A 57,671-nucleotide genomic window follows, 5' to 3' on the forward strand; every position below is an offset into this window, starting at 1 on the left:
GCAGACATTGCCGGGGGCCCAAAACATCCCTGCAATCTGATGGTGTTCGAGCTTCGCGGCTTACACCGCTCCCACAAGAGCAGGGTCCGGCGCTGCGTTGCGTAACACGCGCGCTGCACGCTTGTGCGTTGGGCTGTTGAAGCGTTAGCGTGCCGGCATGAATACGACTCCGACCCGTTTGCTGATCCACGGTGCCTCCGGGCGCATGGGCCAAGCCCTGCTGCGCATCGCGGCAGAAGATTCCTCGCTGCAGGTGGTTGCCGCCGTGGTGCGCAAGCCGCCGGTACAGCGTGTTATCGAGGGCATTCCACATTTTGCTGCCAGCGAGCTGGCTGGCACGCCGGCGTTCGATGTGGCGATTGATTTCAGCCTGCCGGAGGGTTTTGACCCGGTGCTGGCGCTGTGCGTGGAGCGTGGCGTTGGTTTGGTGTCGGGTACAACCGGCATCAGCGCGGAGCAGCAGGCCGCCTTGGCAGCTGCCGCAACCAGGATTCCTCTGGTTTGGGCGACCAATTTCAGCCTTGGCGTCGCGGTGCTGGCCGAGTTGGTCGAGCGGGCAGCGGCGGCATTGCCTGGTTGGGACTGCGACATCGTCGAGTCCCACCATGTGCACAAGAAGGATGCACCTTCCGGCACCGCGCTGACGCTGGGCGAGTCGGCCCAGCAAGGCGGCGCAGAACCGCGATACGCCAGCCTGCGCGCCGGTGACATCATTGGCGAGCACTTCGTGCAGTTCACCGGGCTGGGCGAGCGGGTGGAGTTGGTGCACCGGGCCACCAATCGCGACATTTTCGCGCGCGGGGCGCTGCATGCGGCCAAGCAGCTGCGCCAGCGCAGTCCGGGACAGTACCGGGTGCGGGATCTGGTCGGGACGTCCGAGCAGGCCTGAAACAGCTGAATGCGGAGCACATTCCTTCCGGAACATGGCTTTTGTCACCACTGAACAGCTGAAGGGAAGCGCACGGGGCGCTGGCGTTGGTGCCCCCTTGCCTTTACAATTCCGGCTCGCCGAAACACGTTAGCCGGACCGGTTCCCAGACCGCCGTCCGCGCTTTTTTGCAACCGGTTTTTGACCGTGAACGCAGGCGTGGCTTCGGAGTCCCCCGGTAGCCAAAGTGAGATTCCCGTGACCCAAGCCGCAATTCTCGTGCTCGAAGACGGCACCGTATTCGAGGGCGAATCCGTAGGCGCGCCCGGCCTATCCGTGGGTGAGGTGGTGTTCAACACCGCCATGACCGGTTACCAGGAAATGCTGACCGATCCGTCCTACGCCCGGCAGATGATCACCCTGACCTACCCGCATATCGGCAACACCGGTATGAACGATCAGGACGACGAAGCCTCCAAGGTATGGGCATCGGGCCTGATCGTGCGCGATGTGCCGCGCCGCCCAAGCAACTGGCGTAACCAGGTTTCGCTGCAGGATTGGTTGATCCAGCGCGGTGTGGTGGCCATCTCCGGCATCGACACCCGCAAGCTGACCCGCATCCTGCGTGAGCGCGGCGCCCAGAACGGCGCGCTGATGGCTGGCGACGACATCAATGTCGAGAAGGCGCTGGAAGCCGCCCGCAAGTTCCCCGGCCTGAAGGGCATGGATCTGGCCAAGGTGGTCAGCACCGACACCTCCTACGGCTGGACCGACGGCCAGCTGGACCTGGACCGCAACGAATTCGTGCGCGCCGAACCGAAGTTCAAGGTCGTGGCCTACGACTTCGGCGTCAAGACCAACATCCTGCGCATGCTGGCCGAGCGCGGCTGTGAGCTGACCGTGGTGCCGGCACAGACCCCGGCTGCCGAAGTGTTGGCACTGAAGCCGGACGGCGTGTTCCTGTCCAACGGCCCGGGCGACCCGGAACCCTGCGATTACGCCATCAGCGCGATCAAGACCTTCGTCGAGCAGAAGATTCCGACCTTCGGTATCTGCCTGGGCCACCAGCTGCTGGGCCTGGCTGCAGGCGCCAAGACCATGAAGATGGGTCACGGCCACCACGGTGCCAACCATCCGGTGCAGGACATCGACGACGGACGGGTGATGATCACCTCGCAGAACCACGGCTTCGCCATCGACGAAAGCGTGCTGCCGGCCAATGTGCGGGTCACCCACCGCTCGCTGTTCGACCAGACCATCCAGGGCATCGCCCTGACCGATGCGCCGGCGTTCTCCTTCCAGGGCCACCCGGAAGCCTCGCCGGGTCCGCGTGACGTGGCACCGTTGTTCGATCGCTTCATCACCCTGATGGAAGGGGCCAAGGCGTGAGCAAGGCGCGCTGGCTGATGTTGCCGGCGCTGCTGGCCACCTCGGTGGCCAGCGCGGCGCCAGTGACCGCGCAGGAGATCCGCGATCTGCTGCCGCTGACCGGCTTTGAGCGCATGGGCAATGACGCGGCCACTTCCATGCTGGCCAATGTCGCGATCTTCCCGCAGATTCCGGCACCACAGCGCGAGTGCATGGCCAAGCCGATCGGCGATGTCCTGAATGAAGCACTGGTGGATCGCCTTGTCGCCAATCTCGGCAATGACGGGCAGCAGCACCTCAAGCGCTGGCAGGCGTTCTATTCGAGCCAGGGCGGCAAGCGCATGGTCGCTAGCCAGCGCCAGATGATGTACGGCACGGCGTTGCCCGCCGAGTTCGAAGGCGAGCCCAGCGAGCTGGAGCGCAAGCAGGTAGGCGAGTTCATGGCCAGTGGCTCCTATGAAGCTTTGGGTGCTGTGCTAGCGGAACTGGGCGACATGCCTGATGGCCTGCCGCTGCGCCTGAGCGAGCGCATCCAGAGCCAATGCGGCGTCACGATTGATCCAGAAGAGTTTTCCTGATCGACAGCGTGCGATCACTTCCCCCAGACACGCTGTACTGACTTAGAGAAGAAAATGCCAAAGCGCACCGACCTAAAAACCATCCTGATCATCGGCGCTGGCCCGATCGTCATCGGCCAAGCCTGTGAGTTCGACTACTCCGGCGCGCAGGCGTGCAAGGCGCTGCGTGACGAGGGTTACCGCGTGGTGTTGGTGAACTCCAACCCGGCCACGATCATGACCGACCCGGAGATGGCCGACGCCGTCTACATCGAGCCGATCAACTGGCAGACGGTCGCGAAGATCATCGAGAAGGAGCGCCCCGACGCGCTGCTGCCGACCATGGGTGGCCAGACCGCGCTGAACTGCGCGCTGGACCTGGCTGACAACGGCGTGCTGGAGAAGTACAACGTCGAACTGATCGGCGCCAAGCGCGAAGCGATCATGATGGCCGAAGACCGCGAGCTGTTCCGCGTGGCGATGGGCGAGATCGGTCTGGAATGCCCGACCGCCGCCGTCGCCCACACGCTGGAAGAGGCGCTGGAAATCCAGACCCGCGTTGGCTACCCGACCATCATCCGCCCGTCCTTCACCCTCGGTGGCAGCGGCGGCGGCATCGCCTACAACCGCGAAGAGCTGATCGAGATCGTCAGCCGCGGCCTGGAACTGTCGCCGACCAGCGAAGTGCTGGTGGAAGAATCGGTGCTGGGCTGGAAGGAATTCGAGATGGAAGTGGTCCGCGACACCGCGGACAACTGCATCATCGTCTGCTCGATCGAGAACCTCGACCCGATGGGCGTGCACACCGGTGACTCGATCACCGTGGCGCCGGCACAGACCCTGACCGACAAGGAATACCAGCGCCTGCGCGATGCCTCCATCGCCGTGCTGCGCAAGATCGGCGTGGACACCGGCGGCTCCAACGTGCAGTTCGGCATCAGCCCGACCACCGGCCGCGTGGTGGTGATCGAGATGAACCCGCGCGTGTCGCGTTCCTCCGCGCTGGCCTCCAAGGCCACCGGCTTCCCGATCGCCAAGGTCGCCGCCAAGCTGGCCGTGGGTTACACCCTGGACGAATTGAAGAACGAAATCACCGGCGGCCTGACCCCGGCCTCGTTCGAGCCGTCGATCGATTACGTCGTCACCAAGATTCCGCGCTTTGCCTTCGAGAAGTTCCCGGCCGCCGATGCGCGCCTGACCACCCAGATGAAGTCGGTGGGCGAGGTGATGGCGATGGGCCGCACCTTCAAGGAATCGCTGCAGAAGGCGCTGCGTGGCCTGGAAACCGGCAAGGTCGGCCTCGACCCGACCGAGCTGGACCTGGGCAACGAAGACGACATCGCCACCATGAAGCGCGAGCTCAAGGCCCCGGGCCCGGAGCGTCTGTTCTACGTGGGTGATGCCTTCCGTACCGGTATGAGCGTCGAAGAAATCTATGCTCTGTCGCACATCGACCCGTGGTTCCTCGACCAGATCGAAGAAATCATCGCCGATGAAAAGCAGGTGCATGCCGAAGGCATCGACGCGCTGGACGCTGCGCGCCTGCGCAAGCTCAAGCGCGCTGGTTTCTCCGATGCACGCCTGGCCCAGCTGACCGGTACCAACGAAGCCGCGATCCGTGCACTGCGCCGCGCCCACAAGGTGCGCCCGGTCTACAAGCGTGTTGACTCCTGTGCTGGCGAATTCGCTACCGGCACCGCCTACCTGTACTCGACCTACGAGGACGAGTGCGAAGCCGCACCGAGCAACCGCGACAAGATCATGATCCTGGGCGGTGGCCCGAACCGCATCGGCCAGGGCATCGAGTTCGACTACTGCTGCGTGCACGCCGCGCTCGCCCTGCGCGAGGATGGTTTTGAAACCATCATGGTCAACTGCAACCCGGAAACCGTATCGACCGATTACGACACCTCCGACCGCCTGTACTTCGAGCCGCTGACGCTGGAAGACGTGCTGGAGATCGTCGAGCTGGAACAGCCCAAGGGCGTGATCGTGCAGTACGGCGGCCAGACCCCACTGAAGCTGGCGCGTGCGCTGGAAGCCAATGGCGTGCCGGTGATCGGCACCTCGCCGGACTCCATCGACCTGGCCGAAGATCGTGAGCGTTTCCAGCAGCTGGTCGAGAAGCTCGGCCTGAAGCAGCCGCCGAACCGCATCGCCCGCAACGACCAGGAAGCGCTGTTGCTGGCCCGCGAAATCGGCTACCCGCTGGTGGTGCGCCCGAGCTACGTGCTCGGCGGCCGAGCGATGGAAATCGTCTACAGCGAATCCGACCTGGCCCGCTACGTGCGCGACGCGGTCAAGGTGTCCAACGATTCGCCTGTGCTGCTGGATCACTTCCTCGACGCTGCGGTCGAAGCCGACGTCGACATCATCTGCGACAAGGACGGCAAGGTCCTGATCGGTGGCGTGATGGAACACATCGAAGAAGCCGGCGTGCACTCCGGCGACTCGTCCTGCTCGCTGCCGCCGTACTCGCTGTCGGCTGAAACCCAGGCCGAACTGCGTCGCCAGGTCACCGAGCTGGCCAAGGCACTGCAGGTTGTCGGCCTGATGAACACCCAGTTCGCGGTGCAGACCGATGCTGATGGCAAGGACGTGATCTACCTGCTGGAAGTGAACCCGCGTGCTTCGCGCACCGTGCCGTTCGTGTCCAAGGCAACCGGCATGGCGCTGGCCAAGATTGCCGCCCGCTGCATGGCTGGCAAGACGTTGGCCGAGCAGGGCGCTACCAAGGAAATCGTGCCCGGCTACTACTCGGTGAAGGAAGCCATCTTCCCGTTCGCCAAGTTCCAGGGCGTCGATCCCATCCTTGGGCCGGAGATGCGTTCCACCGGCGAAGTGATGGGCGTGGGCCGCAGCTTCAGCGCTGCCTTCGCACGCGCGCAGGAAGCCGGCAGCATCAAGACTCCGCCGGTCGGCAAGGTCTTCATCTCGGTGCGCGACGCTGACAAGCAGCGCGTGATGCCGGCGGTGCAGGGTCTGGTCGAACGTGGATATTCGCTGGTGGCTACCCGTGGCACGGCCGCGTGGTTGCAGCAGCATGGCTATACCTGTGACGTCGTCAACAAGGTAGTTGAAGGCCGTCCGCATATCGTGGACAGCATCAAGAATGGCGAGATCGTCTATATCGTCAACACGACCGAAGGCCGTGCGGCGATCAACGACTCGTTCTCGATCCGCCGCGAGGCACTGCAGAACCGCATCACGTACTCCACCACCGTTGCTGGCGCCAAGGCGCTGGTGCAGTCGCTGGAGTTCCGTGGCACCGGTCCGGTGTTGTCGCTGCAGGAACTGCACAAGGAGTTGAATGCATGAGAGCCCCCATCACGATGAAGGGCGCCAAGCGCCTGCGTGAGGAACTGGATCACCTGAAGTCGGACAAGCGTCCCAAGGTCATCGCTGCCATCGCCGAAGCGCGCGAGCACGGTGACCTCAAGGAAAACGCCGAGTACCACGCTGCGCGCGAAGAGCAGGGCTTCATCGAAGGCCGCATCAAGCAGCTGGAAGGTGAGTTGTCGCATTCGGAAGTGATCGACATCAGCAAGCTCAACGCCGGCAGCAAGGTGGTGTTCGGCGCAACGGTGACCTTGGCTGACGTCGAGAGCGACGAAGAGAAGCGTTACCAGATCGTCGGTGACCTGGAAGCGGACATCAAGCTGGGCTTGATTGCCATTTCCTCGCCGGTGGCGCGCGCCCTGATCGGCAAGAACGAGGGCGACGCCATCGCCATCGACGCGCCGGCCGGCCAGCGTGAGTACGAAATCGTCAGCGTCGAATACCTCGACTGACGATGGCCAAGGCCACACTGCTGCTGCCAGCACGCAGCCGTTTTCCGGCAGGCGAACTGCCGGCGCAGGTGGCCGCGGCACTGGGCCGTGCCGAGCGCTCGCTCGGTACGGCCGGTGAATCGGCGCAACTGCGCCGCCACTTCAGCGTGCAGCCGGCCGACTGGTCGGCTGCCGCCCTGACCCGCCAGACCGATGCCGGCGATGCCGCCGGCGGTTTCTGGCTGCGTGCCGATCCAGCCAATATCGTGCCGGACATGCAGGGCGCGCGTTTGATGGCGGCCGCCGAGACGCTGCGCCTGGAACAGGCCGACGTGGATGGCCTGTTGCCTGCGTTGCAGCCTTTGTTCGCAGGTTTCGGCTATCAATTGGATGCACCCACGCCCTCGCGTTGGTACCTGCGTCTGCCGGCCGATACGCCGCTGCCCGAATTCGCAGAACCGGATGTGGTGCTCGGCGACGACTTGTTCTCGCATCTGCCCAATGGTGAGAACGGACGCCGTTGGCGCGCGTTGTTGACCGAAGCGCAGGTGGTCCTGCACCAGCATCCATGGAATGAACAACGCGTGGCCCAAGGCCAGTGTGCGGTCAATTCGCTATGGTTCTGGGGCGCTGGCAGCCTGCCGGTATCGGTACATACCGCGCACGCGCAGGTGCGCAGCCGCGATGCCCTGGTGCAGGGTTTGGCGGCGATGGCCGGGGTGCGCTTGGGCGGCGAGCAGAGCGTGGATGCACTGGTCGATCTGCGCCAGCTGCGTTCGCTGCAGCAGCTGGCACGGGATGCAATCTCCCCCTTGCTCGATGCGCTCAAACGTGGCGAGCTGAGCGAGTTGCAGCTGGATTTCGAAGATGGCACCGGCTATCGCATCACCCGCGGGCAGCGTTGGCTGCTGTGGAAGAAACCGATCATGACGCTTGCTGATGAGTGACAGTTTGAAGATCGTTCGCCGCGACACGGTTGCGGTCGACGGCTGGAACGATGAGACCCTGCCGCTGCTGCGCCGTATCTATGCCGCGCGCGGTGCTGCCACGCCAGAGCAGGCACAGCCCCGGCTTGCCCAGTTGCACGCGCCTGATCTGCTGGGCGGTATGCAGGCTGCGGTGCAGTTGCTGGCCGCTGCAATCACCAACGACAAGCGCATTCTTATCGTCGGTGATTTCGACTGCGACGGCGCCACTGCCTGCGCGGTAGGGGTGCGCGGCCTGCGCATGCTGGGCGCACGCGATGTGGTACATGCCGTGCCGAACCGGATGGTGCATGGCTATGGCTTGTCGCCATCCTTGGTGGAAGAACTGGCTGGATTGAAGCCGGATCTGCTGGTCACCGTCGATCACGGCATCGCCTGTCATGCTGGCGTGCGTGCCGCGAAGGCCTTGGGTTGGCAGGTGCTGGTCACCGATCACCATCTTCCAGGTGAACAGCTGCCGCCGGCGGATGCGATCGTCGATCCGAACGTGGACGGGGACGCATTCCCCAGCAAAGCGCTGGCCGGTGTCGGCGTCATCTTTTACGTGTTGATGGCGCTACGCCGCCATCTGCGCGAGCAATCGGCATTCGGAACGCAGCCCGAGCCTGACCTGCTGACGCTGCTGGACTTGGTCGCCGTCGGCACTGTCGCCGATCTGGTGGCACTGGATGAGAATAATCGCGCCCTGGTTTCAGCAGGGTTGCGTCGACTGCGCGCCGGCAAGGCCAGCGTCGGCCTGCAGGCCTTGATCGAGGTGAGCGGGCGTGACCCGCGTCGGCTCAGCGCCAGCGACATCGGTTACGCCGTTGCGCCGCGTTTGAATGCGGCAGGGCGTCTGGAAGACATGGCGCTGGGCATCGAGCTGTTGCTGACCGAAGATCCCGCACAGGCGCGACATATCGCCACGCTGCTCGAAGAAATCAATGCCGAGCGCCGCGCCGTGCAGCAGATCATGACCGACGATGCCGAACGTGCAGTCGCCCGCGCAGTGCTGGATGACGACATGCAGCGGCCGGTTGCGGCGTGTTTGTTCGATGCGGAGTGGCATCCAGGCGTCGTGGGTCTGGTTGCATCGAAAATGAAGGATCGCCTGCATCGGCCGGTGATTGCCTTTGCACCGGCTGAACCCGGTGGCGATGCGCTGCGTGGTTCGGCACGTTCGATCAGCGGCTTCCACATCCGCGATGCCTTGGCGGCGATCAACGCCAATCATCCGGGATTGATGGAAAAGTTCGGTGGTCATGCGATGGCTGCGGGGCTGAGTCTGCCATTGGCAAATCTGGATGCGTTCAAGGCAGCCTTCGAGCAACAGGTGCAACGCAGTCTGGACCCGGCATTGCTGCAACAGCAGTTGCTCAGCGATGGCGAGTTGTCGCCTGCCGAGCTGGATTTCCAGCACGCAGAAGCGCTGCGTCTTGCTGGCCCGTGGGGGCAGGGCTTCGCCGAACCTTTGTTTGACGGTGCTTTTGAAGTGCTTGAATGGCGCGTGCTCAAGGAGCGCCATCTGAAGTTCGTACTGCGCCAGGCCGGCAGCACGGCGCGGATCAATGCGATCCATTTCAGCGGCTGGACCGGCACTGCACCCGCGCAGCACGTACAGCTTGCCTACCGACTGGTGAGCGACGACTACCGCGGCGGCAAAGCCATCCAGCTGATAGTCGAGCACTGCGCATCCGTTTGATCTGACGCGCACCTCCCGTAGTGCCGAGCCATGCTCGGCAGGGGCTTCACCGCAAGTCCAACAGCACTCGTAGCGTTCCACTACGTCCCAGCACGTAGCAGAGTAAGCGCACCGAGCGCATATCCTGTAGTGCCGAGCCATGCTCAGCAGGGGCTTCATCCCCGATCCATCAGTACTCGTAGCCACGTGAGCGCAGTACACCTGAAGGCTTTGACAGGAAGCCTGAAGGCATTCCGGTTCCGCTCCCCGTACGCGCTGCGCTTATCCGGACAACGGTACCCGCCTGCACAGCTTTGTGTGACCTACATCGCTAAAGACGTGTCTCGAAGGTCCAGACAACAAACACGTTCTGCAAGCCGCCGCTAACAGAATCCGCGCAGTTCACCGCCAGACCACGATTTGATTGCGTGAGGGCTGCGTGATGAAGGCTGTCTTCCACCATTACATTTCTACGAATTCAGCATTCAAAGGCGCGATGTGGGTGCCAGAAAACTGGCGCGTTACATAAAGCGATGGCACAGTCGGGTTCTCGACAACGCATGGGACGACGGAACGCCCGATGTTTGCAGAATCACTTTCAGCAGCAGGCGGCTTGCAACGCCTGCATCAAGACCGCCGCCTGGTTCGAGTGGAAACCGCGCTTTCACCAGAGACCTTTCTGGTCAAACGTTTTGACGGCAATGAGTCGGTCTCCGCACCATTCCTCTATCACGTCGAGTTGCTGTCCACCCAGCCAAGGCTGGAGCTGAAGCAGTTGGTTGGGCAGCCGCTACGTCTGCTGCTTGGCGATGAGTTTGGTGGCCGCAGCGTGCACGGCTATGTGCGCGAATTCGCCAGCACCGGGCAACAGGCGCAGTTCAACAGCTACCGTGCCGAGGTGGCGCCGTGGTTTGCCTTCCTCGATTACACCAGCAATTGCCGCATCTTCCAGGACAAGAACGTCCTGCAGATCATCGAAGAAGTGTTTGCCGGCTACGAACAGTTGGCGCGCTATCGCTATGATCTCAATGCCGGCAAGCTGCAGCCCTTGTCGTACTGCGTGCAGTACAACGAGTCCGACTTTGCCTTTGTCAGCCGCCTGCTGGAAGACGCAGGCCTGTACTACAGCTTCGTGCACGATGACGAAGGGCATACGCTGATCATCAGTGATGACTCCACGCTCAGTGTCGTACACGGTGAGCCAGCTGCGATCGCGTATGTGTCCGATCAAGGTACCTTGGCGCGTACCGGCCTGCATCGCTGGGGCGCGCGGCGCAGGGTAGGGCCGAGCGCGCAGACGTTGCGCAGTTTCGATTTCAAGCAGCCCAAGCAACAACTTGACGGAAACCAGGGCAACCAGGTACCGATGGGCCTGTTGCCGCCGCTGGAGCAATACCGTTATGACGGCGCAGCACGCTTTGCAAACAGCCGCGTTGGTGAAGCACTTGCTGCCGTTCGCAATGAGGAGGTCAGCTGGCCGACCAAGTTGTTCGAGTGCGCTGGCAATGCTGGTGACCTAGGGGCCGGTGCTTGCTTTAGTCTTGAGCGGCATCCTGATTTCATTGGTCGTGATGAGACGGATCGTGAATTCTTCGTGGTGTCGACGCAGCGCGCGGGCCACAATAATTTCGCCAGCGATTTCTCCAGTGCGGAGTTGCCCAGCGTTGAGATGCAGGCGCAGGTGTTGCGCCGGCGCATTCCGTTCCGTCCCTTGCGACAGACACCGTGGCCACGCATGCCAGGGCCGCAGACCGCAACCGTCGTCGGCCCGCCGGGCGAGGAACTGCACGCAGATGCCTTTGGCCGGGTGAAGGTGCAGTTCCACTGGGACCGGAAGCTGGATCGACGTGAGAACGCCTCATGCTGGATCCGTAGCTCCAGCCCTTGGGCGGGCGCCGACATGGGCGGCGTGTCGCCGCCACGCATCGGCCAGGAAGTCATCGTCGATTTTCTTGATGGCGATCCGGATCGCCCGATCATCACCGGACGTGTCTACAACGAGCAGAACATGCCGCCGTTCGGCATGGAAGTCAGTGGTTTGAAGTCGAAAACGGTCAAGGGCGGCGGCTGGAACGAAGTCACCATGCACGATGGTGCGGGTGGCGAGCTGTTGAACATGCGCGCGCAGCGCGACATGGTCACCACCGTACTCAATGACCAGACCGCGAGCATCCTCAACAACAAGACCACGAGTGTGACGGTTGACCATGGCATGACGGTGGGCGGCAACCAGACCATCGGTATCACCGGCAATCGAGGTATCACCGTTACCGGCACCGATACCTCGACCGTCACCGGCACGCGCACCACTGATGTCACCGGCGCAGTCGCCGAGACCTATCACACCGGTCAGACCAAGACGATTCTCGCTGCGGGCTATACCGAAACCATCACCGGTCCTTTTACCACGACGTTGACCGGCAACTACATCAGCCAGCGCACTGGCACCTGGAAGCAAACCATTACCTCGACCTCGTGGGAGCAGGTGCAGGGAAAAGTTACCGAGCAGTACCTGGCGGGACGGGAAACCACGATTACTGGCCTGGACAAGCGCGGCGTGACCGGCGCGGTGGAGGATGCCAACAAGGGCTCCCGCACCATCGGTGTGGAGGGAACGTTCGAGCAGGGTGTCACTGAAACCCACTCGCAGTTCTCGACCGGCGACATGACCTTGTCGTCCGCGGCCAAACTGATCGCTGCAGTGGGCGAATCCTCCGCCATCGAGATTACCGCCGGTGAGATCAGGATCAGCGCCGGTGGTTCAGAGGTGGTGATCAACGCCAGTGGCGTTTCGGTCAACGGTAGCGAGATCAAGCTCAACTGCTAAGCAGAACGGAGATTCAGCGTGCAGGACACACCTATGTTGCGCGGCCTCGATACCTTGCGCGAGGCGTGGTTACAGGCCAGTTCCGATCCATCCAGACGATTGCTGATATGGCGTTTGCCGGCCAACGCCAGTCGCCTGCTCGCTGCTTTCTTCGAGATGCAGCGGCACGACGAAGGACGCAATACGCCGGACTATTTCCTGCGTATCGATGCGCGCTACGAGCTCGGCTTCCGCTACAGCCGGCAGATCAAGCAGGACTTGTTGGAGCGCTACCTCGGCAGTCAGGATGAACTGCGCGAGCAGGGCGTGTCACTCGGCTGGCGCGGCCCCAATGAAACCCACCCGGATTCGGCTGCCGGCGTGGTCGAGGTGCTTGAGAGCTTTGTTGAGCATCATGGCGACCATATGCGCTTGATGGCGGCGGTGTTGGAACCCGAACGCCATGCCCCGGGTGACGGCTTTGAACGTTGGGTCTCGGCGGCGCTCAGCGCTGGCCCGGGCAAGCGACTGCGATTGGTATTGGTCGACACCCAGGAAGATCCGCGTTGGCAGCCGCTGTTGGACAAGCACAGTGACACGGCTGCCTTGATCGGCGGCGACGTCGATATGTTCGCCATTGCCCGTGACACCGCCGCGCAGGCGAGTGGACGCGGCCCCGAGGTGCTGTACCGGCAGTTGCTTGCTGACCTGATGCTGCTGATCGAACGCGGTAGCCCCACACAGGTGCTTGCCCGCGCCGAACGCGCGCAAGCGCTGGCGTCACGCAGCGGCTGGCACGATCAGCAATCGGTAGTGCAGATGATGGTGGCAGGTAGCTGGCTCAAGTACGGCGACCACGCCAATGCCATCAATGCTTACCGCACTGCCCGCAGCGCTGCTGAGAGTGCCCGCTCAGGCGGCAATGCCGCAGGCGCGGATCTGGTGATGCAGAGCTGGTTCGGCGAAGCCGGTTGCTGGTTGACTGCGAAGCAGCCAGAACGCGCCGCACAGACCTATCTGCAGGCAGCGGCGTCGGCTGCCAGTATTCCCAACCCGATGTTCCAGCTGGAAGGGCAGCGCATGGCCGGTTGGTGCCAGTTGCAGGCGGGTAATAAGGAAGTCGCGCGCAACGAGCTGTTGGAGGCGATTCGTATCGCAAAGCCGCTGTCGTCGGCAGACCGCAAGACGACGACCTTGCCGCAGGCTTTGTGGGATCTGCTGTTGCTGCAGGACGTGCGACGCTGCGAGAAGCTGCAGGAGGTTTCGGCAGGCTATGTGCAGGCCAGTACCAAAGTGTTTGTTGATGCCGAGAGCAGCGCCATGGCGCTGGGCCCGCGCCCCGCACGCGCAGCGCTCGACGCCATCGAGGTGCAGTTGGACGCGGCATTGGAGCAGGGATTCCATCGCGCCCAGCTGGAACGGGAGCGCTTGATCCAGGCCGGTGATGAATTCTTCCGCAAGATCGTCGCCGTTGGCCGTGACTTCCTTGATCCCGGTTGGAACGGTATTCCGACGATCGAGCACCCGTTGGACCACGAGATACCCGTATGGAGCGAGCCGCCGGCGATGCAGCCATTGCCCGATCCATCAGCTCTACTGCAGCCATCGGCTGTGACACGTGACGCATCAACAACAGCAGGAGCAGCACTGGCATGACGCCAAGCAGGAAAACAGCAGTGATGGCGGTGGCCATCGTGGTCGGGATCATCGTGGTGGCCTGGATAAGCGCCGACTATCGCGATGAGGTCAAGGCCTTCCTGCGTGCGTTGCTGCGCGCGATCTGAGCGACAAGGAGTGTTGCCGTGAGCATCGCCGCCAAACATCTCGATCCGCAGCTGGGCATCGACATCCACATGTACGCGGTGCCGCCAAGCCCGCTGCCCACGCCGCATATCGGCTTGGTACTGGACCCGTTCGATTACATTCCGGTTATCGGCTCAACGATCAAGGTCAATGGTGTGCATCGCGCCACCGCCGGAACTGGCGGGTTGGACGTGCATATTCCGCTCGGCGTTTGGGCGCCACCGTTGGCTGCACCAATGGGTCCGCAGTTCGACGGTGAAGAAATCTTCATGGGCAGCCGTACCGTATCCGCGGATGGCGAGCCGTTCTCCCGGCTGGCGATGCCGGTGCTGGACTGCAACCTGGCTGGCATGATCAATCCATTCCGGGTCAAGAAGCCGAAGAAGCCGCTGCGCGCGATGTCCTTGCCGACCGGTTTGAACGTGGCCATTCCCAGCAGCGTGACCGTGGGCGGGCCGCCAACGATTTCGTGGACGGCGATGGCGTTCCGCGCCGCGTTTGCCGGGTTGGGCAAGCTGCGCAAAAGCAAATTCTTCCAGGGCAAGATGGATGCCTTCAAGAAGTGGCGTCAAGGCAAGTGGGGGCATCTGCCGTCTGGCACGCTTAAATGCAAGATCCTGCGCGCCGAGCCAGTAGATATACGTGACGGCAGCGTGGTGGTCAGTCACCAGGATTTTGATATCCCCGGCCGTCTGCCGCTCGCATGGCAGCGCAGCTACAGCTCCGCCCAGATCGGGCGTGGCGGTGCCTGTGGTATCGGCTGGCAGACACCTGCCGATATCACTTTGGAAGTGTTGGCCGACGGCTCGGTATGGATGTCGGGGCCGGGGCAGGTGGCGTTCTTCCCCGAGCTGCCGCCGGCTGATGGTGAAGCGGCAGCGATACTCGATTTTGTGGATGGTGCGCGCCTGTTGCGCCGGCACGGTCAGCTGCGGGTGCGCTTCAAGGGCGGGCTGCAATATGTGTTCGGCGGGGACCTGCCGAGTGGAGTTGCTGCGCTACCAGCGCATGGCCTGCTGGCGTTGGAACGCATCGAAGACGCCAGTGGCAACTACTGGCGCTTCGAACGCAATGACGGCCATCTGGTACGTATCGTTGAAAGCGGCGTCGACGGCTTACAGGGCCGCTTCATCGACGTGGATGCGCGGCAGGGTCGCATCGAGCGGATGGCGCTGCACGACCCGGCAACCGGGCTGGTGCATCCGCTGGTGAGTTACCGCTACAGCGGTGAAGGCGATCTGGTTGCAGCGCTGGACGCTTTGGGTGCGGCGCGCACATTTGTCTATCAGCAGCATCGATTGGTGCAGCACACGGACCGGCTCGGGCTGTCGTTCTACTACGCGTTCGATGCGCAGGGACGGGTAGTACACTCCTGGGGCGATGGCGGTCTGTACGACTACCAATTCGAGTACGACGCACTGCTGCGCGAGACGCGCGTGACTGATTCGCTCGGTTACCTGAGTGTGATCAAGTTTGATGAGAACCAGCTGCCCCTGTGCGAAATTAATCCGCTCGATGGCGTCACCTTCTTCGAGTACGACGACTTCGGGCGTACGGTGGCGGTCACGGATCCGGAAGGCCTGCGCACGGGCTTTGCTTACGATGCACGCGGCAACCTGTGCTGCCTGACACGGGCAGACGGCAGCACGCTGCAGATGGAGTACGACGACAACGATCACATGGTCGCACTGCGCTCGCCGGATGGCGCCACCTGGCAGCAGAGCTATGACGGGCGCGGACTGATGGTTGCGCAGAGCGATCCATTGGCGGCCATCACACGTTATGAATACGACACGACTGGTCAGCTGATAGCACAGACCAATGCTCGGCAGGCGGTCACGCAGTTGCGCTATGACCGCCATGGTCTGGTCGCCGCTGTTGTCGATGCACTCGGGTATGAGAGCCGTTACGAGCAGGATGCGCTGGGCAATCTGTTGCGCCAGCTTGATCCCTTGGGCCAGATCAGTCGCTACGAGTACGACGCCAAGGGTCGCTTGTTGGCGACGGCGACGTCCGATGGGGCAGGCGTGCGCTGCGAGTACGACGCGGAAGACCAGCTTGTTCGTTACACCGATGAAGCTGGTACGCACACCCGGCTGGAATATGTTGGTATCGGCCAGATTGGCCGACGCCTGCAGGCCGATGGTCATGCGGTGGAATACCGCTACGACAGCGAAGAGCAACTGATCGCGGTTATCAACCAGCGCGGCGAGACCTATCAGCTGCTGCGTGATCCACTTGGACGGATCGTCGAGGAAGTCGACTATTGGGGTCAAGCGCGACGCTACAGCTATGACGCAGCCGGTCGGCTGACTGCCACGGTGGACCCGCTTGGCCAGAAGATTGCCTTCAACACAGACAAGATGGGGCGGATCACCCGCAAGACCCTGCCGGATACACGTCATCCAGGCCAGCAGCTGCAGGAGCATTTCGTTTACGACAAGCTCGGCCAACTGGTTGAAATGCGCAATCCATCCCGCGCTGTGAAGCGCCGCTACGATCCCGTTGGGCAGTTGCTTGAGGAACTGCAGGACGGCTTCCGCGTGGGCTACGGTTACGACGAGGTTGGCAATCGCGTGTCGCGCGAAACCTCGGCGGGGAATCGTTTGGCAATTGGATACGACCTGCGCGATCTAACAATCTCGATAGCGATCAACGACGAATCGCCAATCCTCATGCAGCGCGATGCATTGGGGCGAACGACACAGGAAACCCTCAGCCCACATCTGCAGCGGAATTTCAGCTACGACAGTCGCAACCTGATGACGTCGCAGTCCATCCTGAAGGATGCAGCGCCGCTGTTCGAGACCCGCTACGACTATGATCGCGTCGGCAACCTGACCCGGCGTAGCGACGGTGGGCAGGGCGTTGATGAGTACCGTTACGACGCCATTGGCCGTTTGCTGCAACACACCGATCCGAAGGGCAAGATAGAGCGCTTCTTCAATGACCCGGCGGGCGACCGCCTGCGCACCGAGATCAAGCAGGCGCAGGCCCGCAAAGTGGTTGGCAGTGATGATCAAGACCTGACGACCTGGGGCCGGGAGGGCACCTACCAAGGCGTGCACTATGTCTTCGACAGGGCAGGTGACCTGATAAGCAAGGGTGCCCTAAGTGGCAGCGATCCTGACGATCTGACCTTGATCTGGGATGCCAATCATCGCTTGGCCGAAAGCCGACGCAATGGACAGGTCACCCATTACGGCTACGACCCGCTGGGCCGGCGCGTATTCAAGCGCAATCCGACGCAGACGACGTGGTTCTTCTGGGATGGAGATGCGTTGCTGGGCGAAGTGCAGCAGGCCAATGACGCGGAGGACGCAGCACCGATCTGGGTTGGCAACGTTGCAAGCTTGATCGAGGTCAAGGCAAGACAGCGGAGGTTGGCGGCATTGTGCGAGCGGGTTCGGGAGTATGTGTACTACCCGGGTTCATTTGTGCCGATTGCGGTCGTTTTTTTCAACAAGGGCGAATTTGGCTCCGTTGTCGAAGAATCCGGTGTACGGGGTGAATCTGGAAAACCGAGTGTCACTGGTACGCACTCCGGTCAGGACAGCGTTTCGGTACTTCCGTCCAGGCCGCAGGAATACCAACGTAAAGATGACCCGGTAACGCAGGTGCGTTCGAGCCGAAGTCTGCCATCGGTCATAGGGAGGCTGGGGGTATCGACGCTGGGCAGCTCACCTGTGCGCGAGCAGTTTGTAGGGCCAGCTGATGATGCTGTCACGCCGAGGTTGATACAGCTTGGTGCAGTTCCAGAAGAAGCCGTTGAGTACAGGGCTGCCCGAACTCAGGGTCCATTGATCTTCGCGGAACCAGCTCCGCGCGATGCGGTAATAGCACCGAGTGGGTGTAAATCCGTGCTTGTGTGCTGTACGGATCCGAACGGTGCGGTGACAGGGGTTGTCAGTTCTTCGGGCAGGCAGGTATGGGGCATTCGTTACAGCGCATGGGGTGCGGAAGAAGCAAGCTCGCAAGGTTCCATCAACTTCCCACTCCGTTTCCAAGGGCAGTACCGAGATACAGAAACTGGCCTGTGCTACAACAGAAACCGTTACTTTGATCCAAATATTGGCGGTTTCGTGTCCCAGGATCCATTGGGGCTGGATGCCGGGCCAGGGCTGTATGTGTATTCATTCAATTCCCTGATGTACTGCGATCCGCTTGGGCTGGCTTACGAGAAAACAACGGCAAGTGATGGACGCACGGTTTACCAGAACGATGATCTCTTCAACCCTGACAGGAAGGTGCGTTGGAAGGATCCCTCCAGTGGCGAGTACAAGTACGGCACAAATGTCGAGCGCATGTCAGAAGGCTTGGCGCCAATAGGAAAGGATGGGCGTCCTGTGCAGCTGCATCATTTGACGATGACTGAAGCTCCAGGTATGAATGGGCGTAGAGGGTCATTGGCCGAAATAATGGAAACAACGCATCAGAAGTACACCTCTGTTCTACATATTCCATTTCCCCGAAATCCCAATAACAAAAAACAGACGCTGCCCCGTTTCCCCAGCTTCCGGAAGAACGCCGACGGTACTGAGTCGGTATTGGCCGGGCAGTTCGATACGTTCCGTGCGTCGTACTGGAAAGCAAGGGCGGCAGCTATACTTGGCGCCTGCAGACAATGAGCGGATATCGACATGTTTGAATTTCTTGAAGAAATTATCGCGAAATCTCCTCGCTTGAAGGCGTTTCCTGGGCAGGGCGTGTCCAATGAGTTGATTGCTGATGCCGAGAAGCAGCTGGGGCTTGCACTTCCTCTTAGCTACAAGCATTGGCTGCGCGAATACGGCAATCTCAGTATCGGTGCTGATCAGGTATTCACTCTGGCTTCTATCGAAGATCGGGAAATAGCTGATGATGACCTGATATACAACGCCCGTCTGGTTGAAGAGAATGACTTCCCTCCGGCTGGACTTCTTCCTGTCTATGTCCCTGATTCCGACGAAGCATTTTATTTTGACACTAGACAGGGGCTTGTCGAAGGGGAATATCCGATTGTCAGGTTTGATTACAATGACGGCACTTTTTCCACCTTCTCAGACTCGTTCGTGGAGTTCTTGATGGACATTGCTCGCCAATCGGCTTGAAGCTTTGGCTATCAACTGGGTGCCAGCTTTCGACGACATTACGACCTATAAAAAGGCCGATTTCTTGGGTTGATAGTCGACCAGTCGGTTCGCTATGGAGCAGCCTTCTGCAGCTCAACCGTGTAGATCACGCTGTCTTCGATCCGCCCATCAACCGCAAAGGCGATGGACAGCTGATCCGCTGCTAGATCGGTGCGGTGGGTGAAGCAGGTGGCTATACCTCTGGTGCAGCTGACATCCCAGGCATTACCACCGACAGCGCGCAGCTCGCGTACCGTGGTCCGGTTGGTGATCGGCAGCCCTTGCAAAGACAGTGTCTGGTTGAAGACGCTCCGTGGTTCCAGCTCGGTGCCGGGCACGGGAACATCAAAGCCTGCCGCTTCGCTGTCCATGTGATTCAGGACAATGGTAACGATGCTGGCGTTCGGGTCTTTGGCGTTGTCGGGATAGACGCGGATGCCGAGCTTGTCCCAGACCAGAACGGTGAGGCTGGGGTTTGGTTGCGTGCTTCGATGGTCAGGGCCCAGTGCCTGGATCCACGCGCTCATCGGTGCGCCAAGCTCCAGTGCCTTGCCTTGGTAGCTCAGGCCCGTGGGCGTGGTTTCAAGTACAGGCTTCGCGCTGCTGGCCGCCGCGGCGCTTGTGGCTTTCGACGACTCTGCATGCGATGAGCTGACATCGCAGCCGATGAGTGCCAAGCCGAGCAGTGCGGTGACCAGTGCGCGTTTCTTCACTTCTTGCCGCTCCCTTTGACCTGGTTCTTCTCGCCGAAAAGATCTTCATAGAACTTGGTGATGTAATCCCAGCTGTCGGTGCCGTAGCGGCCAACGCGGCGGATACCCTCGAGTGCGTCTTTGCCGTGCTCTTCGTGCAAGTGCTCGATCTCGGTCGCCGATGCAGCCCTGCGGATATTGGCGGCATGGTCTTTGGCCCAGGCCGATACATGCGGACATTGCCAGCTGCTGTCATAAGGATGGACCAGGTAGCCCTGCGCGATCTTCACCGGATCGCAGAGCCCATTCCCGTTCCAGCGAGCAAGCATGGCCTTGCCCACTTCGGTTACTGCCTGCTGGGCCAGCTTCGCAGCGAGGGTATGCAGCGGATGCACGTCGTGATCCTTGGCCAGCTGCGAATGGCTTGGATCGGTCGAGCCATTCTTGTTCGGGTCTGAGTCGAACATGGTCTGGGCGTCGTCGACGCTGTTGCCGATCAGCAGCAGCAGCTGCTGGTAGACAAGGTTATAGCTGTTCAGTATCAGCCGCATCGGTGCCGAGGCGATCCAGCCAGCGCGTTCCAGGTACTCGTGGCCAGGAATGCTGAGCATGCGGTCGCGCAGTTTGAGGAAGTTCTGGAAGGCGGTGAAGTAGCGCTGGTCGCTCTGCTCCGAAAGCAGGACGAGCATGATTCTTTCGCTGTCCGAACGATCACCTGGCTTGCTGGCCTTGAACTCCCAGCTCTCCACGCTGAACAGTTTGTGCGCGATGGGCTCGGCGAGGCTGGCAATCACGTCGGTGGAACCGAACATGCCGGTAACCACCGGGTAGGTATGTTTGCAGTCCGCCTTGCCCGTCCAGACCAGTACGTTGTTGTGTCCGATCTTGCGCAGGCTCAATTCGCAGAAATTGGAATGGGCGAAGTAGTCTTCCAGTACATGCAACGCGGAGCCAAAGTGCCGCATACCGTCGGCAGTGCGGCCCAGGGAAATCGCCTGTCTCAGTTCCGAAGCCATGAAGGCGCTGGAACTGCCGATGTAGCGCTTCAGCGATGTGGTCTTGTCGACCCCAAGCAGCGGGCTGTTGGCAGTGACCCAGGGCTCGAAATCCTTGTCGATGGTTTTCGGGTCAGCGGGATCGGGCTTTATGTTCTTTGGGTTGTCGATGTGTTCGCTGGGCCGATAGACGCCAAGCCGCGCAGGTGTGACCTCGTAATGGGCCTTGTCGCGGTAGCGCAGCTCGTGGAATTCGCCGCCTGCAAGGATGTCGACGATCTTGGTCAGTGCCTCGCGGGAAATGTACTTGCCGAGGTCTTTCGGCATGTTCGGCGGGCGCACGATCTTCGGATCGAGCAGCTGTGAATAGTCGCGCAGCCAGTTACCGAAGTAGATCGCCGCCAGGTCCCTGCGGCTGAGGCCGACCCTGCCCAGCACGGCTTCGATCGAGCGGTGGCCAAATGACTGCCCCGGGTTTTTGGCGTGGTTCTCGCCATCGCCTGCGCTGAAGCCTTCGTAGCGACCGTCGTGTGACTGGTTGTCCTGCGCGGCAACCGGACCTTGCTGCCGCAGTGCAGCCTGCACCTCGGCATAGTTGACCTTCAGCGGGCCGCTGAATTCGGGCGAAGTGTAGTCGGCGTAGGTCGCTTCATGGCTGCCTTCAAGATCGAAGAAGGCGAACCGGTACGCCATGCTCGTACCTTCTTCATGCGCGCTGTCGCCGGCGATGCTTGGCTTGCCACTGGCATCTTTCTCCGCCAGGTCGTTGCGAAGCACGTTGTCGACGTGGTGGCCAAACTCGTGCAGAAGCACGGCCAGCAATTCGCGTGAGGCCTCGATCGACGTTGATGCCTGATCAGCCGCCGAGGCATGTACACGGATGAGGCGCTTCTTGTTGTCGTAGTCGGCAGGGTAGGGGCCGCCGCTGAGCACCTCGTGCTTGGGCGGCGGGAAACTGCCGCTCTTCAATGCCTCCTGCAGCTTCATATAGGTTCTGGCAGGTATGTCGAAGCCGAATGTCGGTGCCATCATCATCACGAATTCGATGGTGGTCGATTTCTCGGCAGCGCTGCGTAGCTGGTCGTAGGCGAAGGTGCTTTCGATCTTTCGTGCCGGATCGGGTTTGATCTTGAATGCAGGCAGGGGCGGCAGCCGCGGCGATGCACTGCTGCCGCTCTTGAACGGATGCTCGCCGGCCTTGACCTTGAATTCACCCGGGCAGCTGAAAGTGATGTCGCCGCCTTCAAGCGTGATCGCGCTACTGCCGGCCTGCAGCACGACCTTGCTCTTGGCGAGCACATCGATGCGCTGGTCCGTAGCGGTAACGGTGATGGCTTGATCGGCCAGCAGTTCCAGCTCGCCATCGTTAGCCTGCAGGCTGACCGGGCCGTTGGCGGCAATCAAGCGCACCGGGCCAGCTTGCGCGAACAGCGATACCTGGCCGCCTGAAACCGCAGCAATGGTTTCGCCACTGCTTGCATGCAGATCCTGCTGCACGGTGAGCTGCAGGTTCTGCCCGGCGAAGGCAATCGCGCTAGCCGGCGTTGTCCATGCGATATGGTTCGGCGCCTCGGCGAGCAGCACAGGTTTGGCAAAACGCTCGACCGGTTGATCACCCGCTGCGCGGCCGTCGCTGGGCTTGAACTGCGATTGGCCATTGACCACGGACTTGAAGCTGCCTTCCGCGGTTGGATCTACCTGCTCGCGCAGCAGGCCGGTCTGTTGCCAGGCTTTGAGCCCGGGCACCTGCTGTTGCTGCAGCGTCTGCTGCATCTGCTCAAGACTACGCTCTGCGCCTTTCAGCTGCGCAACAACCTCGGCGTTGTCCATTACCGTGGAAATAGCGCGCTCTTGTGTACTGGCGGAAAGCAGCAATCCCTGCGCGGCGTGTACGTTGCCCCAGCCCTGTGTTGCCAGCTCAAAACCTTCACCACGCAGCGCACCGCGTGCGGTGTCCTCATGCTGGACCAGGTAGCCAAGCTCCAGGCGACTGTCGGCAAGCGAACTGTGCAGGCGTGTGCGCAACTGCCCAGGTGTGTCGTCCATCATCCATTGCTGGCTGCCACCGCCGTCATGCGCGCGCGTATGCAAGCCGCTGAGTACGCCGGGATGCTTTGCGTTCTCATCGATGCCGCCGCCAAACGGCGGTGCTACGTTGCCGTTGTAAAGCTGGCCGGTGATGCGTGGTTGGTCGATATCGCCGTGCAGGAATTCAACCAGTACTTCGCTGCCGATACGCGGCAGGAAGGCAGTGCCCCAGTTGGGGCCGGCAACCCATTCGGCAACCGAGACCCAGCTGCCGCTGGTGTGATCGCCGGGAGCGTGTCCTGCCTGCGCACTACCTGTTTCACTCAGGCCACCCGCATTGGGCGTGCTGCCACGCTGCCACGAAAACTGGACACGTACCTGGTGCTCACGGTTCGGGCTGAGAGCGGCATCGGCGACGCCAACGACGCGTGCGGTCTGCAGGCCGTGCAGGGCAGGGCGGTCGTGCGGCAGCGCACGCACCGGAACGCTGGCATCGGCTGCAAGAAAATGGTTCCGGTAGCTGCCGCGCTCGAGCGCGCTGTTGCCAAGCAGTTCGGCGATGCCGCTGTCGAGATTGTTGACCGCGGTATGGGCAACGACCAACAGCTGGAACTCGCTGCTTTCGTGTTGCGGATGCTGGGATAGCGCGAAGCGGGAACCGGCAGCCATGCGCCGTTCACTGCTGCTGCCGCTGTAGAGAACCTGTGCAAGCTGCAGCGCATCCAGCCTTGCCTGCGCCTCGTTTTGCGCCCAGCTCGATTCGTTGAAGCGGCCGGCGCGTGGTTGCACATAGACTTCGAGCGACGGAACGTCGCCACTTTCGGCGTTCGCCTGTGCAGCAATGGCCGAAAGTTTGTCGCCATGCCAACTCGCAACCGTGCTGCTGTTTGGCACCAGTTGCCGCTGCTCGCCGAATTGGGTGATGCCATCGCTGGATTCGCTGGCCGCGACGCGATGGAAGCGCACACTTCCGATATCGGGAAGTTCGGCCTGCGGATCGAACACGACTAGAGTGTGGGCGCCGTCGCCATCCTGCGTCTGTTCGATGCGCCAGGCAAGCCCACTTTCCGCCAACAGCCGACTGACAAAATCCCAATCGGTCTCGCGATACTGGGTGGTGATGGCGCGTTGCGGAAGGCTTGATTCGACGTCGAAGCGATACGCGGCCTGCGGATAGTCATCAAATATCTGCCCGCATATCGCACGCACATCCAGCTCCTGGAAGATCACCGCGTTGCGGCGCAAGCGCAGCAATGCAGTCCAGGGTTCGAGGGTGAGCTGGTAACGGGCCAGGCCGCCGTCGCTGCCGAGCTGCGCTACGTTGGTGCACAGCCCATGCCATTGGCGCTGTGAACCGTCGGGCAGCTGCAGTTGCAGGGTCAGCGCTTGCTCCAACCAACTGTCCGTCTGCAGATACGCATCTGTGCTGAGGCAGTCGATCTGCAGGCGCATATCGCCGCACAGGGCTTCCTCGCCATCGAAACGTTCAACCACCAGGTCTTCGTTCGGGGCTTGGAGCTTGATCAGCCGATTGCTATGTGAAATCGCGGCCAGCGCGGTAGACAACGAGGAGCTCGGGACGTCCATATCGACAGGCTCATGGCAAAGTGATCGTGATGTGTGCAGTGCGTTCTGGCATCTGCACGACGTTGTTGTAAGCAGCCAGCTGCTGACGGGTGTCGTGACCCATGTAGGTACGCAGACCAATGAAGGCGAGCACGCCGAAACAGCCGACAACTGCAGCGGGCAGCCATAGCGGAATTACCCGCCGCAGCTGGTTGCGGATGTTGTCCGGTGGCAGCGCATGCGGCGCGAAACCGTGGCGCTTTCCTTTCAGGTAGACGATTTCGTCGCCCAACCGCGCGGTGAGGTAGCCAAGCTTCTCGGTACCTTCCAGGCGATATTTACCCTCGAACCCCATCAGCAGGCAGTAGTGGTACACCTCCAGCGACGGCAGCCGTGGGCCACCTTGGCGCCGCAGTTCTTCGAGCTTGTCGAAGAAATGCTCGCCGGCAAGATGCTCGCCGAACATGCGCAACTGCAGCGGGCTGCGCTCCCATACTTCGTGCAATGCCGAAGGCTGCGAGAGGATGGCTTCGTCAACGGCCGCACAGAACGCGTACTTGGATGCGTATACATCTTCAGCTGCGATGCCCAGCCGCATAGCATTGCGCTCCACGCTGTCGAGGAACTTCTGCACGGTCTGCACGAAGCCTTCAGCGTCATTTGGCAGCTGGCCGCGTTTCAACAGCAACAGCAGGTAGAAGCCGTCCGCCATCAGATCCTGCAGGCTTTGCGGCGCTGTCGAGATCGGTGTGGTGCTGGCCATGGCGGCGTTGCCGGTCAGTGACGGCATCGGGCCAGGGGTTGGGGGCAGATGTGAGTTCATCAGGTTGTCACCGCAACGAGTTCCAGCTTCAGGTCGGCAATGCCGGCAGGGACGTAGATCATCAGCGATTGTGATTTGAGCATGCGCTCGTATAGCGCGCCGCGAGGATCAATCTCGAAATAGTGGCTGCCCGGTCGTACCGGAATTGCCGCAGGAACCTGCGCCGCGTGCGTGAGCTTCACGCCAGGCAGTGCGGAGAGCACGCACTTCTCGACGTCATCCGGCGCGCCGATCTTGAAGCGGATAGGAACGGTCTGGATGAGGTCCTGTGCCGCCATCGATGCTGAAACCGAGAGATAGAACGACGCCTCGCCATCAATGCGCTGCGAGTCGAGCCGGCCCAGGTGATAGGACGGCTTGACTTCATTCAGCGCGATCTTGAAGTAGCGCGTGGAGATCACTGTCTCCAGCAAGGCGCGCACGATTTCAAGCAGCTTGCGGAACGATGCCTCGGGTTGATCGTGGCGATACACCGGCAGGTCGTTGAGCTGGTAGGTGTTGGAGAAAGTGAGTAGCGCGCCGGCCATACGCAGCAACTCCTGATGCAGGCGCTCCGGGTGCAGCTGCGGATGATGCAGTAGATGCGCCAGTGCACTGAATGAAGAGTTGATCGTATGCAGCAGCCAGAACGATGCGATATCGCCCGAACGGAATTCGATGATGTTCTGCGAGGTCTGCCGATGCAGGCCGTAAAGCGCGTCGACCTTTGCCTGCAGCGCATCCAGAACGGAACGCAGTTCGCGATGCAGGAACGGCGATGCCTGCAACTGTGCGCACGGCGGAATGAACTCGTCGTCCAGTTCGAAGCCGCCACTGGAGGTCCTGCGCACGCGCGCAACAGGAACCGTTGCGTAGGCATCCCTGGGCTGGTCGTCGGTAAGCAGCTTCACTGCTTTGCTGAGATATGCCAACTCAGCTTCGGCAGCATCGGTGAACAAGTCGTCCGAAACCCGGTTGGCCTGCCGATAGCGCGCGAGTGCGGTGCCTTCGGCGTCGGCGCAATTGCGACCATCATCACGCAATAGCGGTAATGCGAGATACACAATCGTCGACTGTATCCCCGGTGGAAGATCCTGCAGCGATACAGCATCCGGCAGGCCGTCGTGTACCGGAGCATCGTAGCTTTCGCCGTCAGGAAATACCGCGGATAGATCTAGGGGGCGCAGCGTGCCGCCTGTCAGGGCATGCGTGTCAAAGCGCACACGGCGCGCGCCCCAAGCATAGGGATGCAATGTCTGCGACAGGTCTTGTAGGCGCGCCTCGTGGTAGGCGTCTTGACGCTGGAAGTGCTGCGGGCGAAGGAACAAACCTTCACCCCATAAGACTTTCGACATCCTGCTTACGTAAGCCACATTTCAGTCCTTGGAAATTTCGTTGGCGCGTTGCTTCAGGCGTTCTTTGCCCTCTGGTGTACTACTACTGCACCGGCAGCTTCGCAGCTTGATGTGAAAACTCCATTCACATCCTGATTCTCGTCACATCTTGTGGTTCGAGCGCGGCAGATACTAGCGCATGCCTGCGCTGCAGTGTTGCGGTTACAGCAAAAACGCACAGTCGTTCAGCGAGCACCAGCACAGCGTATGGATGCCAGGCTGCCGGGATCACCTGAAATGCGTGAGCTCAAAGCTGCGCTATCGGTTGTTAGTGCACATGCGTGCACGCCGATTGTCAGGCCATCATTGGGAAGAGTCTTGTTGCGTGCATCAAAGGCCATGCGCCATCGTGCATCCGCTGGAGAACGGAACAGCGCGACGACGCCAATGACAGCGGTGCCATCACTAAGTTGTTCGGACAATTCCTGTCGTACACCCGGTGTCAGTACTACTTCGTTCACAGAAAGAAGGTCCGCCCCAAGCGCGGCCTGCTCACCGGCCTGGTCAAGGAATGAATTGAAGGTGGCTTGTTCAAACCGTTGTGCACTGCGCAGGTGATAGATCTTCAGCACGGCAGCGCTTGCGCGCTTGTCATTGCCGGCATTGAGATTTGTCCCGGCGTAGATTTTCAGCGGTATTACAGGGGGTTTTTCGGGTTTGCTTTCACGCAGCCCAACGGCTTGCAGTGTACTGTCCATCGCCTTGCTCAATTTGCCGCCGGACGCACAGCCACCTAATCCAATGGTGCTAACAAGGACGAAAGTTGTGACGGAAACCACACGTAGAAGTTTGCTCATGTACGCATTCATTTAGTGATGGGTGCCAAGAAAACAGCGGGGGAGTGACGACATGTCGGTGCAACTGCAGCACGACGATGTGAAGGAAATGTCTAGAGCAAACAAATCGCGAATTTGAAAATAACTATACCCACGCGCATTTGCGAATGTACACTGCCGCCGCTGGGACTGGATTCCCGCAAGTTGTATCGGCGGAAATGCGGCTCCCTTTAGGAACTTATTTCGACGAAGGAATCACTATGGATGTGAAGGTACTTGGGGCGGCAGCGTGTCGTTCGATGTTGGTGTTGGGATTGTTGTCGGGGCTGGCTGCATGTGAAAGCACGCCGAAGAAGGTAGTAATTCCTTTCGAAGTGAGCATGGAGAACGCTGAGGCGCAGGTCTCCACGGCCGGTGCAGATGCTGCAATCAGCGCGTTTGAGGTTGCAGCGAAAGCCGACCCTACGCGCAAAGAACCGTGGGTACGCATTGCCCAGTTGCAGTTCGATCAGAACCGTTACGCACGCGCAATCGTTGCTGCTGAAGAAGTTCTGCAGCGCGATCCTGATGACCTTGTAGCCGATGGTGTACTGACCGTCGCAGGCTTCCGCATTGCCAATGAATCATTGCAGCGCCTGTCCGGGCGCGGTGCGCTGGCGTCGGAAACCGCACAGCGCGAAGCGCAGACCTTGGTAACCACGCTGCGCTCCACCATGGGCGATGCGATTCTCGAAACCGGCAAGCCGAAAGCACGCCCCCCTGTGCGTCAGGCGACACGTGCAACGGGAGCTGGTCGTCGTACCAGTACGGCGACACCGGCTACGCCGCCACCGGCACGTCCTGCGCGTGCTGCAGGTGCAGACCCCTTCCAGAACATTGGCAACTAAGCCGGATCAACAGGACCAGTCAGGAGACACTCATGGCCAAGAAGGACAGCGTTCAAAAGCGGCTACAAAAGATCCGGCCGCCACGCGTGCAGCTTACGTATGACGTGGAGAAAGGCGACGCGATCGAGCAGAAAGAGCTGCCGTTCGTAGTTGGTGTGATGGGTGACTTCAGTGGCACACCGGAAAACGCGCTGCCCAAGGTCAAGGACCGCAAGTTCGTCAACGTCGACCTCGACAACTTCGACGAGGTGATGGAAGCGGCCGGCCCGCGCGCGGTCTATCGCGTGCCCAACAAGATCAGCGAGAGCGGCGGCGAGTTCGGCGTCGAGTTGAAGTTCAACTCGATTGAAGACTTCCGTCCGGAATCGGTGGTGCAGCAGATTGATCCGCTGCGTCGCCTGCTCGAGTCGCGCACCAAGCTGGCGGATCTGCGCAACAAGTTGGCGGGCAATGAGAAGCTCGAGGACCTGTTGACCGACGTGCTCAACAACACCGAGCAGCTCAAGAAGCTCGGCGCGGCGAAGGAGGAGTAAGCGATGGCGTCTGAAGCCAGTCAACTGTCCGCGCCGGTCGCGGCTACCGAAGAAATCGATCTGCTCGACCAGATCGTAGAGAAGAGCAAAGTTGCCAAGTCGCGCACCGAGCATGAGCGTGCCAAGGACATCATCTCCGCGCTGGCGCAGGAGGTCATGGACGGTACGGTTGTGGTGTCTGACAACCTCAACCTGACCCTGGACGCGCGTATCGCCGAGATTGACCGGATCATTTCCGAGCAGCTCAGTGCGGTGATGCATGCGCAGGAGTTCCAGGCGCTGGAAGGCAGCTGGCGCGGCTTGCACTACCTGTGCTCGCAAACCTCCACCGGCCCGAACATGAAGATCAAGGTCTTCAATTCGCCGAAGAAAGACTTGGTCAAGGACTTCAAGTCGGCCATCGATTTCGACCAGAGCGCGCTGTTCAAGAAGGTCTATGAGGAAGAGTTCGGCACCTTCGGTGGTGCGCCGTTCGGTGCACTGATCGGTGACTACTTCCTTGGCCGTCAGCCGGAAGACATGTACTTCATCGAGCAGATGTCGCATGTGGCGGCCGCCGCACACGCGCCGTTCCTTTCTGCTGCCAGCGAAGGCATGTTCGGTCTGGAGTCGTTCACCGACCTGGGCAAGCCGCGCGATCTGGCCAAGGTGTTCGACACGGTTGAGTACGCCAAGTGGAAGTCGTTCCGCGAGAGCGAGGACAGCCGCTACGTTGGCCTCACGCTACCGCGCTTCCTTGGCCGTTTGCCATACAACCCCAAGGACGGCACCACGGTTGAAGGCTTCAACTTCGTTGAAGAGATCGAAGCCGCCGATCACAGCAAGTTCCTGTGGTGCAACACCGCCTATGCGGCCGGTGCGCGCTTGACCCAGGCATTTGAGAGCTACGGCTGGTGCGCAGCGATTCGCGGCGTTGAAGGCGGCGGCTTGGTCGAAGACCTGCCGACGCATACCTTCCGTACCGATGACGGCGAAGTGGCACTGAAGTGCCCGACCGAAGTCGCCATCACCGATCGTCGTGAAAAAGAACTCAGTGACCTCGGCTTCATGCCGCTGGTGCACTGCAAGAACACCGACTACGCCGCCTTCTTTGGTGCGCAGTCGGCACAGAAGCCGAAGAAGTACAACACTGATTCGGCCAATGCCAACGCGATCCTGTCTGCGCAGCTGCAGTACATTTTCGCGGTTTCGCGTATCGCCCACTACTTGAAGGCGATGATGCGCGAGAAGATCGGCAGCTTTGCATCTGCGGGCAACGTCGAGGAATTCCTGAACCGCTGGATCGCCCAATACGTATTGTTGGACGACAACGCCAGCCAGGAAGCCAAGGCGCAGTTCCCGTTGCGCGAAGCATCTGTGCAGGTTTCGGAAGTGCCAGGCAAGCCTGGTGTCTACCGTGCTGTGGCCTTCATCAGGCCACATTTCCAGCTCGATGAGCTGTCTGTTTCGTTGCGTCTTGTTGCTGAACTGCCGGCGTCGGCAAAGAAGTCGTAACGTTTTGATGTTGCTTTAGCGTCGGGTGGGGACTTCGGTCCCTGCCTAGCGGTGGCGCGCATTTCTAGAGGGCGAAGCCCCCCTCAATCGCTGGGCCCCCGCCCGGCAAACAATCTCACGGAAGAACGGAATTTAGGAGACCAGATATGCAACATGCTTTTCTTTCCATTGACACCATCAAGGGTGAGTCGCACGACGACAAGCACAAGGATTGGATTGAAATCCAGTCCTTCTCGCAGGATCTGCTGCAGCCTCGCTCGGCCACTGCCTCCACCTCTGGTGGTACCACGGCAGCCCGCGTGAATCTGTCGCCGATCGAAATCATCAAGTCGATCGATCTCGCTTCCACGGCCCTGAACCAGGCCGCCGCAAACGGCACCACCTTCCCGAAGGCACGCGTTGAGTTCATGCGTGCGGACAAGGACGGCAACGCGATCAATTACTACCTGGTCGAGCTGCTGAACGTGCTGGTACACCGCGTCACCACCACGGTTGACAAGGAAGGTATGCCGCAGGAAGTGGTTCAGTTGAGCTTCGGTGCAATCAAGTGGACTTACCAGCAGCAGAAGCCGGAAGGCGGAGTTGGTGGCAAGACCGTGGCACAGTGGAGCGCAACAAAGAACATCCCGAACTACACCGTTTGATGATGTGTTCTGCGATGGCGCGATAAGCGCCATCGCAGTCTCAATCCCGGCAAGGCCAGGAACGGCCCTGCAGTTGCATCGCTGCCTTGACGCACGGATGCCCAGCTACCGGAAACAACGATGAAGGGACTCGAACCCAGCCTGTTGGAAAAGCTGTTTGACGATAACCCGCGCAGTGCGGGTGCCGGGCCTATCTTCAAGTCCGTATCGCTGGAGCAGTACAAAGAGTCCATCGCGCGTGACCTGGAGGGGCTGCTGAACTCGCGCGCCGCTTTCCAGGAAAGCGATATGGCGGAGTTCCCCAATTGCCGCCAATCACTATTGACCTATGGGCTTGCCGATTTCTCGGCGATGAGCCTTGCCAATGCCTATGACCGTTCCGCCATCTGCCGCTCATTGGAGCAGGCGGTTGGCCGCCATGAGCGTCGTTTGAAGAACGTCAGCGTGCAGCTCGATGCTGGCAACCAGTTCGCTGGCGGCCTGCACTTCACCATTCATGCATTGCTGGATCTCGAACCGGCGCGTGAGCCAGTAAGTTTCGACGCGATGCTGCAGCCGTCCACACTGCAGTATCAGGTTACCCGCGCCCGTCGCACCCAGCAGGCGCTCTGATGCAGGATCTGCTGCCCTTCTATGAGCGCGAACTGGCCTACCTGCGCCGTTATGGACGCGAGTTCGCCGAGCGTTACCCCAAGATCGCCGGCCGTCTGCAGTTGTCTGCGGATGGTAGCCAGGACCCGCACGTCGAGCGCCTGATCGAGGCCTTCGCGCTACTGAGTGCGCGCGTATCCAAACGCATCGACGACGACTACCCCGAGTTCACCGATGCACTGCTGGATGTGCTGTACCCGCACTATCTGCGGCCATTCCCGGCCTGTTCGATTGCCTATTTCGATATGGATGGCGTCGCTTCCAAGTTGAGCGCGCCAGTGCGGATTCCGCGCGGAACCTCCTTGCAGAGCCGCGCGGTGCGCGGTGTTCCCTGCGATTTCCGTACCAGCTATGACGTGGTGCTGGCGCCCATCGGCATCTCTGCTGTGACGTACCGGGCGGTGGCAGACGCGCCCATGGCAACTGCTTTGCCGAGCGGTAGCGGAGGGCAGATCTCACTGAGTTTCAATCTGCTCTCCGATCAGCTTGGATTCGCTCAGCTGGGCACCGACAAGCTACGCCTGTTCCTCGATGGCGAGCCTTCAGTACGTGCCGCCTTGCGTGACGCACTTCTGCTCGGCGTAAAGGCCGCGTATGTTGAGTCAGACGGCGATGGTCGCTGGCGCCGGCTTGAGTCAGTGCCGATCACCCCTGTTGGCTTTACTGACAGCGAAGCACTGATCGATTTCCCGGCACGCTCGCACCCGGCGTATCGCCTGCTGACCGAACTGTTCGGCTATCCGGAAAAGTTCGGTTTCGTCGACCTGGACCTGACTGCCACCAGCGCAGGCGCCAGCCGCCGCTTCACCTTGCACCTGATCCTGCCCGCCGGGCAACAGGAACGGGCGAATGCAATGGTGCTGGAAGATATCGGCCTGCATAACGTGCGGCTGGGCTGCACGCCCATCGTCAACCTGTTCAAGATCAACGGTGAGCCGATCCGTGTAACCCATCGCACGGTGAACTATCCGGTGTTGGCGGACGCACGCCGTGCCTATGCCTTCGAGGTGCATTCCATCGATTCGGTGTACCGCATCCGGCAGACGCCGCAAGGCGAAGCGATCCACGAGTTCCGGCCGTTTTATTCGCTGCATCACGGCGAAGACCCGGATCGTACCGGGCAATACTGGGTCGCCCGTCATGACGAAGACATTGCAAGGCAAAGCCCCGGCTTCGAGATGGAGATCAGCTTCGTCGATCTCTCTTTCAACCCGGTGCTGCCGCAGACCGATACGGTCAGCCTTGAGCTGACCTGCAGTAACCGCGATCTACCGCATCAGCTCGCCTATGGCGTGGCCGGTGGCGACTTGAGCATCGAAGGCGGCAGCCCTGCCAAGGCCATCACGCTGCTGCGTAAGCCAACCCGACCACTGCGCTTCCGCCACGGGCGTAGCGCGCAGTGGCGTCTTATTTCGCATCTGTCGCTGAACCAGCTGTCCCTGAGTGGCAGCGGTTTGGCGGCGCTGAAGGAGATGCTGCGCCTGTACGACCTGTCTGGCAGCAATGTTTCCGCGCGGCAGGTCGATGGCATTCTTGCGCTGGAGCAGGTGCCGGCGACGACCTGGATGTCCGGTCGCCAGTTCGCATCTGTCGTGCGCGGTCTTGAAATCCGCTTGACCATCAATGAGGCCCATTTTGTCGGCACCGGCGTGGCTGCATTCGCGCAGGTGATGGATCACTTCTTCGCACTGTATGTGCATGCCAACAGCTTTACCCGACTGGTGCTGATTTCCGGCGACAGCGGGGAGGAGATCGTCCGATGCGAAGCGCGCAGCGGCGAATCGATCCTGGCGTAGCCCAGCAGCTGCTGGCCGAGCCACACCGCTTCGAGTTCTTCCAGGCGGTGCGCCTGCTTGAGCAGGTGTTCGAGCGGCAAGGGGTGAAGTCCGGCCAGGCCATTCCAATGCGGGTGCGGTTCCGCAACAACCTGTCTTTGGGCTTCCCGGCGACCGAGTTGTCTGCCGAAGGCGAGGTGTATTCGCTGTCCGGTGATCGTCTGCAGGAGCGTGAAGACATCGAGCAGGCGCTGGCTGCCGAAACCCTGGGCGAAGTGCACTTGACTCCGCAGTTCATGGGTTTGCTTGGCACTTCCGGTGCGTTGCCGCTGCACTACACCGAAACCCTTCAGATCCGCGAGTTGTACGAGCGGGATCGCACTGCGCGCGCGTTCCTCGACATATTTTCGACCCGCGCCGTAGCGCTGCATTACGCGGCCTGGAAGAAGCACCGGCTGGCACTTCAGTACGAACTGGACCGGCGCGAACGCTTCCTGCCATTGGTGCTCTCGCTGCTGGGCATGGGCATGCACGAGCTGCGCGACCGCCTGCATGATGGCGAAGGCGACATCTTCGATCAGGCGGTGGCGTACTACGCGGGCGCCATCCGGCAGCGGCCGGTATCGGCAGCGCTGATGCAGCGCGTGCTCTCGGACTACTTCCAGGTGCCGCTCGAAGTGCAGCAGTTTGTTGGCGCCTGGTACCGCGTACCGGCAGGGCAGGCGACGCGCCTGGGGCAAGCCAATGCTGTGCTGGGTGCCAGCGCGTTGGCAGGTGATCGCGTCTGGCAGCGCGATCTGCGCCTGCGCCTGCGCATCGGCCCGCTGTCGAAGAAGGCGTTTGATGATTTCCTGCCCGGCGGAACTGCAGCCCTGGCCTTGGCCAAGTGGCTGTCGCTGCTCACCGGCGGCACGCTTGAGTACGAGGTGCGGCTGGTGCTGCGTGCCGAGGACGTCCAAGGCAGCGCACTGGGAACAGGAGCGCGCTTGGGTTGGGACAGTTATATGTGTACACGCGGGCAAGACGGCGCGCGCGACGACACCACCTATGGCATCCATACATTGCAATAACGAGGCGCCGGCAGCGATGACACTGTCGGTAATTGAACGGTTTCAGCAGGGAGTGCGTGGTTCCGAATGAGCATCAACCTCAAAACACTTATCAGCAAGTTGGACGACACCTGCCGTCAGGCGACCCAGCGCGCAGCCAATCTGTGCATGGCGCGTGGCAACTACGAGGTGGATCTGGAGCACCTGTTCCTGGCGCTGCTGGAGCAGCCCAAGAGCGACTTCGTGCTGATCGCCCAGCGCAGTGGCATATCGCCTGAGTCGCTTGAGCGCGATCTCAGCGACGAGATCGGCCAATTCAAGACCGGCAATACACGCACGCCGGTGTTCTCCCAGCATCTGCCGGCCTTGTTCGAGCACGCCTGGCTGATCGCTTCGCTGGATTCGGAAACCACCCGCATCCGCAGTGGCCACCTGCTGCTGGCGCTGCTGACCGAGCCTGACCTTGCGCAGCTGGCGTACCGCGGCTCCAAATTGTTCGTGCGCTTCAAGCGTGAAGAGCTGAAGCACGATTTTGCGAAGCTGACCGAGGGCTCGCAGGAAGCACAGACCGTGCGCTTCGCCGATGCTTCGGCAACCGGCGAAGGTGCTGGCGACGATGCGGATGCGGTGCCGGGTGAGGCCAAGGGCGGCCTGTCCAAGACTCCGGCGCTGGACCAGTTCACCACCAACCTCACCCAGCGTGCGCGTGACGGCAAGATCGACCCGGTGATCGGCCGTGATGCCGAGATCCGTCAGGTCATCGACATCCTGATGCGTCGCCGCCAGAACAACCCCATCCTCACCGGTGAGGCCGGCGTCGGTAAGACCGCCGTCGTCGAAGGCCTGGCCCGTCGCATTGCCGAGAAGGATGTGCCCGACGTGCTGCAAGGCGTTGAACTGCACACCTTGGACATGGGTTTGTTGCAGGCCGGTGCCAGCGTCAAGGGCGAGTTCGAGAACCGTCTGAAGAACGTGATCGACGAGGTCAAGAAGAGTCCGCACCCGATCATCCTGTTCATCGACGAAGCCCACACCATTATTGGTGCCGGCGGCTCCGCTGGCCAGAACGACGCCGCCAACCTGCTAAAGCCGGCCCTGGCACGAGGCGAGTTGCGCACCATCGCCGCCACCACCTGGAGCGAGTACAAGAAATACTTTGAAAAGGACGCCGCCTTGGCGCGTCGCTTCCAGGTAGTGAAGGTGGAGGAACCCAGCGAAGTGCTGGCCGCCGCCATGCTGCGTGGCATGGTCAGCCTGATGGAGGCGCACTTCGGCATCCGCGTGCTGGATGAAGCCGTGACCGAAGCCGTGCGCCTATCGCACCGCTATATCAGTGGCCGCCAGCTGCCGGACAAGGCGGTCAGCGTGCTCGATACCGCCTGCGCCAAGGTCGCACTTGGGCAAAGCGCGACGCCCGCGATCATCGAAGACACCCGCAAGCACCTGGATCGGCTCGAGGCCGAGCTGGCTGCATTGCAGCGCGAGACTGCCGGCGGCAGCACCTTGCATGAGGAGCGTCTTGCCGAACTGAAGGCGCAGCAGCTTGAAGCGCAGGCTGTGCTTGCCAGCAATGAGCAGCGTTTGAGTGTCGAGCGCGAACTGGCCGGGCGCGTTGCAGCGCTGCGCCAGCAGCTTGAGCAAGGCCTGGCGGGCGAGGGTGATACGGATGCCTCGGCAGAAGAACAAGCCGACGTCGCTGTCGCAAAAACAACTGGCAAGCGCAGCAAATCAGCGCGTGAGCTCTCGCCACAACATGCAGAACTTGCGAAATTGCAGGCAGAGCTGCGCGACCTGCAGGGCGAGACCCCAATGGTTCCGCTGCAGGTGGATGGCACCGTCGTCGCTGAAATCGTGTCGGCATGGACCGGCGTGCCGCTCGGTCGCATGGTCAAGGATGAGATCCGCACCATCCGCTCGCTGGGCAGCCTGCTGGAAGAGCGGGTCATCGGCCAGGACCACGCCCTCGACGCCATCGCCCAGCGCGTGCGTACCGCGACCGCGAAATTGGAAGACCCGAACAAGCCGCGCGGCGTGTTCATGTTTGTCGGGCCCTCCGGCGTGGGCAAGACTGAGACCGCGTTGGCCTTGGCCGACATTCTGTATGGCGGTGAGCGCAAGCTGATCACCATCAATATGAGTGAGTATCAGGAGGCGCATAGCGTGTCCGGTTTGAAGGGCTCGCCGCCGGGCTACGTGGGCTACGGCGAAGGTGGCGTGCTGACCGAAGCTGTGCGTCGCAACCCGTACAGCGTGGTGCTGCTCGACGAAGTGGAGAAGGCGCATCCGGACGTACTGGAAATGTTCTTCCAGGTGTTCGACAAGGGCGTGATGGATGATGCTGAAGGCCGCGAAATCGACTTCCGCAATACCTTGATCATCCTCACCTCCAACATCGGCTCCTCGCAGATCATGCAGTCCTGCCTCAACAAGCCGGCAGAAGAAATTCCCGCCGCAGACGCACTTGCCGAGGCCCTGCGGCCGATCCTGATGCGCAGCTTCAAGCCGGCCTTCCTTGGTCGCTTGAAGGTGGTGCCGTATTACCCGATCAGCGATGACGTGCTGGTGCGCATCATCAGCCTCAAGCTCGGCCGCATTCGTGACCGCGTCAGTGCAAACCACAAGGCCAGCTTCAGCTGGGACGAAGGTCTGGTTGAAGCTGTACTGGCGCGCTGCACCGAGGTGGATTCGGGTGCGCGCAATGTCGACCACATTCTCAACGGGACCTTGTTGCCGGAGATTGCGGAGAACGTGTTGACTGCCATGGCCGAAGGCACCCGCATCAACAGCATCAAAGTCAGCGCCGGCAAGAAGGGCGATTTCAAGTACAAAGTTTCTTGATTACGGAAGAAGGAGAACAGCATGGAATTTTTCGGATTTGACCGCCAGGCAGCACTGAACCACTGCGACAGCCTCGAGCTGGGCCTGGGGCGCGACCTCGACCGCGTGCGCGCATGGAATCGCTTGCGCCCGGAACACATCGTCGAACTGCTCGAAACTGCCGTACCGGCAGCGCGTCAGGATGCACGCATTGTGGCTGGCCAGATCAGCCGTGGCTCCTGGCGCATCCACATGGATAGCGCGCCGGTCGGCAAGCCGCAGCTGGTGAGCAATATGCGTGAGGTGCTTATTTCCGCAGGTGGGCGCGACTATCGCCTGCAGGTCAGCGAAGGCGTGCGTCTGCGCCTTGAGGAAATCGCGCAGGTCGCTTGATGCAACGGTAACAACGCCATTCCGGTGCTGGCGGGCACCGGAATGGATGGCAAAAACAGATGCATCCAGCAGTTTTCAGTCCGGGCCGTAGTGCGCACTACAGCCCATGAAGGCAGATCAACACCATGGATTTGGTAAACAACGTATTGGCAGCCCTGGCCGGGCCCGCACAGACACAACGCTTCCTGCGGCTGCATACCGCGCTGGGCGGCGACGTGCTTGTTGCGGAGACACTGGATGGCGTCGAGCAGATCGACGGCATCGGCTTTCAATGGACGATCACCGCGCTATCCGTTGATGCTGGCCTGCAATTGCAGCCACTGATCGGCAAGCCTGCCTTGCTCCAGCTGCAGCAGGCCGATGGCAATCACCGGCCATTGCACGGGCGCATCACCGCCGCCGAACGGATTGGCAGCAATGGCGGGCTCGCCCGTTATCGCCTGCGCCTGCAGCCATGGTTGGCGTTTCTGTCGCAGCGCGTCGACAGCTATGTTTTCCACGACAAGACCGTGGTCGAGATCATCGAAGACATCTTCGCCGACTACGGTAGCCTGGCGCCCGAGTGGCGCTGGGTGCTTGCCGATGCCAGCCAATACGCCAAGCGCAGCCTGACCACGCAGTACCAGGAGAGCGATCTGGCGTTCGTACAGCGCCTGCTGGCTGAAGAAGGCATCTTCTATTGGTTCGAGCATGAAGGCGACCCGGATGCAGCGGCTTTCGGCAAGCACACCCTGGTATTGGCTGATCACGCGCATGACGTTACCGATCTCGGCAGCGTTCGCTTCCATCGCAGCAACGAAAGCGAACGTAGCGACGCCATCCAGCAGTGGCAGGAAGCCCGCAGCTGGTGCACGCCGAAGGTGGAGCGGGCAACCTGGGATTACCGCAGCCTTGAGCGCCGCAAGGCAAGCGCCGAGGCAGCGCAGGGCGCCGACCTCGGTGTGGTTGACCAGGACACCAGCGGGCCTTACGGCTGGCAGGACAATGCGCGCGGGCAGCGTCGCGCGCAGCAGCATCTGGATGCACTGCGCGTGCGCTCACACCTGATTGAAGGTGGCGGCCAGTGGCGTGCACTTGCGCCGGGCGCCAAGCTCGCCCTGTCACAGCACCCGCAGGTGGCCGAGGACGCCGCATTCCTCTGTATCTCGGTACGACACCAGGCCCGCAATAACCTGGATGCTGATGTATTCGATGCACTCGAGCAGACGCTTGGCCCAATCAACCAGCGCGCACTGGAGCTGCCAGCGGCATTGGCGGGCATCCGTAATGGTGCAGGCCGTAATGACATCAACACAGGTTTCTACGACAACCAGTTCGCGGTGATTCCGGCCGAGGTCATCTACCGCCCGCAGACCGAAGATGGGCATGGCGTACACCTGCACCCGCGCCCCAGCGTGACCGGCACCTTGAGTGCAGTTGTGGTCAGTGATGGCGATCCCTTGCTGTCTGACCGCGACCACCGCATCAAAGTGCAGTTCCCGTGGCAGCGAGGGGGCAATGCCAGCAACGGCTTGGCGCACCCGGCCGGCGACGACAACGCGCCCGCCAGCGGTAACGCCTGGACATGGGTGCGCGTCATGACCCCGTGGGCCGGCGACAACTGGGGTGGCGTAGTGCTGCCGCGGCGCGGCCAGGAAGTATTGGTCGCGTTCCTGGAAGGCGATATCGACCGCCCCGTGATTGTTGGCGCGCTCTATAACGGCCGCGGCCAACAGGACGCACAGCACAACAAGTTGAACAGCGGTGGAGCCAACGCCACAGGCAATGCCGCCGCATGGTTCGAAGGCAACGATCACGCCGCCGTGTATACCGGCTTCAAGAGCCAGGCGCTGGCAGAAAGCCAAAGCGGCACCGGCGGCTATCAGCAGCTACGCTTCGACGACACACCGGGGCAGGGCCGCGCCCAGCTGTCGACAACGCAGCACGACACCACCTTGACCCTCGGCCACCTGAAAGGCGGCGACGACAACGTGCGCGAAGGCGAGCGCGGTTTCGGCGTCGAGCTTTCAACCCAAGCACACGGCAGCCTGCGCGCCGGTCGCGGCCTGCTGCTGACAACAGAGGAAGGCACGCCGCAGATGGCGGCACCACAAGCCATCGCACAGTTGCAGCAAGGCCACGACCTGCTCAAAAGCCTGGCCGACTCCGCAACTGATCAGACTGCGCAGCTGCCCAAAGATCTAGCCGAACTGCCCATCGATCAAACCCTGACCGAACTGCAGGAACAGCTGAAAGCAACGCATAGCGGCAGCAGCGCCGGCAGCATCAATGGTGGCGATGGCGAAGCGCCTGGCTGGAGCGCACCCGTACTACTCGGCAGCGGCGTAGCCGGCGTGATGAGCCTGACCCCGGCCGATCAAGCATGGGTAAGCGGTACCCATACCTTGCTGAGCAGCGGTGTCGCATTGAACTGGATGACGCAGGGCTCGCTGAGCCTGGCAGTCGCGCAAGGCTTGGTGCTCTACACCGTGGGCAGCGAGGGCAGGAAAGACAGCCCCAATCAGGAGCGCGGCATCGCCCTGCACGCAGCACAAGGCAAGGTGAGCGCACGCGCGCACAAGAGCCAGGCCACGATCGCTGCGAAGACCAATGTCCGCATCGCCAGCACTGAAGCCACTATCGAAATGGCGGCACCGAGCAAGCATCTGCTAGCTACTGCGGCTGGTGCTTACATTCGGATTGAGGGCGACAACATCGAGCTGGGAGCGCCCGGGAAGATTGAGTTCAAGGCTAGCCAGAGGGATTGGGTGGGGCCGGCTAGTGTGAGCTCAGGGCCTCCTTCTTTCGGGAAAGGCGATCTTCTGTTTTGCGGCCTTGCTGCGCACCACGCCGAAAAGGATGGCGCTGCACTGGTGCCAGTCGCGTGAATCGCTTTAGCCACCTAGTAGTAGCAGACATGGGGCATCGCGAATTCTCGCGATTCGAATACGCAATCATGAATCCGATGCGCGCTGAGTCGGCGTATTGGCGCGAATTTAAACCGATAGTGCTAGGAGTTGAGATATTTGGCGGCGATCTGTCTCATCTTCCTCAGTTGATTACCTTGGACTCGCTAGGAAACGCGGGTCGAGAGGGGCTTTTGGAGAGAAATGCGCTCCAAATTCAGCGGGGACAGGGCCCTCTATTTGGAGCGCTCCTGAGTAGCAATAGATCTCAAGTAGATGTGGCGGCACACTTAAGTGCCAGGATGATCGGAGCTGCAAGTCATTCCGAAAAATACTGGCTAAGGTTCCATGATCCAAGTGTGTTTGATTGCTTGGATCGGTTACTGAGTGATGCACAGATGCGCCGATTCTTGGGGGTGGTTGATTGTTGGACTTGGTTTGATCGAGTGATCGGAGCGTGGAGGCAGCGAGTCAAGCCGCTTGAGAGTATCGAACCCCAGCCCGCAAGGCTTACATCGGAGCAGTGGTCGGCGCTTGGGCGACAACGTTTCTTGAACAAAACTTTGAAATTATTGGCTGGTGAGACTAGGGAGCCAAGTGATGGGCGCTCATTCGTGATGCGCATTGACGGCTACGTTAAACAGGCGATGTTACTTGGTCTGAAAGATGATGACGATATCTGTGCGCTTGCGTTGGGTTTAGAGCGGTTCGGAGTTCATTGGCTAGATAAGTCTGTAATCAGCGAGGCAGTTGAACTTGCAAGACGTGGGGAACAATCATTTTTCAGGTCCATGGCTGACTTGCAAGCCTAGCTTATGCGATCAACAAACATATCAAAATTGCGAGATTTCTTTGATGTCTGATTCCCATGAATGCCCCACATGCAAAATTATCGGCCTTCCGATTCTTCCGCTTCGATATGCCTTGGCTTGGGCTGGCGATGATGTGGTGGAGGGGAAGAGGGCCCCGGATCTAGGACTTCCGTTTGACGTATCGGACTATCCGCCATTGGGTACGGACAATGCCAAGTACACGCTACGACTCCTGCGTGGTGGATATTTATACGTGTATGACGAGGCGCGTAGGCAATGGTCGGCGTACGAAGTCGCACCTGGGGGGCAACTTTATGCTTTTGATATGGCCGAAGGTCCGGTGCTTGGGGCGTCGGCGCAAGATGTTGTGTGCAGTCGATCTGGCGCGCGCTCTTTGGCACGCTGTATACAGGTAAAGGACGCCGCCAAAGCTGGCAAGTTGTGGCTGGTACACAGCGATACTCAATGGACGACTGATGTATTAAAGCGACATGAGGAGTCAGAATATCGCGCCTTGCATATGCGGTGCATCGACGTAGGCGCATGGTTTCGCGCGAAGGGAAGGAAAACGCAGAAACATCTTGCTCTTCTGGAGGGGGTGTTTGACTCGGTTAGCGAATACGCTCTAAAAGCATCACCTAAATCGTACTTCAACGCGGGCAATGCCGATGGTGCCGGTAAAACTGCAGGCACGGCCAGCATAAGCGGCGTCACCGTTACGCCGGAACCAGCTTTCATGTTCTCGCCATATGATTTTGCCGCATTGGATCGTAGTGATTTTAGTGGAGTGCTTTGGGGGGAAACACCCAATCAACCAGTGTCGCGAGACCCGTATGCGATGGTGGCGTTGGGTGATCCCGTCGGCTTGACTGCCGAAGTTGGTGCGCTGATGAATGATAGGTTGGCCGGTTTTCTCGCTGAGCCCGGTCGTGCAAGACCTCTGGCTGCATCTGCGGCAATTCAGCAATTGCGGGAAACCGTAGAGCATCAGACTGTCCTAAAGTCAGTGAATACAACCGATGCTGTGTCCTCTGATATCGGCAGCTATGCAGACGCGCGAGGAGGGATGGGGGCGGGTGATCTTGTGCGAGAGAATGTTGATCTTGATGCAAATGATCTAAAAAAAATTCGTGCCAACGCTTGGGCGAGTAGTGGTTATTTGGAGCGGTACAATGAAGCTGCTCGTGAGTCGTGGCAGGCCCAGCATGATAGCGAACTTAGAGTTATTGATGAGACGATCATTGCGCCATTGGCGCGTGTTCATGTGATTCTACTTGAGTCAACAAAATTGCGGGTTCATTTGCAATGCAATTATGACCCGGATGACGCTCTCAGTGGTGCCGGTTATCTTGGCGTGGTTCTTTCTTGCATCGTTGACACCCAAGATAAGCTCCCACAGGCCGAACTTTATGGGCGTTGGCTCGAAAGTAGTCCGCAGGATAAAAATAATTTGCTTTTGAGGGCGTACTTGCTGAATCAGGATAGATTGGCAGAGCAGGTGGCAAGATCTGCCGAAAGTGCAGTAAAAATTGGCTGGAGCGAACTGCAGTGGTCGAATTTGTTTGGCTTATATGGCGAGGCTGTGAAGCCTGGTGGCGATGGGGTCAATACGTTGGTGGCCACGCTCATTAAACAGACCATGGGGCCTTTTGCGAAGGTCTTGGGGCGCGTCGTTGATGCGCCAACTAAGCTTTACGGGCTTGTTGCGTGGGGAGTGGCAGGAAAGGTGCCGCTAGAGAAAGTGACCCTGGCAAGTAAGACTTCTGGTCAGATTGTTCGAGAAGTTATGCTTGCTATGGAACGTGCAACGGGACAGCGACCACGTTACCAAGCAATCCATGCTGAGTTACGACGTCTGCAAATACTGGGGTTGAATACAAGGCAGTCGCGCTCTGATATCGCCTTTGTCGGAGTGCGTCAGGATTCTACTCTCGTGTCATCTGCAAACTATAGAATGGAGCGGAACGGGTTTATTGGGAATAAACTGGGTAACTGGCGCTCCGTTATAGATACGGATTTGAGAACTGGTCTGGCTGGTTCGTTACTGTCAGCAGTCGCTTTGGCGACCGTTTACAAGAAGGCGGTTGGCAGTATGATGCATGAGCGTGATGAGTCTTGGGCGAGAGTTGTGTTTACTAGCGTGGGTGTAGTCGGCGGAAGTTTGGAGCTGGCAGGGAAACAGGTGGAGAGAGTAGGGAATGCTGTCCCTAGGTTTATGCGCTGGTCAGCTATTGGAACTATTGTCGCGAACTTGGGGCGCGCGTTTTCGGCGATTGGAGGGATATTAATTTCGGTGGTTGATTTCACTAGGGCATGGAGGGAGAAGCAAAGGGGTAACGAAAAAATGGCAACTCTTTATTTCATATCTGGGGCTGCCGGTCTGGGCTTGAGTGTCGCGATATTGGCTGGCTCATTATTATTCTCGGTTTTTTTCTTGGTTGCACTTGTGGTTGTTACTTTGATTATTATGATTGATGGTGATAACTCTAAACATGCTTGGTTAGAACGTTGCTATTGGGGGCGTTTGGAGTCTGAGCGATACGAGGATGACGTAACCGAGAGTCGAGAGTATCAGCTAGCAATTGGAGTTTCTTGATGTATTACCAAGGAATAATGCCTGGTCGGCCTTTTCCGATTAATAGGAAACTGAGTGACCTGGATAATGAGCACAAATTCTGCAAAAGCACCAGGTTGGACGACGTAACTCCTTATCCTGATCTGACTGTTATAAGGATGAATTCGTCATATCTGGAAGTTGCGGATAAATTTTACAGTTGGAAGGGTGTGTTTACGACGTTCGTTATAGTCTGGATTGTTGTCCTTATCTCTTTCGCTGTTGGTTTTAGTTGGTTGGAGTTCGATTCTATTCGTGATGGAAAAGGGTTGTCTGCTTTCGGCCTCTTTGCGGTGATGGCTCTCGTCGGAATGGCTGCCGCTATTTTCTTCTTGGGACGGTTTGAATGGGTGCATTACACTCACTATCCGATCCGAATGAATCGGAAGCTTCGGATGGTTTACGTTTTTCGCCAGGACGGAAGTGTGCTCCAGGTAAAATGGGATGATGTTTTTTTTACTTTAGGAGTTGATGCCAGGCTTTGGGAAATTCGTGGTCACGTGCTCGGTGTAGACGGTGTGACTATTAAGGAGACATTTGCGCTAGGGGTTAATGATTCGGGCAGTACAGAGGGTATGCGAAAGCTCCGTTCTCATTGGGAGTTTTTTAGGCGGTATATGGAAGAAGGGCCTGGGTCCGTAGCGCCTTATTTGAAGCTAGCACTGCCTATCGATGGGAGAAGGGAGTCTTTCAAAGTTGGATTTGAGGTGTTGGCGTCTCACTTTCGCCATCCAGACCCCGTTGTCGCGGCGCTTGGCTATCTTGGGTGGCCATTTGTTGCCATCTCTTCACTGGGTCGTTGGCTTGCGATGCGAAAAAGTCTAATCCCACGTTGGCCTGCTGATGTCGAGTTGGTGAGTGCTGTAGCAGATGATGATTTGTATCATCTTGATTACCGCATCAATCCCATCGAGTTCCGTTAGCTGTGTGACGTTGCGTCAGTCTGGATGGTTTCTTCCTCTGCCGTTAACTTGATCCGGACATTCTTCTAGTTCACAGCGATTTTACCACTCAAGACAAGTGTGTGGCGTGAATGATGGTATCTCTGGTAATGGACGAGATGGTATGGAGATGGCGGGTAGATTACGTTGGACTTGCGGCTTCGACAGCATGCAATTGGTGCTATGGAAACATGTACGGCAATACATGGAGTAAAGCGGCCCATCGTGCGTAACCGATCTTTCCCGAGTTCCAGAATTTCCAGCAGAAATCGTCGCTGAGGCTGGCGGCCAAGCGCTGGACCAAAGCGCGATTGACCAGTTGATCCGGTTGAAGCATCGCCCATGAGTACAGCAAGGAGTACGAACCTTGGCTGCCGATCCGTAGCAATAGTGAGGGCTTTCGGATCATCAAAAACCTGATCTGGCGATTCGCTGGGATCCCCACACCACTTCCGTTCGCAAGGACCAGCAGTAAGCCTGGCCACTCTGCTGGCCAGATTTTTCCGATGATGATGCACGGGCTACTCTTGGAGTAAAGGACGAAGATTGATGGTTTCCGGAGAGGTTGGCTCGAATTTTATCCCGGGGCGCTGGGTCGAGGGTTTGCCAGGAAGTTGTGTTGGGCATATAAGAAATTCGAAATTGCCGGCCGAGTTGGTTAACAGAATAGACGACGTTGTTTTGGAGATATCAAGGTCTTCGATAATTATGCGGGGCGGCTCTTTATTGTTCGCAATCTTAGGTCTTTTTGGTTTCTTCGCTTGTTTTTCGTTGCTTATAAAAATTGCTTTCCCGTTGGATAGCGAAGTTATTGCTGTTGTTTTTGTTTTACCAGTTTTATTGATAGGTGCATCTTGGATTGTTTTTCTGTTATTCAAAACGGATCTTGGTATTTCGAGCGATCGGCCAGTTCGTTTTAATAGAGCTCTTAAGAAAATCTATGTTTATGAGCATTCCTATAGCTTGAATCCATTCAGGGAGTGGCCTGTGACTGTAAAGATTTTCGACTGGAGTGATGTTGATGCCAAGATATATTGTTATAAGGGATTCACGGGCAAGGTCTATATGCAGAGGTTTTCCCTTTGGTTAATAGATCGAGGGCGCTCTGATGTGGGTGGATGTTTTCAGTTGATGGGTAATTGGCCAACCACCAAAGAAATGCATGATGCTTGGGATTATTGTGTTGAATACATGGAGTCCGGCGTGTCGGGTGTTCCTGCTTGCGAGCCTAGAAATCAAGACGTAACATTTCGACGTAGCTTGTTCCACTATATGCGTATGTTTGACCCAACCAAAGATGGAGAGAAAGTGCGCAGTCGAATGACGGCAGGTGATTGGTCTTTTAATTTTCCGTTTCTGCTGTTGACATTCTGGCTATTTGTGCCGATGGGGGTTGCGCACTATTTTGCGATGCGATTCTCGCCTGCTGTCATCTGGCCGGAAGCCGTAGATAAGGAATCACTTGGAAATTAACAGTCCTTCCGGCGCAAGTTCTGGTTGCGCGCTGCATTTCGACCAGCGGGGCGGGGATGTCGGTGGAGGATAAAGATGAACACTGAAGCGGCGTCATCGGTACGAGTTCTGGTTGGCACCATGCGCAACCTTGAAGTTGAAGTAACAACGGTTGGCGCGTTCCAGGGGGAGGAGTTGCAAAAGCGCAGTGCGCTTGCCGGAACTCTGGCAGCCGCTGCCGGATTGAGCGGGCTAGCTGCTGGGATGGTGGCTATGTCTATGGAAGAGATGCGCGAGGAGGCTTTTGCGCTGACTTTTCAGTTGGGCGATGAGGCAGTGCGTGCGATTTTATGGGCGAACCCGTTTCAGGAAGGGGATGAGGTTGAAGTGGTGGCGGAAGAGGCCGATGGTTACATGCGGGCATTCGCCGTGCTTCGTCCACGTGACCGGATCATCGCTCTTTTTCCTCACGTTGTGTCCGGTCGATCGGCGCATGTTAAGACAACAATCAGGGGCTTGTTGTGGATGTCATTGGTTGTAGCGATTGTCACCGTTGTAATGTTGACGTTCTTTTGGGCTATAGGTGGCGGAGGTGAGGTCGCCATGTTGATGGTTACTATTGGTTTTGTGATACTAGGAGGTACAGCTATTTTTTCACTAATCGGTTGGAGTGTTTCCAGGAAGTATCTTCCGTTTGTGAAGATGGCGGAGATTGTTTTCGCTTCGGTTGGTTGGAAGAACCCTGAGGAAATAAATTTGCGCAAGAAGACTATGAGTTCTATCAGACCGGATGATCCGCCAGCGCTCGGTCCTTTTTATTTTCGCTACTAATAGGTGTAGGGATTGGCATCGCCAATTGGATATTTTTCTGTCGGTTGCAGTCTTTCTATGGCTGATCGAAGAGCGTCAATTTCACTGCTGTATTGGTAGTTATGCAAGCGGCGGATGGGGATTCACATGCATATCGAGTGAGTTGATATGCTGACAGGATGAGGTGGATCGGTGGCGATCTATTTTCCATTGCTGCGTACATCATTGTGTCGGAGGTCGAACTAGTCTTTTGTATGTTGAGGTAGGTTAGGGCAATGGAGGCCGTGTGTGGACTACGCTGGAATTGATGCGCGAAACTTACGCTTTCCCGTGAATCGACCGCTTTGCGATAGCGAACGAAAGAAGCAACTCAGCAGAAGTGTTAAGGCTAGTGAAGACCCTTGTAGCGTAATGTCGGTCATACGCGTCAATTCAACGTTCCTAGAACTGGTTGACCGTTGGTATCCAGGGAAGGGTTTCAATGCGTTTCTTGGGTTGATTGGAGGGATGGCCTACGCGCCGCTTGGCGTCTTGCTGTATCACATTATGTTTTTAGGGCCGCCTTTCCGTGAGGATGAGCGCTGGATTCCTTGGGCTTTTTGGTTTTTCATGCTGCCGATATCACTGTTCATAGTGAGCGGAGCTTTTTGGCTCGTGCGAAGCGAGTGCTTTCGCTGGACACACTATCCAATGCGCTTGAACAGAAAAGGCCGAAAGGTCTACGTATTTCGACAGAACGGAACTGTGCTTTCAGCGGATTGGAATAAGTTGTTCTTCTTTATCGGTGAGGCGACGACGCCACCGGTAGGTAAGACCCAGGACTTGCGCATGCATCTCCTTTCTGAAGATGGGAGGACGGTCCTGGAGACATATACCCTCGGCTATGCGTATATGTCGGATGAGAACGACCTTATGCGACTTTGGGAGTTTATTCGGCAGTACATGGAATATGAGAACGGGCCGGCGCTGGCGGCGGCGGAAGTGCCTATCTTCCTGCCGATCCACGATCGTAAGGAAGGGTTCCTGTTCGGAGTTTTTCGGGCCTTCGCAAGCTTCATGCGGTTTCCCTTCCTGCATTTGATCTTCTCGTTACCTTTTGGGTTCATAGCGCTAGCTCGCTGGCTTGCGATGACCACGTCTCGCATCCCCGTCTGGCCAGTGGAAGTAGAGGCAGTGAATGAGATAAACGCGGATGACCCCTTTCAGCGTGATTGGCGGAACAACATCAAGCTGGGGTTCGTGGAATTGATCTGGCCGTTGATCTGTACCGTGATCGGAGTTGCGTCCGGCGTCTGGATTGTCTGGAGCATTGTGGAGGCAACCAGTTGATCTCTTGCTGCCGGGGCCGCTTTAGCTAGTGATGTTGGCCTAACCCGGCAAGCATTTGATGGGCAGCCAGTTCAAAGCCCTGGCTCGCCAATCAGGCGGACACATTTGATGTCCCTGAAGACCTCCAAGTGACTTCAGAGGCAAGTGCGTCTTCACGCTCCTGGCGTAGATTGCGGTTGCCTAGTTGGCGATCGAGGCCCGCTTTTGGCAGGCTGGCTACCAGACTGCCTATGGTTGATACATGGATTATTCTTCGCTTAAGAAAGAAGCCCGCTTAAGCGGGCTCGTTAGCATGAACTCAGAGGCAGGCTAGAGCCTGTCCGTGCCAGCGTCTATGAGGAACTGATGGCGGTGCAGTGAACCTCACAAGCAAGCAATGCGCTTACATGAACTGAATGCTCACCACGTCACATAGCCGGGCAAGCAGGATCCTTCCCACGCACGCCCGCGCAAATCTTCGCGCGACATTCCAGCCCCTTGGTGGTGTTCGCACCAGGGCAGGCACGCAGCTGGGTCTGGATGGTCGATTCGGTTGAAGCAGTCTTCCGTGTTGCCACCTGCTCGAACGCGACGCGTTCGTCATCGGCACGCTTTTTGTCGTCTGCTTCGATCTTCGCGATCAGATCGTCCATGGTCTGAGGCTGTGGCGCTGCAGCAGCTTTCTTCTTCTTGCTTTCTTCTTCCTTGATGATGCCCAGCAGCGTGCCGAGCAGGTTTTCATCCTGCGTCCTGCTGCCAGCAGCAGTGCGTGCAGCTGCTGGTGCGCGCTGCGCACGCGCTTCTCTTGCAGGAGCTGCAGTCGTTGCACTTGAAGTTGTACTTGCTGTCGCAGGCAGCGCCTGCGTCGGTGTGGCTGCATTACGGCTGTTTGCGTCCGTGGTGTCCGGTGCATCAACAATCATCGCGGCGCCATTGCTGCCTGCAGCTGCGGGTGCATCGGGGTGTCCGGTGACAGAAGTTGCAGACGAATCTGGAACTGCGTCAGGGTTCAACGAGTACTCCGCATCGTCCTGTGTGGTGCTGCTTGAGAGCCACCACAGTGTTGCGGTTGTGAATGCAAGCAGCAGTGCGCAACCCGCACCAACCCACAACCAGACACGCCGGCTTTGGGGGGAGTGGTCTTTGGTGGCGCGCGACGATGCGGCAACCTGTCGACCTTCCATGTCTGCGAGAATGCGGCCCGTGTTCGGTGCCGGGCCGTTGTTCTGCGCTCCCCCTGAGAGCAGACTCGGCCGATTTATTCCGCCATTATTCAAGTGCTTCCAGCCCTTGGTTTGAGTCGGCTAGTGCCGAAACGAATACGCGCATTTGTAGAGTAAGCCTCTCGATGCGTCAACCTGCATTGTCGTCATGGAGGACCGGTGACTGTAATTGTCGTTGTAGCCATTGTGCTGTTGCTGCTTGTTGCGTTGCTTTGCTGGGGCCTGTTGTTCCCTGAGTCGCTGGGTCCGGTGTTTGCGCGTCTGCGGGCGCGTTGGGTTGCAGTGCGACAAAGGGCGGGACGTGCAGGCGATCGCGCTGGCGCAGGTGCTGCGCGTGTGCGCAGTGGGGTTCGTGAAGAGGTTGTGAGTGTACGTGGCACGCTGCGTCGTCACTGGCCCGTGTTGGCCATCGCGATAGGCTTGCTGTGCATTCCTCCGGTGATAATTCTGATGTCACGACAGACAGTGGTGCTGTCTGATTTCCGCGGTGATGATCTTGCCGAGTCCGGTTCCATGGTTGCGCAGTTGTTGCGCGGTGAGCGCCTGACGCCGCCGCCTGCGCCGCCGCCGGAAGTGTTCACGACCACGGAGATTCGCCGCCTGCGACCAGAGATAGTCACTGCTGATCGCAAATGGAACCAGATTGATCCGGATCTGCAGCAACGCGTTCTGGCTATCTACGAAGTCATGCGCCGTCAGTATGGTTACGAGATGGTGTTGATCGAAGGCTATCGCAGCCCCGAGCGACAGGCCGAGTTGATGGCCGGTGGCAAGGCGACTCGTGCCGGTGCCTGGCAAAGCTGTCACCAGTACGGTTTGGGTGTGGACAGTGCGCCAATTCGTGACGGGCGTCTGCAATGGGACATGGAAGATCCGTGGACCCGGCGTGGTTATTTTCTGTATGGCGAGCTTGCTGAACAGGCAGGTCTGGATTGGGGCGGAAACTGGCGCAGCATCAAGGACTACGTGCACGTAGAGGCCACGGCGCGATGCAAGGTGGCACGCAACGCGAAGCGTGATGAACTGCGACGCCAAGGCTTATAAGCGCGAACAAGTGCTGGTATCGTACGCCGGTGATGACTCGGGTCGCCGTTGGACAGGGGCGATGGAAAGACCGGGTCACGGCGAATCAAGGAGTGTGATGCATGGCACGACCGTTTATCGTTGTCGGCGACAAGTTAAGTCATGGCGGTAGCGTGGTGTCTGGCACTGGCCAGACAGACGTGAACGGCAAACCAGTTTCCCGCATCGGGGACCGCGCCATCTGCGCGGTGCACGGGGCAACTTCAATCATCAGTGGTGACGCTACCGTCGTAATCGACGGGCAGCCTGTAGCACGTGACGGAGATCGCACTGCATGTGGGGCCACATTGATGGCCACACAGAGCAGCACTGGGTTGGGCTAAGCGCAACACGCGGTACAGGAGCAGCGCATGGAGCACAGCGACTGATGGCAGGATGGTTGAAGAACGCGGGGAGCGTAATGATGGTTTTCGTTGCCACCTGGGCGACGGCCATCATGTACTGGCGTAGCAGTGGCACCACCCCCAATGGCATGCAGATGCTGGCCTACCTCGGCGTATTGCCGGTGGGCTTGAGCGGTGCGGGCTACATGCTGCGCGGCATGCTTTCACGTGGCGTTGACAAGGCGGTTGCAGCAAGCGCGAATGCCGAAGAGGCCGCACCTGCTGCAGTCGAGTCCAACAGCACGCATGTTTCCTCGGTGGCAATCACCGCAGGAAGCGTTCACCTGCCTGCGGGCAACGATGCGAGCGCGGTGTTGGCTGTCGCCTCGGCGTTGCCACGGCCGCAGTTGGACACGCGTTTCCGCGACGCCAACAATCTTCCGATTCGTGTGAGTGCCGTCGCTGGTCTTGACGAGTGGACGGTGTTGTCCGAACGCGAAGGAACGATTGATACCGCTGCCCATGAGCGGCGCGCGATGGCGTTGTTGCAGCCCGTTCTCGAACAGTTGCTGGATGCGGCTTATGGCGCTATGCCGGCAATTGTTGGTAGTGAAGAAGTTGTGATCGCTGGTCTGCGCCGGCGCGAAGAAGATCGGGTCGAGAATGTTCTTACCGTAGAGCTCGTCGTTTCGCCATCCTGGTCGGACGGTTTGCGTCACTGGGCGCAGACATGGCTGCAAGAGCAGGCGCTGCAGGCCGGGTTGGATGCGCGACGGTTTGATGTGCGCATCAGTGTGTTCGAGCGTTCCGGCGATGTATGGCCACATCTGCAGCGGGTGGTGGATGCCTTGAGTTCGGGCACACCGCGCTGGCACTTGCTCGCTTCCTGCTATTCCGCGATAGACGCTGCAGTCATCAATACCTGGCTGGCGCGCGGCCTGCTTGCAACCGCGCAACACGCCGACGGTCACGTGCCGGGCGAGGGTGCCGCTGGTGTATTGCTGGCCAGCAGCCAGCTCACAGGCGAAGGCGCAGCGCGTTTCTGGCGGCCGCAGTTTGAGCGTCTGGAGCCGGTTCACGGCGCGCGTCCTGCAGAGCTCCGCCGACAGCTCGCCAGCGCGGCAACGCAGTGGTTGCAGCCTCTGCTTGCCGATACGGCGCGGGTGCAGTTCGTGCTGCACGATTCCGATCAACGCCCTGAATCGCTGGTTGATACAGCGGCAGTCACGGCTGCGATCAACCCTGATCTTGATTTCAGTTCACAGAGCCTTGCCCTGACATTGTGCTCTGGTGAGCTCGGCCCGGTGTTGCCGGTCGCCTTGTTGGCCTTGGCCCAAGCGCAGTTGCAGCGCCAGTCCGAGGCAGTTGTGTTGCTGGGCGTTGCCGACGCGCAGCAACGTTTGTTTGGTCTCGTAGAGCCGCTTCCTTCCCCGACGCTGGCGGTTGCAATGCCGGCAGTCTCCTGAACCCTGGATTCCTTGCATGAGTTTGAGCAATTTCAGCTACTACCTGCGCGACTATCGCTTGTGGATGGTGATTGGTCTTATCGGCGCCGCTGGTCTGGCCAAATACGGTGAGGCCGAGGCCAGGCAGATCGGGATATGGGCGGCGATCGTGCTTGCAGCGCTGTTGGTCATTGCGCTGATCGTCTGGATCATCAAGCGGATCATGGCGCGGCGCGCGGCGCGGCGTGTGGAGGCGATGGTGCAGGGCGAGGCCGACAAGGCCGTGGCCAACGCGCAACCGTCGCAGCGTGCCGATACCGAAGCCTTGCGCAAGCGCATGCTGGATGCGGTGAAGCAGATCAAGTCCTCGCGGATGGGCATGCTCAAGGGCAAAGCTGCGCTGTATGAGTTGCCTTGGTACGTGATCATCGGCAACCCGGCAGCGGGCAAGAGCACGGCGATCCTCAACTCCGGGCTGCAGTTCCCGTTCGAGGACAACCGCAGCAACGTCATCCAGGGCATAGGCGGTACCCGCAATTGTGATTGGTACTTCACCACCAATGGCATCGTGCTGGATACGGCCGGTCGCTATTCGGTAAGCACCGAAGACCGGATGGAGTGGCTGACCTTCCTCGGTCTGTTGAAGAAGAGTCGCCCGCGTGCGCCTATCAATGGCGTGGTGATTGCCGTCAGTATCGCCGAACTGTCTGGCAGCAAGCCGGAATTCGCCATGGAACTGGCCAAGAACCTGCGCCAGCGCGTGCAGGAAGTCACCGAGCAGCTGGAAGTATTCGCGCCGGTGTATGTGTTGTTCACCAAGGCCGACCTGATCGCTGGTTTCAGCGAATTCTTCGGCAACCTCGATCCGGGTGAGCGCGAGAATGTTTGGGGTGCAACGCTGCCTGCCGATGTGAAACAGCAGAGTGATGCGCTTACTGCGTTCGATACGCATTTTGACGAGCTGGCGGAAGGCATCAAGGAGATGAGCTTGACCCATATGGCGATGCAGCGTGGGCGCGAAGTTTCGCCCGGCTTGCTGTCACTGCCATTGGAGTTTGTCGGCATCAAGCCAGCGCTGCGTACCTTCATTGCGACGCTGTTCGAAGACAACCCCTACCAGTTCAAGCCGGTGTTTCGCGGGTTCTACTTCAGCAGCGCGCTGCAGGAAGGGCGCTCGGTCCACCATGCCTCCGAGCGTGTGGGCAGGCAGTTTGGCCTGCAGCGCGGCTCGAATGTGGACGAGGCACCGAGCGGACAGACCGCTTTCTTCCTGAAGGACTTGTTCCGCAAGGTGATCTTTGCCGACCGCGAGCTCGTGCGGCAGTACGCCAGCCCGCACCAGAACCGCCTGCGCTACGGCGTATTCCTGGGCGCGGTCGGTGTGCTCGCGCTTGGGCTTGGCCTGTGGACCTGGTCCTACACCACCAATGCGCAGCTGGTGGCCAATGCCACCAAGGATCTGGACCAGGCCGTGCGTGTGCAGAAGGACCGCATGGATCTCAAGTCCCGTGTCGATGCGCTGCTGCTGTTGCAGGACCGCATGGAACAGCTGGACCGCTACAAGAAGGAAGGCGGCATCACCACCAGCCTCGGCCTGTACCAGGGCGACGCGATCCGCGAGAAGCTGCTGCGTGAGTACAACCACGGTATGCAGCAGGTAATGCTGGCGCCCACGGTCTCCAACCTCGAAAACTATCTTGGGCAGGTGGTTGCTGAACGCGACAAGCTTGGCCAGGCCAGCACTGGTGCGGCGGAGAGCGAGACGCTGTACCAGAACGCATCGCCGACCAGCACCAACGACGCCTACAACGCGCTCAAGACCTATTTGATGCTGGGCAATCCCAAGTACGTGGAAGGCGCACATCTGTCGCAGCAGCTGACGCTGTTCTGGCGTAACTGGCTGGAAGCCAACCGTGGCCAGATGAGCCGCGAGGAGATGGTGCGGGCCGCCGAAAAGTTGATGACCTTCTATGTGGCGCAGGCCGGCAAGCCGGGCTGGCCGCAGGTGCAGAACAAGGTGACGCTGGTCACCGATTCGCGCCAAGCCTTGTCGCAGGTGATGAAGGGCCAGCCGGCGATGGAGCGCGTGTTCGCGCAAATCAAGGCGCGTGCTGGCGCGCGCTTTGGCACGGTGACGGTGGATGGCCTGGTGGGCGAGGAGCGCAATGCGCGTCTGATCAATGGCAGCTATGCCATCTCCGGTGCCTTCAGCCGCAAGGCCTGGGAAGACTATGTGCAGGATGCGATCAAGGAAGCGGCCAATACCCAGCTGAGCACCACCGACTGGGTGCTGGGCACGACCGAACAAAGTGACCTGTCGCTGGCCGGTAGCCCGGAACACGTGTCGCGTGAACTGGTCACGATGTACAAGCAGGAGTACGCACGCGAATGGGGCAAGTTCGTTGCCGGCCTGAGTGTTGCCGAGTTCAATACCTTCGATGAGGCTACAGCGCGTATCAATCGTCTTGGTGATAGCAGCAACTCGCCACTGCGGACCTTGCTTGAGAAGATCAACGAGGAAACCATCTGGGACAACCCGCCTGCACAGGCGCGCTCGAGCAAGTCCGGCAAGGGGTTCGTGGCGTGGTTCCAGCGCACCATCCTGCGCAAGGACCCGGCGGCCGCTGCCGCTGCCGCGCCGGTAGGACCGATTGGCAAGGCGTTTGAGGGCATCGCACGGCTGACCATGCCGCGCGGTGATCAGCCGGCGGTGATTGCCGCTTACTTCGAAACGCTGGGCAAGCTGCGGGCACGCTTGAACGCAATCAAGTCGCAAGGTGACGTCGGCGTTGGCGCACGCAAGCTGATGCAGGACACCTTCAGCAATGAAGGCTCCGAGCTGAGCGTGGCCTTGGCGCTGGTCGACGAGCAGGTGTTGAACGGGCTGGACGAGAAGCAGCGCGAGGCACTGCGTCCATTGTTGCTGCGTCCGTTGACGCAGACGTTCGCAGCCTTGGTGCCGCCGACCGAAGATGAGGTCAACAAGACCTGGAAGGCCCAGGTCTACGATCCGTTCAAGGCACGCATTGGCCAGCAGTATCCGTTCAACCTGAACTCGGATGTGGATGCTGCGGCCAGCGACATCGCTGCCATCTTCGGTGCCAGCGGCAGCATCGCGACCTTCAACAAGGATGCGATGGGGGCATTGGTCATCCAGCGCGGCCCCTTGCTTGAAGCGCGTCGTTGGGCTGGCATCGGCATCAATCTGTCCGCTGAGCTGGTCGCCAACTATGGCAACTGGGTGAGTGGTGCAGGCGCGGGTGCGGCGCAGGACACGACAATTTTCGAGTTGCTGCCGTCGCCTGCCACAGGTGCGGTGGAGTACACCATCGAGATCGATGGCCAACAGCTGCGCTACCGCAACACGCCGCCGCAGTGGACCACCATGCAATACCCGAACGCAGGCCAGATTCCCGGCGTGAAGATTTTGGCGGTTACGGGTGATGGCCGCACGGTGGAGGTGTTCAATGCACCGGGCTCGAACGGCTTCAAACGCTTGATGTCCGAAGGCCAGTACGAGCGCCTTGATGATTCCAGTCGTATCACCTGGGAAGGCAGCGGCGTTGCCGTGACCGTGGAGATGCGCGTGGTGCGGCGTGCTGGCACGGGTTCTGATGGCAGCGATTGGCAGCGCGGCCTGCAGTTGCCGGAGCGGGTGGCCGGTGGCGCGCCTGTTGCCGCTGCGGCACCGGTTGCGCCTGCCGGGCAGGTACCTGCGAGTGCGCCAGCGGCGCCGCAGCAGGCTGCGGGAGGTGGACGATGAGTCGCGTTGTCAGTGCCGGGGTTTCCTACTTCGGAAAGGTGCCCTCTCGCGGTGACTTCGTGCGCGCCGCCGATAACCACCAGTTGCTTGGCTGGCTTGATCGCTGGGCTGGCGAATCATTGGAATTGCTGAGCCAAAGCCCGGACTGGAAGCAGCGGTACGACGAGGCGCCGGAGATCAATTACGCCTTCCTCGGCTCGCGCAGCAAGATGCTTGTGTGCGGCCATTTCCTTGCCAGCCGTGATGCCTCTGAACGTCGCTTCCCGCTGCTGTCAGCATTGCGGCTGGAGGCACCCGAGCCGCTGCCGTTCATCGGCCGCAGCCCCTTGGCGCTGTCCAACGCATGGTCGGGACTTGCCCGTTTGGCGCGGCAGGCCAACGAGGATGCCGATGCCACGCAGGCGCTGAGTCAGCTGGCTGATGCTCGCTTCAGCATCAGCACCGATCCGGCCGACTACAACGCCAGCTTCCAGGACTTCCTCGAAGGCACCACCATCGCCAGCTTCGAGCAGCGCCTGCGTGAGGCAGGGCATGGTGAGGTTTCGTTGCGGCAGATGCTGCCGGCATTGGGTCTGCTGTTGCAGCCGGTGTTGAGCGGTGGCGAGGTGAACATCGACAAGGCCTTGGTGCTGCCGTTGGTGCGCGACCCTGCCTACCGGCCGTTGGTGGCCGCGTTCTGGCTGGATCTGGTGTCCAGCTTCGTGAGCCGGGGTGACTTCGAACTGGCGGTGCTGATCCGCAATGATACCAAGCCGAACATGGTGATCGGCTTCAATGGCGCGGATCGCATGGTGCTGCGCGCGGCCTTGGATCCGTCCGAAGCTGGCGACTACCTGATTCACCTGCAGCATTCGGAGTGGGTGGATGACTACCTGCACGGCGACTACAACTTGAACCGCTTCGGCAGCTTCCTCGAACGCGATGACCTTGCATTGGTCACTGCGCGTCGGCTGTTTGGCGAGACCTTCCTGGGAACCTGATGATGCATTTGTTCAAAGTTAGCTATATCGCCGCGTTGATGTTTGTGGCCGCGCCGGTGTTCGCGCAGGCCGCGCCGTCGGCAACCGTGACGGCGCCGTCGGCTGCAGAGCGGCCAGTGATAATCGAAGGTGTGGTACCTGATCAGGCCACCAAGGCCAAATTGCTCAACAATCTGCGAGCGGTCTATGGCGCAGAACGCGTTGTGGATCGTATCCAGGTTGAAAGCATCGCCACGCCACCCAATTGGGGTGACTATGTTGCCGGGATGATCAATCCCGGGCTCAAGCGCGTGTCGCCGGGCAAGCTCGAGGTCAATGGCCAATCGGTGCGTGTCACTGGCGAGGTAGCCAATGAAGCCGTCCGGCAGCAGGTAGCCAGTGATCTCAGCCTGGCCAGCAACACCAGCTATACGGTCAGCAATGCCTTGAAGGTGGGTTCACAGCAGGGCGTGCTGGATCAGACCCTGGCCAACCGCATCATCGAGTTCCAGAGTGGCAGCGCCAGGTTGACGCCATTCGGCATGAGCATCCTCGACGAGATGGTCGCCAAGATGGCGCAGATGCCGGATAGCCGTTTCCTGATCATTGGCCATACCGACAATGTGGG

The 57,671-nt window shown here is 59.7% G+C and carries 40 protein-coding genes (1 of these 40 running past the window's edge); 34 read left to right on the forward strand and 6 right to left on the reverse strand.

The genetic code is table 11. The annotated features are described in order from the left end of the window. The first annotated feature begins 157 nt into the window (after positions 1-157). From dapB to ACVOLV_RS08730, 12 genes are all read left to right on the forward strand, one after another. Positions 158-889, forward strand: coding sequence for a 4-hydroxy-tetrahydrodipicolinate reductase (gene dapB / locus ACVOLV_RS08675; RefSeq protein ID WP_481554031.1), 732 nt, complete (start codon positions 158-160; stop codon positions 887-889). A 237-nt stretch (positions 890-1,126) separates the two neighbouring features. Next, a complete protein-coding gene (carA, locus tag ACVOLV_RS08680) occupies positions 1,127-2,257 on the forward strand; it encodes a glutamine-hydrolyzing carbamoyl-phosphate synthase small subunit (protein ID WP_481554032.1) in 1,131 nt (376 codons plus the stop codon). Further along, positions 2,254-2,814: a DUF2059 domain-containing protein gene (locus ACVOLV_RS08685; protein ID WP_481554033.1), complete on the forward strand. Its 561-nt coding sequence runs from the start codon at positions 2,254-2,256 to the stop codon at positions 2,812-2,814. Before carA ends, ACVOLV_RS08685 begins: the two co-directional genes overlap by 4 nt. 54 nt (positions 2,815-2,868) lie before the next feature. Continuing rightward, entirely contained in the window at positions 2,869-6,111 is a 3,243-nt protein-coding gene (carB, locus tag ACVOLV_RS08690; RefSeq protein ID WP_481554034.1) for a carbamoyl-phosphate synthase large subunit, read from the forward strand. An 8-nt stretch (positions 6,112-6,119) separates the two neighbouring features. After that, complete coding sequence (greA, locus tag ACVOLV_RS08695) at positions 6,120-6,584, forward strand: transcription elongation factor GreA (RefSeq protein WP_481554069.1); 465 nt, start codon at positions 6,120-6,122, stop codon at positions 6,582-6,584. 2 nt (positions 6,585-6,586) lie between these two features. Next, positions 6,587-7,510 (forward strand): phosphoglycerate mutase, encoded by a 924-nt coding sequence (locus tag ACVOLV_RS08700; protein WP_481554035.1) that lies wholly within the window; start codon positions 6,587-6,589, stop codon positions 7,508-7,510. After that, complete coding sequence (recJ, locus tag ACVOLV_RS08705; RefSeq protein ID WP_481554036.1) at positions 7,503-9,230, forward strand: single-stranded-DNA-specific exonuclease RecJ; 1,728 nt, start codon at positions 7,503-7,505, stop codon at positions 9,228-9,230. Before ACVOLV_RS08700 ends, recJ begins: the two co-directional genes overlap by 8 nt. 559 nt (positions 9,231-9,789) lie before the next feature. Further along, positions 9,790-12,036 carry a type VI secretion system Vgr family protein gene (locus ACVOLV_RS08710; protein WP_481554037.1) on the forward strand — a complete coding sequence of 749 codons (2,247 nt, stop codon included), beginning with the start codon at positions 9,790-9,792 and terminating at the stop codon, positions 12,034-12,036. Between the two features lie 18 nt (positions 12,037-12,054). Continuing rightward, complete coding sequence (locus tag ACVOLV_RS08715) at positions 12,055-13,671, forward strand: hypothetical protein (protein WP_481554038.1); 1,617 nt, start codon at positions 12,055-12,057, stop codon at positions 13,669-13,671. Continuing rightward, on the forward strand, positions 13,668-13,799 hold the full coding sequence (locus ACVOLV_RS08720) for a hypothetical protein (RefSeq protein ID WP_303749847.1): 132 nt from the start codon (positions 13,668-13,670) through the stop codon (positions 13,797-13,799). The genes ACVOLV_RS08715 and ACVOLV_RS08720 overlap by 4 nt, the downstream gene beginning before the upstream one ends. Positions 13,800-13,817: 18 nt before the next feature. After that, on the forward strand, positions 13,818-18,446 hold the full coding sequence (locus ACVOLV_RS08725; protein ID WP_481554039.1) for an RHS repeat-associated core domain-containing protein: 4,629 nt from the start codon (positions 13,818-13,820) through the stop codon (positions 18,444-18,446). Between the two features lie 12 nt (positions 18,447-18,458). Then, the gene (locus tag ACVOLV_RS08730) at positions 18,459-18,908 is read left to right on the forward strand and encodes an SMI1/KNR4 family protein (RefSeq protein WP_481554040.1); all 450 of its coding nucleotides are present in this window, start codon (positions 18,459-18,461) and stop codon (positions 18,906-18,908) included. 92 nt (positions 18,909-19,000) lie between these two features. On the opposite strand, the gene ACVOLV_RS08735 is transcribed toward ACVOLV_RS08730, so the two are convergent. From ACVOLV_RS08735 to tssJ, 5 genes are all read right to left on the reverse strand, one after another. Further along, positions 19,001-19,642 carry a DUF7738 domain-containing protein gene (locus tag ACVOLV_RS08735; protein WP_481554041.1) on the reverse strand — a complete coding sequence of 214 codons (642 nt, stop codon included), beginning with the start codon at positions 19,640-19,642 and terminating at the stop codon, positions 19,001-19,003. Continuing rightward, a complete protein-coding gene (tssI, locus tag ACVOLV_RS08740; protein WP_481554042.1) occupies positions 19,639-24,231 on the reverse strand; it encodes a type VI secretion system tip protein TssI/VgrG in 4,593 nt (1,530 codons plus the stop codon). Before tssI ends, ACVOLV_RS08735 begins: the two co-directional genes overlap by 4 nt. A gap of 10 nt (positions 24,232-24,241) precedes the next feature. Beyond that, positions 24,242-25,033 (reverse strand): type IVB secretion system protein IcmH/DotU, encoded by a 792-nt coding sequence (gene icmH / locus ACVOLV_RS08745; RefSeq protein WP_481554043.1) that lies wholly within the window; start codon positions 25,031-25,033, stop codon positions 24,242-24,244. Beyond that, entirely contained in the window at positions 25,033-26,367 is a 1,335-nt protein-coding gene (tssK, locus tag ACVOLV_RS08750) for a type VI secretion system baseplate subunit TssK (RefSeq protein WP_481554044.1), read from the reverse strand. Before tssK ends, icmH begins: the two co-directional genes overlap by 1 nt. Before the next feature lie 224 nt (positions 26,368-26,591). Next, positions 26,592-27,203 (reverse strand): type VI secretion system lipoprotein TssJ, encoded by a 612-nt coding sequence (tssJ, locus tag ACVOLV_RS08755; RefSeq protein WP_481554045.1) that lies wholly within the window; start codon positions 27,201-27,203, stop codon positions 26,592-26,594. A 146-nt stretch (positions 27,204-27,349) separates the two neighbouring features. Here tssJ and ACVOLV_RS08760 point away from each other — a divergent pair, with 146 nt between their 5' ends. From ACVOLV_RS08760 to ACVOLV_RS08835, 16 genes are all read left to right on the forward strand, one after another. Next, positions 27,350-28,069 (forward strand): tetratricopeptide repeat protein, encoded by a 720-nt coding sequence (locus ACVOLV_RS08760; protein WP_481554046.1) that lies wholly within the window; start codon positions 27,350-27,352, stop codon positions 28,067-28,069. A 32-nt stretch (positions 28,070-28,101) separates the two neighbouring features. Then, positions 28,102-28,602 carry a type VI secretion system contractile sheath small subunit gene (gene tssB / locus ACVOLV_RS08765; RefSeq protein ID WP_481534787.1) on the forward strand — a complete coding sequence of 167 codons (501 nt, stop codon included), beginning with the start codon at positions 28,102-28,104 and terminating at the stop codon, positions 28,600-28,602. 3 nt (positions 28,603-28,605) lie between these two features. Beyond that, positions 28,606-30,096 carry a type VI secretion system contractile sheath large subunit gene (tssC, locus tag ACVOLV_RS08770; protein ID WP_481554047.1) on the forward strand — a complete coding sequence of 497 codons (1,491 nt, stop codon included), beginning with the start codon at positions 28,606-28,608 and terminating at the stop codon, positions 30,094-30,096. Positions 30,097-30,242: 146 nt separating this feature from the next. Next, complete coding sequence (locus tag ACVOLV_RS08775; RefSeq protein WP_057628616.1) at positions 30,243-30,740, forward strand: Hcp family type VI secretion system effector; 498 nt, start codon at positions 30,243-30,245, stop codon at positions 30,738-30,740. 120 nt (positions 30,741-30,860) lie between these two features. Beyond that, the gene (gene tssE / locus ACVOLV_RS08780; protein WP_057628615.1) at positions 30,861-31,352 is read left to right on the forward strand and encodes a type VI secretion system baseplate subunit TssE; all 492 of its coding nucleotides are present in this window, start codon (positions 30,861-30,863) and stop codon (positions 31,350-31,352) included. Beyond that, a complete protein-coding gene (tssF, locus tag ACVOLV_RS08785; RefSeq protein ID WP_481554048.1) occupies positions 31,352-33,187 on the forward strand; it encodes a type VI secretion system baseplate subunit TssF in 1,836 nt (611 codons plus the stop codon). The genes tssE and tssF overlap by 1 nt, the downstream gene beginning before the upstream one ends. Continuing rightward, positions 33,151-34,236: a type VI secretion system baseplate subunit TssG gene (gene tssG, locus ACVOLV_RS08790; protein ID WP_481554049.1), complete on the forward strand. Its 1,086-nt coding sequence runs from the start codon at positions 33,151-33,153 to the stop codon at positions 34,234-34,236. Before tssF ends, tssG begins: the two co-directional genes overlap by 37 nt. A gap of 66 nt (positions 34,237-34,302) precedes the next feature. Further along, a complete protein-coding gene (gene tssH / locus ACVOLV_RS08795; protein WP_481554050.1) occupies positions 34,303-37,053 on the forward strand; it encodes a type VI secretion system ATPase TssH in 2,751 nt (916 codons plus the stop codon). A gap of 21 nt (positions 37,054-37,074) precedes the next feature. Beyond that, complete coding sequence (locus ACVOLV_RS08800; protein ID WP_303749862.1) at positions 37,075-37,425, forward strand: hypothetical protein; 351 nt, start codon at positions 37,075-37,077, stop codon at positions 37,423-37,425. Positions 37,426-37,550: 125 nt separating this feature from the next. After that, the gene (locus tag ACVOLV_RS08805) at positions 37,551-40,292 is read left to right on the forward strand and encodes a type VI secretion system Vgr family protein (RefSeq protein ID WP_481554051.1); all 2,742 of its coding nucleotides are present in this window, start codon (positions 37,551-37,553) and stop codon (positions 40,290-40,292) included. Positions 40,293-40,360: 68 nt separating this feature from the next. After that, positions 40,361-41,122, forward strand: coding sequence for a DUF4123 domain-containing protein (locus tag ACVOLV_RS08810; protein ID WP_481554052.1), 762 nt, complete (start codon positions 40,361-40,363; stop codon positions 41,120-41,122). A 43-nt stretch (positions 41,123-41,165) separates the two neighbouring features. Continuing rightward, on the forward strand, positions 41,166-43,718 hold the full coding sequence (locus ACVOLV_RS08815) for a T6SS effector BTH_I2691 family protein (RefSeq protein ID WP_481554053.1): 2,553 nt from the start codon (positions 41,166-41,168) through the stop codon (positions 43,716-43,718). Continuing rightward, positions 43,718-44,659, forward strand: coding sequence for a DUF6708 domain-containing protein (locus ACVOLV_RS08820; protein ID WP_481554054.1), 942 nt, complete (start codon positions 43,718-43,720; stop codon positions 44,657-44,659). The genes ACVOLV_RS08815 and ACVOLV_RS08820 overlap by 1 nt, the downstream gene beginning before the upstream one ends. A 567-nt stretch (positions 44,660-45,226) precedes the next feature. Continuing rightward, the gene (locus ACVOLV_RS08825) at positions 45,227-46,150 is read left to right on the forward strand and encodes a DUF6708 domain-containing protein (RefSeq protein WP_481554055.1); all 924 of its coding nucleotides are present in this window, start codon (positions 45,227-45,229) and stop codon (positions 46,148-46,150) included. A gap of 75 nt (positions 46,151-46,225) precedes the next feature. Beyond that, positions 46,226-46,960, forward strand: a complete 735-nt coding sequence (locus tag ACVOLV_RS08830) for a putative type VI secretion system effector (RefSeq protein WP_481554056.1) — start codon at positions 46,226-46,228, stop codon at positions 46,958-46,960. Between the two features lie 390 nt (positions 46,961-47,350). Further along, positions 47,351-48,268, forward strand: a complete 918-nt coding sequence (locus ACVOLV_RS08835) for a DUF6708 domain-containing protein (protein ID WP_481554057.1) — start codon at positions 47,351-47,353, stop codon at positions 48,266-48,268. 407 nt (positions 48,269-48,675) lie between these two features. Here the strand turns inward: ACVOLV_RS08835 and ACVOLV_RS08840 are convergent, their stop codons facing one another. Beyond that, positions 48,676-49,260: a hypothetical protein gene (locus ACVOLV_RS08840; protein ID WP_481554058.1), complete on the reverse strand. Its 585-nt coding sequence runs from the start codon at positions 49,258-49,260 to the stop codon at positions 48,676-48,678. Between the two features lie 660 nt (positions 49,261-49,920). Between ACVOLV_RS08840 and ACVOLV_RS08845 the strand changes: the two genes are divergently transcribed. The 6 genes from ACVOLV_RS08845 to ACVOLV_RS08870 form a co-directional block, all read left to right on the forward strand. Next, positions 49,921-50,514: a M15 family metallopeptidase gene (locus ACVOLV_RS08845; protein ID WP_303749870.1), complete on the forward strand. Its 594-nt coding sequence runs from the start codon at positions 49,921-49,923 to the stop codon at positions 50,512-50,514. A 101-nt stretch (positions 50,515-50,615) separates the two neighbouring features. Next, positions 50,616-50,876, forward strand: a complete 261-nt coding sequence (locus tag ACVOLV_RS08850; RefSeq protein ID WP_481514723.1) for a PAAR domain-containing protein — start codon at positions 50,616-50,618, stop codon at positions 50,874-50,876. A gap of 77 nt (positions 50,877-50,953) precedes the next feature. Continuing rightward, a complete protein-coding gene (locus tag ACVOLV_RS08855; RefSeq protein WP_481554059.1) occupies positions 50,954-52,342 on the forward strand; it encodes a hypothetical protein in 1,389 nt (462 codons plus the stop codon). Positions 52,343-52,358: 16 nt separating this feature from the next. Next, positions 52,359-56,084 (forward strand): type VI secretion system membrane subunit TssM, encoded by a 3,726-nt coding sequence (gene tssM, locus ACVOLV_RS08860; RefSeq protein WP_481554060.1) that lies wholly within the window; start codon positions 52,359-52,361, stop codon positions 56,082-56,084. After that, entirely contained in the window at positions 56,081-57,064 is a 984-nt protein-coding gene (gene tagF / locus ACVOLV_RS08865; protein ID WP_481554061.1) for a type VI secretion system-associated protein TagF, read from the forward strand. The genes tssM and tagF overlap by 4 nt, the downstream gene beginning before the upstream one ends. A gap of 2 nt (positions 57,065-57,066) precedes the next feature. Further along, positions 57,067-57,671, forward strand: the 5' portion of a protein-coding gene (locus ACVOLV_RS08870; RefSeq protein WP_481554062.1) for an OmpA family protein. Its footprint extends 187 nt past the window's final position; only the first 605 of its 792 coding nucleotides appear in the window; its start codon is at positions 57,067-57,069; its stop codon lies beyond the right edge, outside the window.

This window comes from Stenotrophomonas sp. STEN023, from assembly GCF_056760135.1.

Coding starts and splice junctions, on each gene's coding strand:
- tagF (WP_481554061.1), top strand. CDS start 56,081: ATGAGTCGCGTTGTCAGTGCCGGGGTTTCCTACTTCGGAAAGGTGCCC.
- tssB (WP_481534787.1), top strand. CDS start 28,102: ATGGCCAAGAAGGACAGCGTTCAAAAGCGGCTACAAAAGATCCGGCCG.
- dapB (WP_481554031.1), top strand. CDS start 158: ATGAATACGACTCCGACCCGTTTGCTGATCCACGGTGCCTCCGGGCGC.
- carB (WP_481554034.1), top strand. CDS start 2,869: ATGCCAAAGCGCACCGACCTAAAAACCATCCTGATCATCGGCGCTGGC.
- tssE (WP_057628615.1), top strand. CDS start 30,861: ATGAAGGGACTCGAACCCAGCCTGTTGGAAAAGCTGTTTGACGATAAC.
- ACVOLV_RS08760 (WP_481554046.1), top strand. CDS start 27,350: ATGTACACTGCCGCCGCTGGGACTGGATTCCCGCAAGTTGTATCGGCG.
- ACVOLV_RS08835 (WP_481554057.1), top strand. CDS start 47,351: ATGTCGGTCATACGCGTCAATTCAACGTTCCTAGAACTGGTTGACCGT.
- ACVOLV_RS08815 (WP_481554053.1), top strand. CDS start 41,166: ATGTCTGATTCCCATGAATGCCCCACATGCAAAATTATCGGCCTTCCG.
- tssJ (WP_481554045.1), bottom strand. CDS start 27,203: ATGAGCAAACTTCTACGTGTGGTTTCCGTCACAACTTTCGTCCTTGTT.
- recJ (WP_481554036.1), top strand. CDS start 7,503: ATGAGTGACAGTTTGAAGATCGTTCGCCGCGACACGGTTGCGGTCGAC.
- tssC (WP_481554047.1), top strand. CDS start 28,606: ATGGCGTCTGAAGCCAGTCAACTGTCCGCGCCGGTCGCGGCTACCGAA.
- ACVOLV_RS08710 (WP_481554037.1), top strand. CDS start 9,790: ATGTTTGCAGAATCACTTTCAGCAGCAGGCGGCTTGCAACGCCTGCAT.
- ACVOLV_RS08810 (WP_481554052.1), top strand. CDS start 40,361: ATGAATCCGATGCGCGCTGAGTCGGCGTATTGGCGCGAATTTAAACCG.
- ACVOLV_RS08805 (WP_481554051.1), top strand. CDS start 37,551: ATGGATTTGGTAAACAACGTATTGGCAGCCCTGGCCGGGCCCGCACAG.
- ACVOLV_RS08820 (WP_481554054.1), top strand. CDS start 43,718: ATGTATTACCAAGGAATAATGCCTGGTCGGCCTTTTCCGATTAATAGG.
- icmH (WP_481554043.1), bottom strand. CDS start 25,033: ATGAACTCACATCTGCCCCCAACCCCTGGCCCGATGCCGTCACTGACC.
- tssF (WP_481554048.1), top strand. CDS start 31,352: ATGCAGGATCTGCTGCCCTTCTATGAGCGCGAACTGGCCTACCTGCGC.
- ACVOLV_RS08775 (WP_057628616.1), top strand. CDS start 30,243: ATGCAACATGCTTTTCTTTCCATTGACACCATCAAGGGTGAGTCGCAC.
- ACVOLV_RS08845 (WP_303749870.1), top strand. CDS start 49,921: ATGTCACGACAGACAGTGGTGCTGTCTGATTTCCGCGGTGATGATCTT.
- ACVOLV_RS08730 (WP_481554040.1), top strand. CDS start 18,459: ATGTTTGAATTTCTTGAAGAAATTATCGCGAAATCTCCTCGCTTGAAG.
- ACVOLV_RS08855 (WP_481554059.1), top strand. CDS start 50,954: ATGATGGTTTTCGTTGCCACCTGGGCGACGGCCATCATGTACTGGCGT.
- ACVOLV_RS08850 (WP_481514723.1), top strand. CDS start 50,616: ATGGCACGACCGTTTATCGTTGTCGGCGACAAGTTAAGTCATGGCGGT.
- ACVOLV_RS08720 (WP_303749847.1), top strand. CDS start 13,668: ATGACGCCAAGCAGGAAAACAGCAGTGATGGCGGTGGCCATCGTGGTC.
- tssG (WP_481554049.1), top strand. CDS start 33,151: ATGCGAAGCGCGCAGCGGCGAATCGATCCTGGCGTAGCCCAGCAGCTG.
- ACVOLV_RS08825 (WP_481554055.1), top strand. CDS start 45,227: ATGGTTTCCGGAGAGGTTGGCTCGAATTTTATCCCGGGGCGCTGGGTC.
- ACVOLV_RS08830 (WP_481554056.1), top strand. CDS start 46,226: ATGAACACTGAAGCGGCGTCATCGGTACGAGTTCTGGTTGGCACCATG.
- ACVOLV_RS08700 (WP_481554035.1), top strand. CDS start 6,587: ATGGCCAAGGCCACACTGCTGCTGCCAGCACGCAGCCGTTTTCCGGCA.
- ACVOLV_RS08800 (WP_303749862.1), top strand. CDS start 37,075: ATGGAATTTTTCGGATTTGACCGCCAGGCAGCACTGAACCACTGCGAC.
- tssK (WP_481554044.1), bottom strand. CDS start 26,367: ATGTCGAAAGTCTTATGGGGTGAAGGTTTGTTCCTTCGCCCGCAGCAC.
- tssI (WP_481554042.1), bottom strand. CDS start 24,231: ATGGACGTCCCGAGCTCCTCGTTGTCTACCGCGCTGGCCGCGATTTCA.
- tssH (WP_481554050.1), top strand. CDS start 34,303: ATGAGCATCAACCTCAAAACACTTATCAGCAAGTTGGACGACACCTGC.
- tssM (WP_481554060.1), top strand. CDS start 52,359: ATGAGTTTGAGCAATTTCAGCTACTACCTGCGCGACTATCGCTTGTGG.